The 55,730-nt window shown below is 71.7% G+C and carries 52 protein-coding genes (1 of these 52 running past the window's edge); 18 read left to right on the top strand and 34 right to left on the bottom strand.

What is annotated here, in order from left to right; translation table 11 throughout:
- Both E1269_RS20500 and E1269_RS20495 read left to right on the top strand, forming a co-directional pair.
- Nucleotides 1–397: the 3' portion of a DUF6328 family protein gene (locus tag E1269_RS20500; RefSeq protein WP_131897975.1), read on the top strand. 74 nt of this gene lie to the left of the window's left edge; 397 of the gene's 471 nt are visible here — the last part of the coding sequence; the start codon falls outside the window, past its left edge; it ends in the stop codon at nt 395–397.
- Nucleotide 398: 1 nt separating this feature from the next.
- Nucleotides 399–1,304: an NUDIX domain-containing protein gene (locus E1269_RS20495; protein ID WP_131897973.1), complete on the top strand. Its 906-nt coding sequence runs from the start codon at nt 399–401 to the stop codon at nt 1,302–1,304.
- A 124-nt stretch (nt 1,305–1,428) separates the two neighbouring features.
- Here the strand turns inward: E1269_RS20495 and E1269_RS20490 are convergent, their stop codons facing one another.
- On the bottom strand, nt 1,429–2,343 hold the full coding sequence (locus E1269_RS20490) for an LLM class flavin-dependent oxidoreductase (RefSeq protein WP_131897971.1): 915 nt from the start codon (nt 2,341–2,343) through the stop codon (nt 1,429–1,431).
- A gap of 58 nt (nt 2,344–2,401) precedes the next feature.
- Here E1269_RS20490 and E1269_RS20485 point away from each other — a divergent pair, with 58 nt between their 5' ends.
- Nucleotides 2,402–2,878 (top strand): MarR family winged helix-turn-helix transcriptional regulator, encoded by a 477-nt coding sequence (locus E1269_RS20485; protein WP_131897969.1) that lies wholly within the window; start codon nt 2,402–2,404, stop codon nt 2,876–2,878.
- A gap of 235 nt (nt 2,879–3,113) precedes the next feature.
- Here E1269_RS20485 and E1269_RS20480 read toward each other — a convergent pair whose 3' ends face one another.
- Together E1269_RS20480 and argG are read right to left on the bottom strand one after the other, a co-directional pair.
- Nucleotides 3,114–4,322, bottom strand: a complete 1,209-nt coding sequence (locus tag E1269_RS20480) for a serine hydrolase domain-containing protein (protein ID WP_131897967.1) — start codon at nt 4,320–4,322, stop codon at nt 3,114–3,116.
- 181 nt (nt 4,323–4,503) lie between these two features.
- Nucleotides 4,504–5,943 (bottom strand): argininosuccinate synthase, encoded by a 1,440-nt coding sequence (argG, locus tag E1269_RS20475; RefSeq protein ID WP_131897965.1) that lies wholly within the window; start codon nt 5,941–5,943, stop codon nt 4,504–4,506.
- A gap of 495 nt (nt 5,944–6,438) precedes the next feature.
- Between argG and chvE the strand changes: the two genes are divergently transcribed.
- The 4 genes from chvE (at nt 6,439) to E1269_RS32390 (ending at nt 10,747) form a co-directional block, all read left to right on the top strand.
- A complete protein-coding gene (gene chvE / locus E1269_RS20470) occupies nt 6,439–7,578 on the top strand; it encodes a multiple monosaccharide ABC transporter substrate-binding protein (RefSeq protein WP_131897963.1) in 1,140 nt (379 codons plus the stop codon).
- Nucleotides 7,579–7,683: 105 nt separating this feature from the next.
- Nucleotides 7,684–9,222, top strand: coding sequence for a multiple monosaccharide ABC transporter ATP-binding protein (mmsA, locus tag E1269_RS20465; protein ID WP_131897961.1), 1,539 nt, complete (start codon nt 7,684–7,686; stop codon nt 9,220–9,222).
- Nucleotides 9,219–10,469 carry a multiple monosaccharide ABC transporter permease gene (gene mmsB, locus E1269_RS20460; protein WP_131897959.1) on the top strand — a complete coding sequence of 417 codons (1,251 nt, stop codon included), beginning with the start codon at nt 9,219–9,221 and terminating at the stop codon, nt 10,467–10,469. Before mmsA ends, mmsB begins: the two co-directional genes overlap by 4 nt.
- Before the next feature lie 122 nt (nt 10,470–10,591).
- Complete coding sequence (locus E1269_RS32390; RefSeq protein WP_162606533.1) at nt 10,592–10,747, top strand: hypothetical protein; 156 nt, start codon at nt 10,592–10,594, stop codon at nt 10,745–10,747.
- A 30-nt stretch (nt 10,748–10,777) separates the two neighbouring features.
- On the opposite strand, the gene E1269_RS20455 is transcribed toward E1269_RS32390, so the two are convergent.
- The 10 genes from E1269_RS20455 to E1269_RS20410 all read right to left on the bottom strand — a co-directional run bounded on the left by E1269_RS20455 (nt 10,778) and on the right by E1269_RS20410 (nt 21,077).
- Nucleotides 10,778–11,893 carry a LacI family DNA-binding transcriptional regulator gene (locus E1269_RS20455; RefSeq protein ID WP_131897957.1) on the bottom strand — a complete coding sequence of 372 codons (1,116 nt, stop codon included), beginning with the start codon at nt 11,891–11,893 and terminating at the stop codon, nt 10,778–10,780.
- 10 nt (nt 11,894–11,903) lie between these two features.
- Nucleotides 11,904–13,436 (bottom strand): acyl CoA:acetate/3-ketoacid CoA transferase, encoded by a 1,533-nt coding sequence (locus E1269_RS20450; protein WP_131897955.1) that lies wholly within the window; start codon nt 13,434–13,436, stop codon nt 11,904–11,906.
- Complete coding sequence (locus E1269_RS20445; protein WP_131897953.1) at nt 13,433–14,188, bottom strand: SDR family oxidoreductase; 756 nt, start codon at nt 14,186–14,188, stop codon at nt 13,433–13,435. The genes E1269_RS20450 and E1269_RS20445 overlap by 4 nt, the downstream gene beginning before the upstream one ends.
- The gene (locus tag E1269_RS20440) at nt 14,185–15,390 is read right to left on the bottom strand and encodes an acyl-CoA dehydrogenase family protein (RefSeq protein ID WP_131897951.1); all 1,206 of its coding nucleotides are present in this window, start codon (nt 15,388–15,390) and stop codon (nt 14,185–14,187) included. The genes E1269_RS20445 and E1269_RS20440 overlap by 4 nt, the downstream gene beginning before the upstream one ends.
- Nucleotides 15,390–15,827: a MaoC family dehydratase gene (locus E1269_RS20435; RefSeq protein ID WP_131897949.1), complete on the bottom strand. Its 438-nt coding sequence runs from the start codon at nt 15,825–15,827 to the stop codon at nt 15,390–15,392. Before E1269_RS20435 ends, E1269_RS20440 begins: the two co-directional genes overlap by 1 nt.
- The gene (locus E1269_RS20430; protein WP_131897947.1) at nt 15,824–17,026 is read right to left on the bottom strand and encodes a CaiB/BaiF CoA transferase family protein; all 1,203 of its coding nucleotides are present in this window, start codon (nt 17,024–17,026) and stop codon (nt 15,824–15,826) included. Before E1269_RS20430 ends, E1269_RS20435 begins: the two co-directional genes overlap by 4 nt.
- Nucleotides 17,027–17,031: 5 nt before the next feature.
- On the bottom strand, nt 17,032–17,805 hold the full coding sequence (locus E1269_RS20425) for an enoyl-CoA hydratase/isomerase family protein (RefSeq protein ID WP_131897945.1): 774 nt from the start codon (nt 17,803–17,805) through the stop codon (nt 17,032–17,034).
- Nucleotides 17,806–17,874: 69 nt separating this feature from the next.
- Nucleotides 17,875–18,714, bottom strand: coding sequence for a carbohydrate ABC transporter permease (locus E1269_RS20420; RefSeq protein ID WP_131897943.1), 840 nt, complete (start codon nt 18,712–18,714; stop codon nt 17,875–17,877).
- Nucleotides 18,711–19,661: a carbohydrate ABC transporter permease gene (locus E1269_RS20415; RefSeq protein WP_131897941.1), complete on the bottom strand. Its 951-nt coding sequence runs from the start codon at nt 19,659–19,661 to the stop codon at nt 18,711–18,713. Before E1269_RS20415 ends, E1269_RS20420 begins: the two co-directional genes overlap by 4 nt.
- 57 nt (nt 19,662–19,718) lie before the next feature.
- Entirely contained in the window at nt 19,719–21,077 is a 1,359-nt protein-coding gene (locus tag E1269_RS20410; protein ID WP_162606532.1) for an ABC transporter substrate-binding protein, read from the bottom strand.
- A 300-nt stretch (nt 21,078–21,377) separates the two neighbouring features.
- Here E1269_RS20410 and E1269_RS20405 point away from each other — a divergent pair, with 300 nt between their 5' ends.
- On the top strand, nt 21,378–21,704 hold the full coding sequence (locus tag E1269_RS20405) for a metal-sensitive transcriptional regulator (RefSeq protein WP_131897937.1): 327 nt from the start codon (nt 21,378–21,380) through the stop codon (nt 21,702–21,704).
- Between the two features lie 82 nt (nt 21,705–21,786).
- Here the strand turns inward: E1269_RS20405 and E1269_RS20400 are convergent, their stop codons facing one another.
- The 10 genes from E1269_RS20400 to E1269_RS20355 all read right to left on the bottom strand — a co-directional run bounded on the left by E1269_RS20400 (nt 21,787) and on the right by E1269_RS20355 (nt 36,639).
- The gene (locus E1269_RS20400) at nt 21,787–24,774 is read right to left on the bottom strand and encodes a glycoside hydrolase family 2 TIM barrel-domain containing protein (protein ID WP_131897935.1); all 2,988 of its coding nucleotides are present in this window, start codon (nt 24,772–24,774) and stop codon (nt 21,787–21,789) included.
- Nucleotides 24,775–25,079: 305 nt separating this feature from the next.
- Nucleotides 25,080–26,315 (bottom strand): family 1 glycosylhydrolase, encoded by a 1,236-nt coding sequence (locus E1269_RS20395; protein ID WP_131897933.1) that lies wholly within the window; start codon nt 26,313–26,315, stop codon nt 25,080–25,082.
- Entirely contained in the window at nt 26,312–28,600 is a 2,289-nt protein-coding gene (locus tag E1269_RS20390) for an alpha-L-arabinofuranosidase C-terminal domain-containing protein (RefSeq protein ID WP_131897931.1), read from the bottom strand. Before E1269_RS20390 ends, E1269_RS20395 begins: the two co-directional genes overlap by 4 nt.
- The gene (locus E1269_RS20385; protein ID WP_131897929.1) at nt 28,597–30,531 is read right to left on the bottom strand and encodes a glycoside hydrolase family 127 protein; all 1,935 of its coding nucleotides are present in this window, start codon (nt 30,529–30,531) and stop codon (nt 28,597–28,599) included. Before E1269_RS20385 ends, E1269_RS20390 begins: the two co-directional genes overlap by 4 nt.
- Nucleotides 30,528–32,042, bottom strand: a complete 1,515-nt coding sequence (gene arfA, locus E1269_RS20380; protein ID WP_131897927.1) for an arabinosylfuranosidase ArfA — start codon at nt 32,040–32,042, stop codon at nt 30,528–30,530. The genes E1269_RS20385 and arfA overlap by 4 nt, the downstream gene beginning before the upstream one ends.
- Before the next feature lie 31 nt (nt 32,043–32,073).
- Nucleotides 32,074–32,928, bottom strand: coding sequence for a carbohydrate ABC transporter permease (locus tag E1269_RS20375; protein WP_131897925.1), 855 nt, complete (start codon nt 32,926–32,928; stop codon nt 32,074–32,076).
- A complete protein-coding gene (locus E1269_RS20370) occupies nt 32,928–33,884 on the bottom strand; it encodes a carbohydrate ABC transporter permease (RefSeq protein ID WP_131897923.1) in 957 nt (318 codons plus the stop codon). Before E1269_RS20370 ends, E1269_RS20375 begins: the two co-directional genes overlap by 1 nt.
- A 1-nt stretch (nt 33,885) precedes the next feature.
- A complete protein-coding gene (locus E1269_RS20365) occupies nt 33,886–35,160 on the bottom strand; it encodes an ABC transporter substrate-binding protein (RefSeq protein WP_131897921.1) in 1,275 nt (424 codons plus the stop codon).
- Nucleotides 35,161–35,355: 195 nt separating this feature from the next.
- Nucleotides 35,356–36,372, bottom strand: a complete 1,017-nt coding sequence (locus tag E1269_RS20360) for a LacI family DNA-binding transcriptional regulator (RefSeq protein ID WP_162606531.1) — start codon at nt 36,370–36,372, stop codon at nt 35,356–35,358.
- 60 nt (nt 36,373–36,432) lie between these two features.
- Complete coding sequence (locus E1269_RS20355) at nt 36,433–36,639, bottom strand: hypothetical protein (RefSeq protein WP_131897919.1); 207 nt, start codon at nt 36,637–36,639, stop codon at nt 36,433–36,435.
- A 180-nt stretch (nt 36,640–36,819) separates the two neighbouring features.
- Here E1269_RS20355 and E1269_RS20350 point away from each other — a divergent pair, with 180 nt between their 5' ends.
- The 3 genes from E1269_RS20350 to E1269_RS20340 all read left to right on the top strand — a co-directional run bounded on the left by E1269_RS20350 (nt 36,820) and on the right by E1269_RS20340 (nt 40,250).
- Nucleotides 36,820–39,489: a winged helix-turn-helix domain-containing protein gene (locus E1269_RS20350; protein ID WP_131897917.1), complete on the top strand. Its 2,670-nt coding sequence runs from the start codon at nt 36,820–36,822 to the stop codon at nt 39,487–39,489.
- A gap of 102 nt (nt 39,490–39,591) precedes the next feature.
- Nucleotides 39,592–40,032: a DUF6325 family protein gene (locus E1269_RS20345; RefSeq protein WP_131897915.1), complete on the top strand. Its 441-nt coding sequence runs from the start codon at nt 39,592–39,594 to the stop codon at nt 40,030–40,032.
- Entirely contained in the window at nt 40,029–40,250 is a 222-nt protein-coding gene (locus tag E1269_RS20340) for a hypothetical protein (RefSeq protein ID WP_131897913.1), read from the top strand. The genes E1269_RS20345 and E1269_RS20340 overlap by 4 nt, the downstream gene beginning before the upstream one ends.
- A 117-nt stretch (nt 40,251–40,367) precedes the next feature.
- On the opposite strand, the gene E1269_RS20335 is transcribed toward E1269_RS20340, so the two are convergent.
- Nucleotides 40,368–41,045, bottom strand: a complete 678-nt coding sequence (locus E1269_RS20335; RefSeq protein ID WP_131897911.1) for a GAP family protein — start codon at nt 41,043–41,045, stop codon at nt 40,368–40,370.
- Nucleotides 41,046–41,452: 407 nt separating this feature from the next.
- Nucleotides 41,453–41,869 carry a DUF7144 family membrane protein gene (locus tag E1269_RS20330; protein WP_131897909.1) on the bottom strand — a complete coding sequence of 139 codons (417 nt, stop codon included), beginning with the start codon at nt 41,867–41,869 and terminating at the stop codon, nt 41,453–41,455.
- Between the two features lie 160 nt (nt 41,870–42,029).
- Here E1269_RS20330 and E1269_RS32385 point away from each other — a divergent pair, with 160 nt between their 5' ends.
- The 3 genes from E1269_RS32385 to E1269_RS20320 all read left to right on the top strand — a co-directional run bounded on the left by E1269_RS32385 (nt 42,030) and on the right by E1269_RS20320 (nt 43,191).
- Entirely contained in the window at nt 42,030–42,167 is a 138-nt protein-coding gene (locus E1269_RS32385; RefSeq protein ID WP_162606530.1) for a hypothetical protein, read from the top strand.
- 44 nt (nt 42,168–42,211) lie between these two features.
- Nucleotides 42,212–42,805, top strand: coding sequence for a tetratricopeptide repeat protein (locus E1269_RS20325; RefSeq protein ID WP_162606529.1), 594 nt, complete (start codon nt 42,212–42,214; stop codon nt 42,803–42,805).
- A gap of 140 nt (nt 42,806–42,945) precedes the next feature.
- Entirely contained in the window at nt 42,946–43,191 is a 246-nt protein-coding gene (locus tag E1269_RS20320) for a type B 50S ribosomal protein L31 (protein WP_131897905.1), read from the top strand.
- Nucleotides 43,192–43,394: 203 nt separating this feature from the next.
- Here E1269_RS20320 and E1269_RS20315 read toward each other — a convergent pair whose 3' ends face one another.
- On the bottom strand, nt 43,395–44,588 hold the full coding sequence (locus E1269_RS20315; RefSeq protein WP_131897903.1) for a DUF4232 domain-containing protein: 1,194 nt from the start codon (nt 44,586–44,588) through the stop codon (nt 43,395–43,397).
- 80 nt (nt 44,589–44,668) lie between these two features.
- On the opposite strand from E1269_RS20315, the gene E1269_RS20310 reads away from it, so the two are divergent.
- Entirely contained in the window at nt 44,669–45,604 is a 936-nt protein-coding gene (locus E1269_RS20310) for an SRPBCC family protein (RefSeq protein WP_131897901.1), read from the top strand.
- Nucleotides 45,604–46,776, top strand: a complete 1,173-nt coding sequence (locus E1269_RS20305; RefSeq protein WP_131898037.1) for a zinc-dependent alcohol dehydrogenase — start codon at nt 45,604–45,606, stop codon at nt 46,774–46,776. Before E1269_RS20310 ends, E1269_RS20305 begins: the two co-directional genes overlap by 1 nt.
- A gap of 30 nt (nt 46,777–46,806) precedes the next feature.
- Here the strand turns inward: E1269_RS20305 and E1269_RS20300 are convergent, their stop codons facing one another.
- The 4 genes from E1269_RS20300 to E1269_RS20285 all read right to left on the bottom strand — a co-directional run bounded on the left by E1269_RS20300 (nt 46,807) and on the right by E1269_RS20285 (nt 50,597).
- Nucleotides 46,807–47,313, bottom strand: coding sequence for a DUF5994 family protein (locus E1269_RS20300; RefSeq protein ID WP_131897899.1), 507 nt, complete (start codon nt 47,311–47,313; stop codon nt 46,807–46,809).
- 71 nt (nt 47,314–47,384) lie between these two features.
- A complete protein-coding gene (locus tag E1269_RS20295) occupies nt 47,385–48,002 on the bottom strand; it encodes a hypothetical protein (RefSeq protein ID WP_131897897.1) in 618 nt (205 codons plus the stop codon).
- 243 nt (nt 48,003–48,245) lie between these two features.
- Nucleotides 48,246–50,099, bottom strand: a complete 1,854-nt coding sequence (locus E1269_RS20290; RefSeq protein ID WP_131897895.1) for a transketolase — start codon at nt 50,097–50,099, stop codon at nt 48,246–48,248.
- Nucleotides 50,100–50,144: 45 nt separating this feature from the next.
- Nucleotides 50,145–50,597 (bottom strand): SRPBCC family protein, encoded by a 453-nt coding sequence (locus tag E1269_RS20285; RefSeq protein ID WP_131897893.1) that lies wholly within the window; start codon nt 50,595–50,597, stop codon nt 50,145–50,147.
- A 112-nt stretch (nt 50,598–50,709) separates the two neighbouring features.
- Between E1269_RS20285 and E1269_RS20280 the strand changes: the two genes are divergently transcribed.
- Nucleotides 50,710–50,907, top strand: coding sequence for a hypothetical protein (locus E1269_RS20280; protein ID WP_131897891.1), 198 nt, complete (start codon nt 50,710–50,712; stop codon nt 50,905–50,907).
- A gap of 47 nt (nt 50,908–50,954) precedes the next feature.
- On the opposite strand, the gene E1269_RS20275 is transcribed toward E1269_RS20280, so the two are convergent.
- On the bottom strand, nt 50,955–51,524 hold the full coding sequence (locus E1269_RS20275; protein WP_131897889.1) for an SH3 domain-containing protein: 570 nt from the start codon (nt 51,522–51,524) through the stop codon (nt 50,955–50,957).
- 296 nt (nt 51,525–51,820) lie between these two features.
- Between E1269_RS20275 and thrS the strand changes: the two genes are divergently transcribed.
- Nucleotides 51,821–53,083, top strand: a complete 1,263-nt coding sequence (gene thrS / locus E1269_RS20270; protein WP_131897887.1) for a threonine--tRNA ligase — start codon at nt 51,821–51,823, stop codon at nt 53,081–53,083.
- A 72-nt stretch (nt 53,084–53,155) separates the two neighbouring features.
- On the opposite strand, the gene E1269_RS20265 is transcribed toward thrS, so the two are convergent.
- Genes E1269_RS20265 through E1269_RS20255 form a run of 3 tightly spaced genes read right to left on the bottom strand, consistent with a single transcriptional unit; the run spans nt 53,156 to nt 55,694 of the window.
- Nucleotides 53,156–53,818: a methionine ABC transporter permease gene (locus E1269_RS20265; RefSeq protein ID WP_131897885.1), complete on the bottom strand. Its 663-nt coding sequence runs from the start codon at nt 53,816–53,818 to the stop codon at nt 53,156–53,158.
- Nucleotides 53,815–54,801 carry a methionine ABC transporter ATP-binding protein gene (locus E1269_RS20260; protein WP_131897883.1) on the bottom strand — a complete coding sequence of 329 codons (987 nt, stop codon included), beginning with the start codon at nt 54,799–54,801 and terminating at the stop codon, nt 53,815–53,817. The genes E1269_RS20265 and E1269_RS20260 overlap by 4 nt, the downstream gene beginning before the upstream one ends.
- Nucleotides 54,801–55,694: a MetQ/NlpA family ABC transporter substrate-binding protein gene (locus E1269_RS20255; RefSeq protein WP_131897881.1), complete on the bottom strand. Its 894-nt coding sequence runs from the start codon at nt 55,692–55,694 to the stop codon at nt 54,801–54,803. Before E1269_RS20255 ends, E1269_RS20260 begins: the two co-directional genes overlap by 1 nt.
- Nucleotides 55,695–55,730 lie beyond the last annotated feature (36 nt).

Genomic DNA, 55,730 nt, shown 5'->3' with positions numbered 1-55,730 from the left:
GGAGCTGCGCATCGCGCAGACCGGCGTTCAGATCCTCTTCGCCTTCCTGCTCACCATCGCGTTCACGACGCCGTTCCGCGAGTCCGACGAGTTCGTCCACGACGTGTTCGCCGTGACGATCGTGCTGGCGGCGATGGCGATGGGACTGCTGATCGCACCGGTGTCTTTCCACCGGATGGTGTTCAAGCGCCGTTTGCGCGACAGAATGATCCCGATGGCTTCGAAGATGACCGCCGCGGGACTGTTCCTGCTCATGCTCGCCGCGTGCGGGGGGCTGCTCATCGCCCTGGACGTGGTGTTGGAACGCGAGGTGGCGATCGGCGTCTCCGTCGCCGTGCTCGCCTGGTTCTCCGTGTACTGGTACGTCATCCCCGCGGCGGTCAGGCAGCGGAACTGACGTGACTCTCGTTCACCACCGGCACGACGGCGACGGCTGGATCGAGTGCGCCTGCGGGCAGCGGCACTGGGGCCTGCACGGTGCCGCCGGACTGCTCCTCGTCGACGGCCACCCCGTCGACGACGACGGGGTCGTGCGGCGGGTGCTGCTGCAGCACCGCGCGCACTGGAGCCACCACGGCGGCACGTGGGGGGTGCCGGGCGGTGCGCGGGCGTCGACGGAGACGGCGTTGGAGGCGGCGCTGCGCGAGGCCGCGGAGGAGGCCGCTATCCCGCCCGACGCGGTGTGGCCCAGCCATGCCTGGGTCGAGGACCACGGGCCGTGGTCGTACACGACCGTCGTCGCGACGGCCGACCGCCCGGTGGAGCCGCACCCCAGCGACCCCGAGAGCCTCGACATCGTCTGGACCCCGGTCGGCGATGTCGAGGCGCTGCCGCTGCTGCCGGCGTTCGGCGCGATGTGGCCGAGCATCCTGGACCAGGCGCACCGCCGTCTGGTGCTGGTGGTCGACGCCGCCAATGTGGTCGGCTCGCGCCCGGACGGCTGGTGGCGCGACCGCAAGGGTGCGACGACGCGGCTGCGCGACGAGTTGGTGCGCCTGTCGTCGGTGCCGGCGGAGCCGCTGGGGCTCCCGGCGATGCTGTGGTGGCCGTCGGTCGTGCTCGTGACCGAGGGGCAGGCCCGCGGTGTTCCGTCCGTCGACGGTGTCAGCGTCGTCGAGGCGCCCCGCGGCGGCGACGACACCATCGTGGACGTCGTCGCTCAGGCTCGGCAGGCCCGGCAGGGCGACCACGTCGTCGCGGTGACGGCCGACCGTGAGCTGCGGGCGCGTATCGATTCCGCCGGCGGCCGCAGCGTGGGCCCGTCGACGCTGTTCGAGCTGACCCGCCGGGCCGTGCGCGCCTGACTCGGGATCCCTTGGTCGCCGGGTGGGGCAAACACCCGGATGGTCACTGTCGCCTTCATCGCTCACGGGTGATGCGAGGCCCCCGTCCGTCCCTCGCCGGTCTTGCCCCACCGTCCTGGGCGCCTCATGCCGCGTCGGCGGCGACGGCGGCGCGCACCGCCGGGACGATCTCCTGGGCCCAGTGCGCCAGCGCGACCTCGGGCTCTGTGTCGCCGGTCGGGAAGTAGGTGAACCCGGACGCCCCGTGCTCCAGCACGGCGCCGGTGAGCTCCTCGACCCACTGGCCGACCGACCCGCCGACCCAGCGGTTGTCGTCGTCGCGGGTAACGGCCAGTGGCGTCGCGGTGATGCGGCCGGGCAGGTTGTAGATGGTGGCGACGTCGCGCGGGTCGCGGCCCGCGGCGACCGCGGCCTCGTCGATGACGGGGCGCGACGTGCGGTAGCGGTGGCTCAGCCAGTCCGCGGCGTGGCCGGGGATCCAGCCGTCGGCCGAGCGGCCGGTGACGGCCAGCGACCTCGGCCCGTTGGAGCCGGTCCACACCGGTGGCGCGGGGGTCGCGGCGGGCTCGAGCCGCGTGACCTGGAAGAACTCGCCGTCGAAGGTCACCGGTGCACCGCCGCCGGACAGCGCCCTGATCAGGGTGATGCCCTCTTCCAGTGCACGAACCGCGGCGGCGGGGTCGAGCAGCGGCACGCCGAGCTTGGCGCTCTCGGCCAGCAGGCCGCCGGCGCCCATGCCGAGCACGATCCGGCCGCCGGACAGCGCTGCCAGGGAGGTCACGGTCCGGGACAGCATCGGTGCAGGGCGGACCGGGAGGTTGGTGACGTTCACCAGGCCGGCGATGGACTGGGTGCGGCCCAGCGCCATGCCGACGAGGGAGTAGGCGTCCAGGCGGTCGCTGACGTACGGGTGGTCGGAGACGCTGAACAGGTCCAGCTCGTCGCGGTCGGCCTGGCTCGCCAGCCGCAGCGTCCGCGGTCCCTCCGCGACCGCGCTCGAGATCCCGATACCGAACCATGCCGTGCGAGTCGGCGTCATGAGTCACTCCTGAATCTGGTTGGTTCGCAGGGCGAACCATGCTTGGTACGCTGGGCGAATGGGCAGTGTCGAGGGAAATCTGGGCGTCGTCAGCGCGCTGGTGCGGTCGAGCTTCCTGGTCTCCGCGGTGTACGCGGAGTCCGCGCGCGAGTACCGGCTGACCCCACAGCAGGGACAGCTGCTGTGCGTGCTGATGGCGCAGCCGTATCGGATCAGTGAGCTGAGCGCGATGCTGCGACTGGCAAAGTCGAGCCTCACTGAGCTGGTGGACCGGACCTCCCAGCGCGGCCTGGTGGTCCGCGAGCCCGACCCCGACGACCGCCGCGCGGTGCGGGTCTCACTCACCGAACAGGGGAGCGAGCTCGGCGAGGCGTTCTACCTGGCGACCTGCGAGCGCGTCGACCAGCTGCCGTCCGGCCTCGACGCCGCGGAACGGGCCACGCTGGGGGAGCTGCTCAGCCGGGTCGTCCGGGACAACAACGTCCCGACGACGTTCCCAGAGTGGGACGACACGGCGCCCGCCACGCGCGGCTGAGCGCGGGCCCGTGGGCCGCCGCGCCGCGCGGGCGCGAGGCCCGGGGACCGTCCAACTCGCCGTGGCCTGCGCCGGTGATGCCAATCGTGCGGTCCATGCTGTCAAACTCCCGATCGGGACGACATCTTATTCGTATCACGAACCATATTAGTTCGTGACCCGAACCGCAACTCGCCGGGTGCTGGCCGTGATCATCAACGGTTGGCGACACTATGACGTCGCCAACCGTTGATGATCATGGGGACGTGGTGATGAGGTCGCGGGCCAGAGCCACGACCGGGTCGATGCTGACCTGGTAGTTGCCCAGGACGATCGCCACCCAGTCCAGGTCAGGGAAGACGTCGAGGTTCACCGCGCGGCCCGGGCCGCTGCCGGAGTGTCCATACACGCGGTCCCCGTTGACGATGGCGCAGCCGTGCCCGTAGCCGTAGAACCCCTGGTCCGTTGGCAGCTCGGGCTTCTCCGGCGTCGGCGTCTTCGGGCCGGTGATCAGGTTGGCGTAGGGCGGGTCCAGCAGGGTCTCGCCGTCGGTGAGGGCCTGGGAGAACGTGAGCAGGTCCGCGACGGTGGAGCTGGCGCCCTCGTCGGGCCCGCCGATGTACCGGAAGTGGTCTTCGGTGGTGTAGTCGACCCACCCGTCGTTCGTCCGCCGGTAGAGCCGGGCGATGCGGTCGTCCGCGTGGATCTCCGGCTGCGTGTAGAAGTCGGTGTCGCGCAGCTTCGCCGGCTCGAAGACGTTCTCGCGGACGTAGTCGTGGAACGGCCGGCCGGAGGCGGCGGCGACGATCGCGCCCAGCAGGAAGAAGCCGTCGTTGCTGTACTGGAAGGTGCTGCCCGGCGGGAGGTCGGTCCGGTCCAGCGCCCGGAGGATGTCCATACGGGCGTCCCAGGTCTCCTCGACGCCGTCGGGCGCCGGGGGCGGCGGGGGACCGCCCTGCGTCGGCGGGCGGCCGAAGCCGGAGGTGTGGGTGAGCAGGTGGTGGACCGTGACGGCGTCGGCGACGGCGGGTGCGAAGCCGTCCAGGTAGGCACCGACGGTGTCGTCCAGGCGCACGATCTTGCGCTGGACGAGCTGGGCGACCGCGACGGCGGTGAACGACTTCGTCATCGACGCGAGGTCGAAGCGGGTGCTGGTCCGGTTCGGCACGCCGGTCTCCTTGTTAGCCATGCCGTAGGAGCGGGTCAGCACCGCGCGGCCGCGGTGGCAGAGTCGCACCGTGCCGGAGAACTCGTCGTCGGCCGCGCGCTGGGCGAGGAAGCGGTCGAGCGCGCCGCCGGGTCGCAGGTCCTTGGGCACCGAACCACCACCGCCGGCGTGCGCCGGCACGACGGTGGCGGTGGAGACCGCGGCGGTGGCGCTCAGAGCCGTCGCGGCCACGCCGAGCACGGCTCGTCGCGACGGTCGTCGTTCCGGCAGAGGGGAGGCATCGGTCGTGTCGGTCATTGTGGCGTCTCCCGTGGGGTCGGATGGGTCGCCATCACGATCCCGGCGGCGGATGAGACGTGTCTAAGGGCCTTCTAAGAGCGCGCTGAGAGCCCGCCGATCGGCGCGATTCGCCCAACGGCGTCGTTCTCGTGGTACACGTACTCGCCGCCGTGATCGACTGAGGCCGGGCGGCGAGCCGTCAGTCGGTGCCGAACTCCATGGCGGCCCGGTCCAGGGCTTCGTCGGGGTCGACGCCGCCGCGGGAGGCGATGGCTTCGGCGCCGCCTTCGGGCAGCTCGCCGACCAGGTCGATGTGGGTGGCCGCGCCCAGCAGCTCGGCGTGACCGGTGCCGACCATGCCGAAGCCGGCGTACTGCTCGAGCTTGGCGCGCGAGTCGGCGATGTCGAGGTTGCGCATGGTGAGCTGGCCGATGCGGTCCAGCGGGCCGAACGCGGAGTCCGCGGTGCGCTCCATCGACAGCTTGTCCGGGTGATAACTGAGCGCCGGGCCGGTGGTGTCGAGGATCGAGTAGTCCTCGCCCCGCCGCAGCCGCAGCGTCACCTCGCCGGTGACGGCGGAGCCGACCCACCGCTGCAGCGACTCGCGCAGCATCAGCGCCTGCGGGTCCAGCCACCGGCCCTCGTACATGAGCCGGCCCAGCCGGCGGCCCTCGGCGTGGTAGTTGGCGACGGTGTCCTCGTTGTGGATCGCGTTGAGCAGCCGCTCGTACGCCACGTGCAGGAGCGCCATGCCCGGCGCCTCATAGATGCCGCGGCTCTTGGCCTCGATGATCCGGTTCTCGATCTGGTCGGACATGCCCAGCCCGTGCCGGCCGCCGATGGCGTTGGCCTCCATGACGAGCTGGACCGGCGAGGCGAACTCGGCGCCGTTGACGGTGACCGGCCGGCCCCGCTCGAAGCCGATGGTGACGTCCTCGGGCGCGATCTCCACGGCTGGGTCCCAGAACCGCACGCCCATGATCGGCTGCACCGTCTCGATGCCGGTGTCGAGGTGCTCCAGGGTCTTCGCCTCATGGGTGGCGCCCCAGATGTTCGCGTCGGTGGAGTAGGCCTTCTCGGCGCTGTCGCGATACGGCAGGTCGTGCTTGCGCAGCCACGCGCTCATCTCGTTCCGGCCGCCGAGCTCGCCGACGAAGGCGGCGTCGAGCCACGGCTTGTAGATGCGCAGGCTCGGGTTGGCGAGCAGGCCGTACCGGTAGAACCGCTCGATGTCGTTGCCCTTGAACGTCGAGCCGTCGCCCCAGATCTGGACGTCGTCCTCGAGCATGGCCCGCACCAGCAGCGTGCCGGTGACCGCGCGGCCCAGGGGAGTGGTGTTGAAGTACGACCGGCCGGCGGAGCGGATGTGAAAAGCGCCGCAGGTCAGCGCGGCCAGCCCTTCCTCGACGAGTGCGGCGCGGCAGTCGACCAGTCGGGCGATCTCGGCACCGTACAGCTTGGCCCGCCCCGGCACGGAGTCGATGTCCAGCTCGTCGTACTGCCCGAGGTCGGCGGTGTAGGTGCAGGGCACCGCACCCTTGTCACGCATCCAGGCGACCGCCACCGAGGTGTCGAGGCCGCCGGAGAAGGCGATGCCGACCCGCTCGCCGACGGGCAGGGAGGTGATGACCTTGGCCATGAGCAAAAGTATGCAGCACTCTGCATGGTCATGCAAACCCGCCTTGGTGCGCACGAGACCGAGGCGCTCGGGTCGCGTCCAGGAGCGGTGCGGCGACGTCGAGCTCGTGACCGCCCTCGTCCGCTCGGTCAGGCCCCGTACGTCGATCACCGACATGGGCGAGATCGTGGCGGGCCGGGCTGGCCGGTTTCTCAGAGCGTCTGGGAGAACTCTGTGAACATTGCGTCCCACGCCCGGTTGATCATGGAGTAGATCAGGGTTCCCAGCGACCCGGAAGCTGATTTACTCCATGCTCAACGAGCCAGGGGTGGCCGTCGCGGTCGGCGACTCACAGGAACCCGAAGAAGCGCGGTGATTAGGTCGTTCGATCCAACAAATCCTGTTATCAGATCGTGACGACGGTGTGTCGAACGGTCTGTCAACAAGCTGTTAGCGTTCACAGCCAACTGTGATCGCTCGGGGGTCGTGACGCCCGGTTTCGAGAGGGAGGGCCCTGTGAACAGACGATTCGTGGCGGTGATCGGCGGTGCCGTTCTGGCGCTGACGGTGGCGGCCTGCGGCGGCGAGGGCGCCGGCAGCGGCGACGAGGAGTCTGCCGCGCCGGAGGACCGCGTCATCGGGGTGTCCATGCCGACACAGACTTCGGAGCGGTGGATCGCCGACGGCGATTCGGTGCGCGAGCAGCTGGAGGAGCTGGGATACCAGGTCGACCTGCAGTACGCAGGCGACGACATCCCCACCCAGTCGCAGCAGGTCGACCAGATGATCACCCAGGGCGCCGACGTCCTGATCATCGCGGCCATCGACGGCACCGCTCTGAGCAGCCAGCTGCAGGCCGCCGCCGACGCTGACATCCCGGTCATCGCCTACGACCGGCTGATCCGCGACAGCGAGAACGTCGACTTCTACGTCAGCTTCGACAACTACCGGGTCGGCGTCGCCCAGGCCACCGCGCTGCTGGTGGGCCTCGGACTGCAGACCGAGGACGGCTCGCCCGGCACGGCCACCGGCCCGTTCAACATCGAGCTGTTCGCCGGCTCGCTGGACGACAACAACGCGCACTTCTTCTTCGACGGCGCCATGGACACGCTCCAGCCGTTCATCGACGACGGCTCGCTGGTGGTGAAGTCCGGGCAGATGGACATCGAGCAGGTGGCCATCCTGCGCTGGCAGCAGGAGACCGCCCAGCGGCGCATGGAGGATCTGCTGACCTCCAGCTACAGCGACGGGTCCCGGGTCGACGGCGTCCTGTCGCCGTTCGACGGGTTGTCGCGGGGCATCCTCACCGCGTTGCAGAACGCCGGCTACGGCGCCGCGGCAAACCCGATTCCGGTCGTGACCGGCCAGGACGCGGAGATCGCCTCGGTCAAGCTGATTAACGACGGTGTGCAGAACTCGACCATCTTCAAGGACACCCGGCTCCTGGCCGAGCAGGCCGTCATCGCGGCCGAGGCGTTCCTGGAGGGCGAGGAGCCGGAGGCCAACGACACCGAGACCTACGACAACGGCGTCAAGGTGGTCCCGTCGTACCTGCTGCCGGTCGAGACCGTGTACCGCGACGACATCCAGCCGATCCTCGTCGATTCCGGCTACTACACGGCCGAGGAGGTCGCCGCCGGCCAGACCGAGGGCTGAGAACTCCATCGCCGCGACGTCTGGAGACGTGCGCACCCGCGTGGACCGCGGGCGGGCGTGCACACGTCTTCAGACGTGGCGGCTCGGCACATGATGAGGACGCCGATGAACGACACGATCCTGGAGATGCGCGGCATCACGAAGACCTTCCCGGGCGTGACGGCGTTGGAGGACGTCGCGCTCGTGGTCCGCCGCGGAGAGATTCACGCGATCTGCGGCGAGAACGGCGCCGGCAAGTCGACCTTGATGAAGGTGCTGTCCGGGGTGCACCCGGCCGGCTCGTACGACGGCGAGATCGTCTACGACGGCGAGACGGTGGCCTTCAACGGCATCCGCGACAGTGAGTCCATGGGCATCGTGATCATCCATCAGGAGCTCGCCCTGGTGCCGTACCTGTCGGTCGCGGAGAACATCTTCCTCGGCAACGAGCGCCGCGGCCGGGGCGGCCTGATCGACTGGAACCGCGCCAACGCCGAGGCGGCGTCGCTGCTGTCGTCGGTGGGCCTGGTGGAAAACCCGGTGACGCCGGTCATCCAGCTCGGGGTCGGCAAACAGCAGCTGGTGGAGATCGCGAAGGCGCTGTCGAAAGAGGTCCGGCTGCTGATCCTGGACGAGCCGACCGCCGCGCTCAACGACACCGACTCCGCGCACCTGCTCGACCTGCTGCGCCGGCTCCGCGACCAGGGGATCACCTGCATCATGATCTCCCACAAACTGGGCGAGATCACCGAGATCGCCGACTCCATCACGGTGTTGCGCGACGGCCGCACGGTCGAGACCCTGGCCATGGACTCCGGCGACGTGACGCAGGAGCGGATCATCCGCGGCATGGTCGGACGCGACCTGGAGAGCTTCTACCCCGACCGCACGTCGGACCCGGGCGAGGAGGTGCTGCGGATCGAGGACTGGACGGTGTGGCATCCCACCCAGAACCGCAAGGTCGTCGACGGCGCCGCGCTGAACGTCCGCGCCGGCGAGGTCGTCGGGATCGCCGGCCTCATGGGCGCCGGCCGGACCGAGCTGGCGATGAGCGTGTTCGGTCGCTCGTACGGGCGCGACATCACCGGCCGCCTGTTCGTCCGCGGCCGCGAGGTGAAGGCCCGCTCGGTGGCCGAGGCGATCGAGCACGGCATCGCCTACGCCACCGAGGACCGCAAGCGCTACGGGCTCAACCTCATCGAGGACGTCCGGCACAACGTCTCGGCGGCGGCGCTGGGCAAGCTGTCGCGGCGCGGGTGGGTGAACGGCAACGAGGAGATCAAGATCGCCGAGGAGAGCCGGCGCGACTTGAACATCCGCACCTCCAGCGTCATGACCGCCGTCGGGAAGCTCTCCGGCGGCAACCAGCAGAAGGTCGTGCTGTCCAAGTGGCTGTTCGCCGACGCCGACGTGCTGATCCTCGACGAGCCGACCCGCGGCATCGACGTCGGCGCGAAGTTCGAGATCTACACGATCATCAACCGGCTGGTGGCCGCCGGGAAGGCGGTCATCGTGATCTCGTCGGAGCTGCCCGAGCTGCTGGGCGTCTGCGATCGTATCTACACCCTCGCCGCCGGACGCATCACCGGTGAGGTCCCGGTCGGCGAGGCCACCCAGGAGCACCTCATGGAACTGATGACGAAGGACAAGGAGCGCGTCGGATGACCAGCACCCAGCGCCCCGAGGCCGAGGACAAGGCCACGCCCGAGAGCGCCCAGGCCGCCGCCCTGCACACCGGGACCAGCAACCTGCGCACCCTGGTGACGCGCAACCTGCGGCAGAGCGGCATCTACGTCGCCTTCGTCGTCATCGTCGCCCTGTTCGCGATCATGACTGACGGCGTGCTGTTGAGCCCGGGCAACATCACGAACATCGTGCTGCAGTACTCCTACATCCTGGTGCTGGCCATCGGGATGGTGATCGTCATCATCGCCGGGCACATCGATCTGTCGGTCGGGTCGGTCGTGGCGCTCACCGGGGCGGTCTCGGCCGTGCTGGTCATCCAGCAGGGCTACACGTGGTGGGTCGGCATCATCGCGGCGCTGGTCGTGGGTGTCGCGGTCGGTGCCTGGCAGGGCTTCTGGGTCGCCTACATCGGCATCCCGGCGTTCATCGTCACGCTGGCCGGCATGCTGCTGTTCCGCGGCCTGACGCTGCAGGTGCTGGACAACATCTCGCTGTCGCCGTTCCCGTCCGAGTACCAGCGGGTGGCCAACGGATTTCTCAACGGGTTGATCGGCGGACAGGGCTACGACGCGTTCACGCTCCTCATCGGCGCCGTCGCGGTCGCGGGCTACGCGGTCAGCGGGTTCCGCACCCGGGTGGCGCGCATCCGCTACAACCAGCCGGTGGAGTCGTTCCCGCTGTTCATCGCCCGCGTGGTGGCGGTGGGCGCGGTCATCATGTACTTCGCCTGGCAGCTGGCGCACGCCCGCGGACTGCCGATCGTGCTGATCATCCTGGGCGTCCTCGTGCTCACCTACAGCGTGGTCACCAAGCGGACGGTCTTCGGCCGGCAGGTCTACGCCATCGGCGGCAACCTGTCCGCGGCGATGCTGTCCGGCGTGCGGGTGCGTACGGTGAACTTCTGGATCTTCGTCAACATGGGCTTGCTGTCCGCGGTGGCCGGCGTCATCTATTCCTCGCGGTCCAACGGCGCGCAGCCCGCCGCCGGCAACATGTTCGAGCTCGACGCGATCGCGGCGGCCTTCATCGGCGGTGCGGCCGTGACCGGCGGCGTCGGCACCGTCGTGGGCGCCATGGTCGGCGGCCTGATCATGGCGGTCATGAGCAACGGCATGCAGCTCATGGGCGTCGACCAGTCGATCCAGTCGGTGGTGAAGGGCCTCGTCCTCCTGCTCGCGGTCGCCTTCGACATCTACAACAAGCGCCGCGCCGGCACCTCCCGCTGACCCCGCGGCCGCGTGCTCCGGTGATCATCAACGATTCGTGACATCACTAGGCGTTCTCGCGCTTCACCAGGGTTGCAAGCATGGTGAAGCACACACGATCCTCGTGATGTCAGCGATCGTTGATGATCACGAGGCAAAGTGACGGCGGCGGCAAGGCGCACCTGCTCAGCGCCGCGGACCGCACTGACCGGGCCGGCAGCAACCACGCCGCGGGAGCGGACCGGCCGCCGGGCGGCTTCGCCGACTGGGTACGGCGCAACGTCGCCGCGTTCCGTTGAGCGCAGGGCCCCGTGACGCTGGCGAGTGGTCTAGCGCGGCGGTGCGGTGGAGGTCCGGACGACCAGCTCGGCTGGGCGGGTGATGAGGACGGGGTCGGCGTCGCCGGAGCCGAGGACGCGCCGCAGCAGCAGCTCGGTGGCCTGCTCGCCGACCCGGGCGGCGTCGCTGTCGACGGTGGTGAGCCCGATGCCCGGCAGCTCACCGACGGTGACGTTGTCGAAGCCGGCGATGGACACGTCGCGCGGTACCTCGAGGCCGAGGTCGGCACAGGCCATCAGGCCGCCGAGGGCCATGGTGTCGGTGGCGAAGAAGATGGCGGTGGGCGGCCGCTCGACGTCGAGCAGGCCGCGGGTGGCGGCGCGGCCGCCCTCGATGGTCGACGCGGCCGTGGCCGCGGGGAGCTCGGCCCGGCCGGCCAGGTCCGCCGTCTCCAGCTCGAACCCGCGCCGTCGGTCGGCGAACGGCTTGACCGTGAGCTCGCCACCCACGTGCGCGATGCGCCGGTGGCCCAGGTCGCGCAGGTGCCGGACCGCAGCCCTGGCACCGGCGAGGCTGTCGACGACGACGGTGTCGGCCACCAGCTCCGGCAGGTCGCGGCTGGCCAGCACGATCTGGATGCCCCGTTGCCGCAAATACTCGATGTTGTCGCTCGCCGACCGCACCGCCACCAGCACGACGCCGTCGACCCGGCGGTGTGCCATGGACCGCACGATGTCGAGCTCGCGGGCGGGGTCGTCGCCGGAGCTGCCGAGCACCAGCGTGTACCCGGCGCCCTCGGTGGCGACCTGGATGCTGTGCACCAGCTCCGGGTAGAACTGGCTGCGGATGTCGGCCACGACCAGCCCGATCGTGGTGGTGGCACTGCGGGTCAGGCCACGGGCGAGCGGGTTGGGCTGGAAATCCAGGTCCTGGATGGCCGCCCGGATGCGCTCGCGGGTGGACGGTGCCATGGCGTAGCCGTGCGCGCGGTTGAGGTACTTGGAGACGGTGGCCTTGGTGACACCGGCGCGCTCGGCGACGTCCTTGATGGTGACCCGGGCGGGACCGGTGCGGACGCGCCCCGAGCGCCGCACCTCACCGTCCCCGGCCGGACCGTCGCCGGCCGCCGGTGCGCCGTCGTCGGAGGGCTTCGCGTCGTCCCGCATCGTCTGCACGCTACTGAAAGTACTCGGGGTCCATCGTCTCGACGTCGCCGGCGAGCACGTCGAACGGGATCTGGTCGAGCACGTCGCGCCGGACGTCGACGCCGGGGGCCACCTCAAGCAGCCGCAGCCCGTCGGCGGTGAGCTCGAAGACGGCTCGCTCGGTGACGTAGCGGACGCGCTGACCTCGGGCGACGGACTCCTGGGCGCTGAAGGTGACCTGGGTGACCTCCTTGACGAACTTCGCGTGCCGGCCCTCCGCCTCGACCGTCAGCTCGCCGCCGCCCACCCGCACCCGCGGCCCGCCGGCGGTGAACGTCCCGCAGAACACGACGGTGCGGGCGTTCTGACTGATGTCGACGAAGCCGCCGGTGCCGACGACCCGGTCGCCGAACTTGGACACGTTGACGTTGCCGGTGGCGTCGATCTGGGCGAACCCGAGGAAGGCGATGTCGAGGCCGCCGCCGTCGTAGAAGTCGAACTGCGCCGGCTGGTCGAGGATCGCCTCGGGGTTCGTGGCGACGCCGAAGATGACGCCGCGCGCAGGGATGCCGCCGACAGCGCCCTGCTCGATGGTCGTGGTGAAATCGTCGAGGCGGCCCTCCTCGGCGGCCACCGACGCGATTCCGTCGGCGATGCCCACGCCGAGGTTCACCACGTCGCCGGGCGTGATCTCGGCCAGTGCGCGCCGGGCCACCACCTTGCGCGCGTCCAGGGCGAACGGCGGCAGCGTGGACACCGCGGCCCGTACCTCCCCGGAGAACGCCGGGTTGTACTCGTGCGTCACGACCTGACGCTGCGCCGGATGGTGCACCACGACGTCGACGCAGATTCCGGGCACGGCCACCATTCGCGGGTCCAGGGTTCCGGCCTTCGCCACGTTCTTGACCTGCGCGATGACGGTGCCGCCGCGGTTGCGGGTGGCCTGCGCGATGGCCAGCATCTCCAGCCGGGCGCCCTCCTGTTCGAAGGAGAGGTTGCCGCGCTCGTCGGCGGTCGTGCCGCGGATGAAGCAGACGTCGATGTCGAAGCCGGGGTAGAAGAGCCACTCCCGGCCGGCCAGCTCCACCACCTCGACCATGGTCCGCGGGCTGACGTCGTTGAGCCGGCCGGCCTCGAGCCGCGGGTCGCAGAAGGTCCGAAGCCCGACGTGGGTGACCACGCCCGGCCGGCCGGCCGCGATCTCGCGGAACAGCTGGCTCATGACGCCCTGCGGGAGGTTGTACGCCTCGAGCTCGCCGGCGACGGCCATCGCGCTCATCGCCGGGGCCATGCCCCAGTTGCCGGCGACGACGGAGCTGACCAGGCCGCGCTGGGCGAGGTGGTCCATGCCGCCGCCCTGACGGTCGCCGATGCCGGTGGTGTGCACCAGCTGCAACCCGCGCGGCGACCCGGTCTCGCGGTGGCGCCGGCCCAGCGCCGCCAGCAGCGCGTCGGGCTCCAGCAGCCCGCCGCCGGACCCGCCGACCGCCAGCGTCTGCCCGTCCCGCACCAGGTCCGCCGCCGCCTCCGCGGTGAGGAACCTGATCTGCCGCCGCCCGGTCATGCCATCACACCGCCGCCGTTGAGGTGCAGCGTCTGCCCGTGGAGGAGCTCGGCGCCAGGCCCGGCGAGGAAGGTGACCGCCGGGCCGACCTCCTCGGGCACGCCGAGCCGGCCGACGACGGAGTCATGGGTGCGCTCGTGCACCCAGTCGCGAGTCGCGTACGGGCGGACCATCGGGGTGTCGATCGGCCCGGGCGCGATGGCGTTCACCCGCACCCGCGGACCGGCCTCGCGGGCCAGCGCCTTGGTGAAGCCGAGCACGCCCGCCTTCGCCGTGGCGTATGCGACGTAGTCGATTGCGCCTTTGAACGCCAGCTGGGAGGAGACGTTCACGATCCGGCCGTGGGAGGCGAGCATCCCGGGCAGGACGTGCCGGGTGACGACGAAGACGCCGTCGAGGTCGGCGCCGAGAGTGCGCCGCCAGTCGTCCAGGCTGGAGTCGGCGATGCGGCGCGGCTCCATGAACCCGGCGTTGTTGACCAGGACGGTGATGGTGCCCAGCGCCTCCCGGACCGTCTGGACCGCGGCGGCGACCTCGTCCCACGACGTGACGTCGGCGCCGACGGCGACGGTGCGGACACCGTGGCCGGCCAGCTCGTCGGCCAGCGCGGTCGCCTCGGCCTCCTGGTCGAGGTGGTGGACGGCGACGTCCGCGCCGGCGCGGGCCAGGTCGCGGCAGATCGCGACGCCCAGCGCCCCGGTCGCCCCGGTGACCAGGGCGACCTCGCCGGCGAGCGGGCGGTCGTGCGTCATGGCCGGTCCTCCAGGATGCTGGCCGCTGGCCGCGGCGCGAGGTACGGATCGTCGTCGGCGCCGTCGTCGACGAACGCCGTCAGGGGTTCGCCGCGGGCCAGCATGCGCAGCGCGCGCCGCCCGAGCATGGTCTCGTGGATCTCGCTGGTGCCGTCGAAGATCTGGGTGACCTTGGCGTCGCGGTGCATGCGGTTGACGTCCTCGCCGACAACGACGCCCAACGCGCCGTGGATCTGCATCGCCTCGTCGGTGTGCCGGCGGGCGGCGTCGGCGGCGAACATCTTGGCCATGGACACCACGTCCTGGTCACCGCCGCCGCCGCGGGCGAAGGACTGCGCGGCGCGCCGGGTCAGCTCGCGGGCGGCGCGGTAGTCCGCGGCCATCCGGCCGAGCTTGCGCTGGATGATCGCGAGGTCGCCGATCGGCCGGCCGAACGCCTGCCGTGCGTTGGCCCGGGCCAGGCCGGCCAGCAGCGAGCCGCGCAGCAGGCCGCACGCGTATGCGGCGGCGTCGATGCGGGCCATGTTGAGCCCGTCCATCATGCCGGCGAAGCCCTCGACGTCCAGGCGGTCCGCGGCCGGCACCCGAACCCCGTCGAACAGCAGCTCGCCGTTGGGCATCCCGCGGAAGCCGGACAGCTCAGGGCCTGGCCGGCCGGTGGCTCCCGGCGCGGCCAGGTCGACGACGAGCGCGGCCATCGGCGCGTCGCGGTCGGCCGTCCCCAGCTTCGCCAGGACGATCGCGAAGTCGGCCACTGGTGCGAACCCGACCCAGCACTTGTGGCCGCTGAGCAGGTAGTCGTGACCGTCGGGGACGGCGACGGTGGACAGCGCGCGCACGTCGGTGCCGGCGTCGGGCTCGGTGATCGCGAACGACCCGTAGGCGCGCGCGTCCAGCGCCGGCTCCAGCCAGCGGCGGGCCACGTGCGCGGGCGCGTACTTGGCCAGCAGGTATGCCGACAGCCGGGAGCCGGCGATACCGAGTGCCACGGCCGGGCTGTGCACCGAGATGCGCTCGGTCACCTCCCGGGCCAGGTCCATCCGGGAGGCGTCGAGCGAGCCGGCGTCGTCGTGGAGGATCCGCTGCAGCCCGAGCCTCGCGGCCTCGGCCAGCAGGTCCGGGAAGAAGGCCGCCTCGGTGTCGATGCGCCGCGCGGCCGGGCGTACCCGCGTCTCGATGAGGTCGTCGACCGCATCCAACATCACGCCTCCTCGTCGGGTGGGTAGCAGTAGAGGACGTGGACGCCGACGAGGCACACCTCGCCGTCCTGCCGGGTCGCCGTCATCGTGGCGAACGCCTTGCGCGCGCCGGCGTCGACGCGGTCGACGACGTAGTCGACGGTGACCGTGTCGCCGAGGTACACCGGGCGCAGGAACCGCACCCGGTCGTAGCCGTAGGAGACGGCCGTGACGTCGTGCGCCGTGCACAGCCGGGCCGCCGCGGTCGACGTCAGCCCGAGGGTCAGGACCCCGTGCGCGATACGGCGGCCCTGCGGCCGTGTCTTCATGTACTCGTCGTCGACGTGCTGCGGCGCGAAGTCGCCGGTGATGCCGGCGAACAGGCCGACGTCGGACTCGGTGACGGTCTTGCGGAAGGTGCTGCGCGCGCCCAGCGGCGGCAGCCACGGTGCCGTCGTCATCGCCCGGCCCTCCCGTCCGCCGGAACCTCCACGACGCCGTCGGCCAGCAGCTCGTCGACGTCCAGGCCGAGCTCGACCAGCAGTTCGACGGTGTGTTCGCCCAGCAGGGGAGCGGGCCGGCGGGCCGGCAGGGTCTGGCCGTCGAGCGTGATCGGGTTGCCGACCAGCTCGACCGTGCCCGCCACCGGGTGCTCGACCTCCAGTCGGCGCCGGTCCCAGCGCACATACGGGTCGGTGGTCATGCTTTGGTGGTCGTTGACCGGCGCGCACCAGACACCGGCGGCGTCGAGCGCGTCGAGCACGTCCCGCGTCGCCCGCGTCGCGACCAGCCCGGCGACCAGGGCGTTGAGCTCGTCGCGGCCGGCGGTGGCAGCCTCCTTGTCCGGGAAGCGTTCCAGGAGGTCCGGCGCGCCGAGACCGTCGGCCAGCGCCTCCATCGTCGCCAGCGAGACGGCGACGTACCCGTCGACGGTGGCGTGCACACCGTAGGGCGCCTCGATGTAGGCGCTGCCGGGAACGGTCGAGCGGCGTGGCGGCTCGCCGGAGTTCACGGCCGCGACCACCTCCTGGACGGTTTGGTGCAGCATCGCGCCGACCAGGTCCACCTCGACCAGGCGCCCCCGCCCGGTGTGCTCGCGTTCCAGCAGCGCCGCGGTGGCGCCGAGCGCGAGCATGGTCGCGGCGTGCACGTCGGCGACGAACGGGCCGCACGGGGTGGGCATGTCGTCGGCGGTGCCGGTGAGCCACAGCGTGCCGGTACGGGCCTGGGCGAGCAGGTCCTGGCCGGGCTTGCGCGGGTCCGGCACGTCGGAGCCGTATCCGCTGGCGGTGCAGTAGACCAGCCGCGGGTTGAGCTCGCGCACGCGCTCCCAGCCCAGGCCCAGCCGCTCCATGACGCCGGGCCGGAAGTTCTGGATCAGGACGTCGGCGGTGGCCAGCAGCGCCTCCGCGACCCGGACCCCGGCCTCGGTCTTGAGGTCCACGGCGAGCGAGCGCTTGTTGCGGTTCATGGCCAGGAACTGCGCGCTGATGCCGTCCAGGAACGTGGTGCCGGACTGCCGGCCGCGTTCGCCGGTGCCCACCACCTCGACCTTGATGACGTCGGCGCCGAGGTCGGCGAGCATCTCCGCGGCCCACGGCCCCTGCATCATGTGCGCGAAGTCGAGGACCCGCACGCCGGACAGCGGGAGGTTCCGCACGCCGCTCACTTCCCGTCGAAGACCGGCCGGCGCTTCTCCAGGAAGGCCGATGTGCCCTCCCGGAGGTCGTGCGTCGGCAGGGTCTCCTCGACGAGGGCGACCAGCGCCCGGCGGACCTTGGGCAGCCCGACGGTCACCAGCTCCTCGTTGAGGAACCGCTTGGTCATCCGGATCGCGTGCGGCGAGGCGGCGCGGATGCGCTCGACGGTGGCGGTGACCTCGGCCTCCAGGTCGTCGGGCGGGACGACCCGGTTGACGATGCCGAACCGGCGCGCCTCGTCCGCGTCGAGGCGATCCATCTCGAAGGCCAGCTCGCCGGCGAGCTTGCGGCCGCTGACGTGCGGCGCGACCCCGACGGCGACGGTGGGCCAGGCACCGATGCGCCCCTCCGGCAGGCTGAACGTGGCCGCGTCGGAGGCGACGGCGAGGTCGCTGACAAGGACCAGCTCGCAGCCGCCGCCGAACGCCAGCCCGTTGACCGCCGCGATCACCGGGTACGGGTGGGTGGCGATCGCCTCGATGGTCCCGTACAGCCCGCCGAGGAAGAAGTCCATGCCCTGCTCGGGGGTGGCGTGCTCCTGGAAGGTGGTGATGTCGTCACCGGCGCAGAAGGCTCGACCCGTCCCGGTCAGCACCACCGGTCCGGCGGCTTCGACGGCCGCCCGGCCCAGGTGGTCGGTGAGGGCGTGCCACCCGGACAGGTCGAGCGCGTTGAGTTTCTCCGGGCGCTCGATCCGGAGCCAGGCGGTGCCCTCGCGGACCTCGTAGGTCACGTACATGCTGTCCCTTCCCGCGGCCGTTGGCCGACGGCGTCGTCGCGTGCGGTGTGCGTTGGGTGATGGCGTCTGTTACTTGATGGCTCCCGCGCCCCAGCCCGCGACCAGATAGCGCTGGACGAACAGGAACGCGATGAGGACGGGCACGTTGATGAGGACCGCGGCTGCCATGAGCAGCGGCCAATCCTGCAGGCTGGCGTTGTAGAGGTCGTGCAGCGCGATCGGCAGGGTCTTGAGCTCCTCCTGCGTGATGAGCACCCGGGCGAACAGGTAGTCCTCCCAGGCCAGTAGGAACGTGAACACCGAGACGGCGATCAGCCCCGGCGCGGCCTGCGGCAGGACGACGTACCACGCGCTCTTGGCCCGGTTGGCGCCGTCGACGAACGCCGCCTCCTCCAGCTCGGCCGGAATCGCGCGGAAGAACGGCTGGAGCAGCCACAGGCTGAACGGCACCCCGAACGAGGCGTAGGCCAGGATCATGCCGAGATAGCTGTTGATCAGGCCTACCTCGCGGAACATGCCGTACAGCGGCACCACGATGACGATCGGCGCGAACGTGTACGCGTAGAGGATGGCAGTGCTGAACGCGCGGCTGCCGGGGAACGGGAAGCGGGTCAGGCCGTAGGCGGCCAGCGCGGAGACCGCCACCGACACCACCGTCGCGCCGGTGGCGATGATGAGGCTGTTCTTGGCGTAGGTGAGGAAGTTCGTCGTCTCGAACAGCCGCTCGAAGCCGCTGAAGTCCGGTGCGGTGGTGAAGAACCGCGGCGGGAACGAGAACAACTCGGTCCCGGGCTTCACCGAGGTCAGCGCCATCCAGTAGAACGGGAACCCGTTGACCAGGACCAGCACGACGATGCCGATCAGCAGGTACCAGCGGACCCGGGCGACGCGGCGCAGCGCGGTGGTCATGCCGTCTCCTCCCTCTGCCGGTACAGCGTTCGCAGGTAGACGGTGGTGAAGATCATCAGCAGGACGAAGAGGATCATCGCGACGGCGGCGCCGGAGCCCAGCCGGGCCTCGCCGAAGATCCGCTGGAACGTCAGAACCGGCAGCGTGCGCACTTCGGTCCCGGTCCCGGCGAACAGGTACACCACGTCGAACTTGGTGAACATGAACATGAAGCGGAGCAGGATCAGCGTGTAGAGCACCGGCTTCAGCTCCGGCAGCACTATGCTCCAGAACCGCCGCCACGCCCCGGCGCCGTCGACGGTGGCCGCCTCCAGCGTCGACGGGTCGATGGTCTGCAGTCGGGCGAGCACGCTGATGACGATGAACGGCGTGAACATCCACACCGACACCACGACCAGCGACCAGAAGATGAAGCTCGGGCTGAGCAGGTTCGGTGGCTCCGACCCCGGCCAGACCTTGTCGATGGCCCATGAGTAGGCGCCGGTGGTCGGGTCCAGCAGCCACCGCCACACCAGCGCCACCACGATCGACGGGACCATGTAGGGCGCCAGTGCCACCAGGCGCACCACGCCGCGGCCGCGGAAGCGCTGGTGCAGCAGCAGCGCGATGAGCACGCCCAGCACCAGCTGCAGCCCGACAGTCAGCCCGGCGTACCAGACGGTCGTGCGCACGCTGTCCCAGAAATGCGGGGCGCGCAGCAGGGCCACGTAGTTGTCGAACCCGACCGAGCCGAACTTCGGCAGGTAGGCGTGGGCGTCGGTGAAGCTGAGCCGCACCAGGTAGGCGATCGGCGCGGCGATCACACCCAGCACGAGGAAGAAGGCGGGGCTCAGCAGCAGCGCGCCCCAGAACCAGCCCGGCATGCGCCGGCCCTGGTGTCCGGGCCCACGCGGCCCGGCGGCGCTCGCTCCCGGCTGGCGGTCCGTCGTCGTTCGCGTCAGAGACATCGTCGATCCCTTCGCGCGTGGTCGAGTCGTGGGGGTCGGTGTGGTCAGTCGTCGTGGTCAGTCTTCGTAGAGGGGGGAGAGCAGTTCGTCGGCCCGGCCCTGGGCCACGTTCAGTGCCTCGTCGATGTCCTTGTCGTTCTCGACGACGTCCATCACCATGTCGACGAGGATCTCCGAGCCGTACAGGTCGCTCAGGTACGGCAGCTCCAGGTCGGAGGGCTGCGTGACCATCAGCGGGAGGGCTCGGCCGGAGGCGAGGGTCTCGCGCTGCTGGTCGATCCAGAAGCTCCAGGTGCCCACCTCCGGCAGCGCCCGGTACGCGGGGTCGTCGAAGGTGGATCCCCGCACCGGCAGCAGCTGGGTCGGCACCGACCCGATCCAGCGCAAGTAGTTCTGCTGCTCGTAAAAGAACTTCAGGAAGTCCGCGGACGCCTCCGCGTCGGGGGAGTCGCGGAAGACGACCCACGGCTCGGCGTCGAGCTGGGTGATCCAGTCGTCGCCGGACGGGCCGACCGGCCGGTTCGGCGCGACCTTGATGTCCTCGCCCGGCACCAGGTCTGGTGCCTGGTCCTCGAACGTGTACGTGGCTCGCCCGAAGGAGAAGATCGTGGCGGCCTCGCCCAGCGCCAGGGCGCTGAGGCTGTCCGCGTACGGTTGCGACGACCACGCCGGCGACAGCGCGCCGCTGTCGCGCAGCTCGACCCAGTACTCCAGCACCTCACGCATCTCCTGCGTGTCGATGGTGACGTGGCCGTTCTCGTCGAAGAGGTGGCCGCCGTTCGAGCCGAGCCATTGATAGACCTCTTCGTTGACGTTGTGCGCGGCGTCGCCGGCGAGCATCAGGCCGTGCGCGTCGTCGTTGGCCTCCGAGACCGCCGACCACTGCTCGACCGAGTCCTCCCACGTCTTCACGTCCTCGGGGGTGCCGGTGCCCGCGGCGTTCGCGTACAGGTCGGCGCGGTATACGACGCTGTCGGTACCCCACGCGTGCACCACGCCGTAGTCGTGGCCGTCGGGCAGCGCGAACATCTCACGCAGCTGCGGCAGGTAGTCCTCGCCAAGGGAGTCCACGACCTCGTCGAGCGGCTGCAGCAGGTCCTGGGCGTACAGGCTGCGCACGAACATCGGCTCGACCTGGGTGATCTCCGGCAGGTCGCCGGCGGCGAGCGCGGCCTGCAGCTTCACCTGCAGGTCACCCCAGGCGACGGACTCCTGGGTGACGGTCACGCCGGGGTTGGCGGCCTCGTAGTCGGCGATGATCTCGTTCATCGCCTCGACGGTGGTCGGCGTGGACTCGGTGTGCCAGACGGTGATCTCGATCTGGCCGTCCTCGGCGCTGGACTCGCCGGCGCAGGCGGCCAGGACCAGCGACAGCCCGGCGGCGATCAGCGTCGCGCATCGACCCTTCGCGCGCATGTGGCCTCCTTTGGCGACATCGTGCGGACATCGTGCGGTAGGCGGTGGACGGGCCGCGTCGTGGGCCCGTCGCCCGCGTCGGTTCCCGTGTCGGCGATCGGCACGGAAACCGGTATCCATGCATCGGTGCCTATGTTGGACACCGGTTTCCGTCGTGTCAACACCTGAAGCCGAGTTCGTGGGTTCACCGGGCGATCCGGGGAGGTCGGGCGGCGCCAGGCTGGTCCGGACCGCGCGGGCGCGCTCGGTCCGAATCGCCCCGCATAGTAGGTTCGAGCGAGGCAGACTGGGAGGTGGGCGGTGGCCGACGCACCGGGTGACGGCGATGCCGGCGAGCACGGCGGCTCGCACGGCTACATCACGCGCAAGGACGACTACCTCAAGCGGCTCAGCCGCATCGAGGGGCAGGCACGGGGTCTGCAGCGCATGGTGGAGCAGGAGAAGTACTGCATCGACATCCTCACCCAGGTGTCGGCGATGACGAAGGCGCTGGAGTCGGTGGCGCTCGGGCTGCTCGAGGAGCACCTGGCGCACTGCGTGGTCGAGGCCGCGCGCTCCGGCGGCCCGGAGGCCGACATCAAGGTGAAGGAGGCGTCGGACGCCATTGCCCGTCTCGTCCGCTCCTGACACCGTCGCGCCCGGTCGACGGGGTCAGCGACGGCCACGCGGGACGAGGAAGCGGCGCAGCGCGGCAGGGCCGACTCCGTCGTCATCCCCGGCCGGTGCCCGCCAGCCTTCGCAGGACGACGGCGAACCTGGCCGGCGCGGCGCGCAGGCGGTAGCGGGGCAGCTCGCCCGGCCCGCAGGAGGCACTGCCGATGCCGTGCTGGGCGACGTCGAGGGTGACGAAGACGTGCTCGCGCGGGTGGAGCTCGTGGTGGTGCCTGGCCGCGTCGAGGTCCTCGGTGGTCCACCGCCGAGCGGTCAGCCCGAAGACCGGGTCGCCGACGACCTCGAGCCCGGCGCCGGTGCTCGCGTCGGTCAGGGTGGCGTGCCGGACGTCGATGCGGTGGCCGTTCTCCTGCGGGAACACGTACGGCGTCTGCAGTGCGTCGACCGTCGCCCCGTGGTTGCCGACCCGCGCGGCCTGCCGAATGTCGGGATACGCCTCACCCGGCCCGGGGCCGAACCAGCGGACCAGGCCGAGGTGGGCGGGGATGGCCAGCCGCAGACCCAGCCGGGGGAGCGGCAGGTCCGGCCACGGGCCGTCCGGCACGACGTCGAGCTCGAGCCGGACCGCGGCGTCACCGACCGCCGTCCAGCGGTAGATGGCCAGCAGCGCGAACGCCTCGGCGGCCGGCGCCACCCGGGTGCGCACGACCAGCGCGTCGCCATCCGCGGCGACGTCGATGCCTTCGGTGCGGTGGTGCATCCGGTGGAAGCCCTTGCGGCGCCAGGCCGCGGCGTTGGCGGCGGCCTGGGCGGAGTCGTTGTCGGTCGGTGCCCGCCAGATGTCGAGTCGCGGGCCTTCGAGGTCGAGGTCACCGAGCCGGACCAGCCGCCCGGTCGTGGCGTCGAACCGGGCGCCGCCGACGGACGGCGGGTCCATCCGGGCCGCTCCCGCGACGACGGCCGGGCGGCGCGGTGCCGGGGCGCGTAGCCGGCCCTGGCCCCACGCGACCTCGTGGCCGGCGTCCGCCCAGGCAGCGTCGGCGGCAAGCACCGCGCGCACCGTCAGCCAGACCTCGCCGGCGCCATCGGGGATCTCGTCGACCTGCGGGATCAGGGCCGTCAGCGGACTCGTGACGGCCCGGCCGGGCGCGACCGGGTCGAGCTTCAGCGTGCCCCAGGCGGCCGGGGCGCCGGCGGCCTCGATGACCCACTCCCAGGCGTAGCGGCCGGTGTCGGCGACCTCGTGGAGGTTGGTGACCCGCAACGTGCCGGCGTCGGGGTCGAGGTCGATGCGGACCGGTTCGATGATCTTCTTGAGCTCGATGAGCCCAGGGGATGGGGTGCGGTCGGGAAAGACCAGCCCGTCGATGACGAAGTTGCCGTCGTGGAGCTCCTCACCGAAGTCGCCGCCGTAGGCGTAGAACTCCCGGCCCGACGAGTCGCGAGTGCGCAGGCCGTGGTCGATCCACTCCCAGACGAACCCGCCCTGGCAGCGCTCGTACATCTCGAACAGCCTCTGGTACTCCAACAGCCCGCCGGGGCCGTTGCCCATGGCGTGGGCGTACTCGCACAGCACGAACGGCTTGGCCCTGCGCGCGGCGTCGAGGACGGGGTCGTCGAGGGGTTCCTCGATGCGCCGCCCGATTGCCTCGACCTCGGCGTGGTCGGCGTACATGCGGCTGTAGACGTCGGAGCAGACGGTGGTGTGGTCGCCCTCGTAGTGGATGGGCCGGGACGGGTCGCGCTGGCGGGCCCATTCGTACATGGCGACCAGGTTGGCGCCGGCGCCGGCCTCGTTGCCCAGCGACCACATGATGATGCTGGGGTGGTTCTTGTCGCGCTCGACCATCCGGGCCATCCGGTCCAGGTAGGACTCGCGCCAGACGGGGTCGTCGGACGGGTTGCCCTCCCACTTCTCGAAGACGTACCCGTGGGTCTCCAGGTCGCACTCGTCGATGACGTAGAGGCCGTACTGGTCGCACAGGTCCAGGAAGTGCGGGTGCGGCGGGTAGTGGCTGGTGCGCACGGCGTTGACGTTGTGGCGCTTCATGAGCAGCACGTCGTCGAGCATGTCCTGCTCGGTGACCGCGCGGCCGCGGTCGGGGTGGAACTCGTGCCGGTTGATCCCGCGCAGCAGGACCCGCCGCCCGTTGACGGTGAGCACGCCGTCCTCGATGGCCACCGTGCGGAACCCGATGCGCACCGGCACCCGTTCGGCGGCGGTGACCACCTCGCCGTCGTACAGCTGGGGCGACTCGGCGCTCCACGGTCGCACGGTGGGCACCGTGACCGTCTCGCCGGCCGGGACGTCGATGTCCAGCTCGGGGACGACGACGCGCGCGGCCGGCGCGCTGTCCCCGTCGTCGCCGTCGCCCGCGCGGTCGCTGGTGCCGTCGACGTCGACGCGCAGGGTGCCGGCGCCGGTCGCGGCGTCGTAGCCGGCGTGCACGAAGATGTCGGGCACCCCGCCGGCGGGCCGGGCGAGCAGGGTGACGTCGCGGAAGATGCCCGACAGCCACCACATGTCCTGGTCTTCCAGGTAGCTGCCGGCCGACCACTGTTGCACCCGCACCGCCAGCACGTTGTCCGTTCCCGGGCGCAGGACGTCGGTGACGTCGAACTCCGCGGGGAGGCGGCTGCCGGTGGCGGAGCCGAGCTCGGCGCCGTTGAGCCAGACCCGGAAGGAGGAGTCGACGCCGTCGAAGCGCAGCACCGCCGGCCGGCCGGCCCACTCCGGCGGCGGGCGGAAGGTGAGGCGATAGTCACCGGTCGGGTTCTCGTCGGGCACGTTCGGCGCGTCGAGCGGGAACGGGTAGCGCACGTTCGTGTAGGCGGGCCGGCCGTACCCGGCCAGCTGCCAGTGCGACGGCACCGTCAGATGCCCCCATCCGGCGTCGTCGTAGTCCGGCTCCCAACAGCCGTCCGGCGCCGCGGCCACGGCCGGGGCGTGATGAAACCGCCACGCACCGTTCAGCGACAACCGAGGTGCGTTGGAGTCGAACCACGCGCGCGGCGGCAGCACGCCGGCGGTGGGCGCCAGGCCCGCTCGGTGGGAACGATGAGTGCTATGGGGGGCGGGCGTCATGCGTTCACGGCCTCCAGGGGTCGCCGGCCGGCGCCGGGCTGCGCTGAGGACTGTCCAACCTTGCCCGAAGGGACTGACAGTTCGCGCACCGGGTTCCCGGTCCGCGGACGGCGAATCCGTTCCGACGCGGAGCTGAAGCCGGCCCACCTTAGCGTCCGGGCCGGCGGGTCGGTGTCGGCAGGGCTGTTCGCGACCTGGAGGGACCACGGGGTGCGCACCCGGTGGCGTCGCGTGACCGGTCGTGGATCGTTGCCGAGTCCTCTGAGCAGGCTCGGGGATCCCCCGGGCCGTCCGCCTACGGCGGGTCACTCACCCCGGGTGTGGGACAGGAAGCGGTCGGCGACGGGGTTGCGGACGCGCCGCAGCACGCCGGCGCCGTCCTCGACCAGGTCCCACAGGCCCATCGCGAGGTGGTAGTCCATCGGCCGGCCGACGCCCTCGCGGTAGGTCCACTCGACCATGTCGGTGAGCGGCCACCATGTGTAGCCGACGACGTCCAGGCCGCGCTCGCGCAGCGCCCTGACCTCCGCGACCGACGCGTCCAGCCAGCTCAGACGCTCCTCGACGCTGCCGGTGACGCACGTCTCGGTGAGGAAGACGGGGCACTCGTAGCGCCGGGCGAACTTCGTCAGCACGTCGGCCAGGCCGCCGGTCCAGTCGTCGCGGCGGGGGCGCGGGTCGGCCAGCGTGCCTACGTGCGACTCCTCGCCGAGGATCTCCGTCGACAGCGCCGGGTAGTAGTTGACGCCCATGACGTCGGGCCGGGCGGTGTTGGCCGCGGACCAGGCGAGGTCGTCGTCGGTGAAGCCGTTGGCCGTCAGGAACCCGGTGAGCGGGTGGTTTTGGTCGACGCGGCCCACCAGCAGGTCCTCGACCAGCAGGGCCTGGTGCCGCAGGAACTCGACCTCCGCCGCGCGCGACGCCAGCTCGGTGTCGAACCGGAACGCCGCCTCGACGTGCACGAACGTCGCCTCCGGCGAGGCGGTCCGCACCGCTTGCTGCGTCTGGACGATGCCACGCACGATGGCCCGCAGCAGCTTGACGAACCCGTCCGTGCCGGTGAGGCCGGGCGGCCAGACCCCGTACTGCCCGCAGTAGAGGACGTTGAGCATCGGCTCGTTCAGCGGCGTGAAGTCGCGCAGCACGTCGCGGTACCGCTCGGCCACCCGGGCCGCGTAGTCCGCCACCAGCTCCGGGTAGGCGGCGTTGACGAACTGGTTGTCCAGCCACAGCGGGGTGCCGTAGTGCACGAGGTCGACGATGGTCACCAGGCCCAGGTCGGCGAGGTGCTCGACCACCTGGTCCAGCCAGCTCCAGTCCCACCGGCCGCGCTCGGGGTTGACCCGGTACCACGGGACGCCCCACCGGATCATCGACGCACCGGCGTCCCGCGCGTAGGTGAGGTCCTCGCGCCAGAAGTGGTAGTGCTGCGTCAGCTCGTACTCGTCGAGGGCGCGGGCACCCAGCCCGGTCTGCGGCACGAACGTGTCCTCGAAGCCGACGGCGAACCGCAGCTCGCCGTCCTCGTACCAGCGCGTCACGGCAGCCTGACCCAGGTCGTGGAGAATGGCGGGAGTACGAGCCGCAGCCGGTCGTCGTCGATCGGCTCGTCCCGCTCGGCCAGCGAGAACGGCGCCGGATCGGCCGGCGTGGCCCGCGCGGTGATCTCCGGGTGCGCCAGCGTGCTCACCCGTGCCGCGGCGGCGCCCGCCGCCAGGTCACCCAGCTCGATCCACAGTTCGAGCGCCTCGCTGAGATGCCGGTTGACGACGGCGAGCGCGAGGCGGCCGCCGGGGGAGCGGACCGCCAGCGCGTCGACGTACGGGACGTCGGCCTCCGGCGCGCCGAGGTCCGCCGGCTGGTGCACGTCGAAGCCCGGCCCGGTCAGCGCGCAGCGCAGCGGCACCGCGCCGGCGAAGTCCGCGTAGTGCTGGATGAGGTCGAACTGCGGGTCGGTGTACACCCGGCCGCCGGCCTTCTTGATGGCACCGCCGTGCATGAAGCCGTTCGGGCTGGCCATCGGGATGCGGTCGCCGGAGCGCATGACGAAGTTGAGGAACGTACCGCCGTAGACGACGGCGCCGAAGTTCTCCACCATCTGCCGGTTCGGGTGCAGGCCGAGCACGCCCCACTCGGTGACGGCGATGCCGATCGGCGCGCCCTCGGTGCCCACCCGGGCCGCGTCGCAGCGGGCCAGCAGGTCCGGGACGAACCGTCGCTCGGCGGTCACCACCTGGGCGATCAGCGCCTCGTGCGCCTCGGCGTCGCTGAGCTGCTCCAAGAGCCGGTCGTTGGCCGGCAGGCAGTGCAGGGAGATCAGGTCGAGCTGCTCCGCGGCCAGCCGCAGCAGCTCGTCGTGCCACTCGTGGTCGGCGTGGAGGTGGTCGTACCGCTCGTCGAGGTCGGCGAAGTCGAACCAGTTGCCGCAGGCCAGCAGTGTGATCGGGACCGGGCTGGCGGCCCGCATCGCGGCCGCGAACCGGGCGAAGCGGGCGGCGTTCTCGGTGGCGCCGACGTAGCCGCCCTGCCACGAGCCGAAGTTCTCGTTGCCGACCTCCCAGACGCGCACCTCGTACGGCTCCGGATGGCCGTTGGCCGCTCGCAGCGCGCCCATCGGCGTCGTCACCGGGCCGTTGCAGTACTCGACCCAGGCGGCGGCCTCCTCCGGGGTGCCGGTGCCGGAGTTCACCGTGATGTGCGGGGTGAAGCCGGCCAGCTCGGCCAGCCGCAGGTACTCGTCGGTGCCGATCAGGTGGTGCTCGAGGCCGCCCCAGGCGTGGTTCGCGTAGACGGGGCGGTCCTCGACCGGGCCGACCGCGTCGCGCCAGTGGTGGAAGCTGACGAAGTTGCCGCCGGGCCAGCGCAGCTGCGGGATGGTCGAGCGGCGCATCAGTTCGACGACGTCGGGGTCGAAGCCGTCCACGTGGTCGGCCGGCAGCAGCGACACCCGGTCGACCAGCAGACTCGCCGGCGGGTGAGTGTCGGGCAGCCAGCGCAGCACGAAGTCCACCGGCTCGCCGAGCGCGACGCTGCCCGCGGGGACGGTCAGCCGGCAGCTCACCCGCTGCCAGCCGGGCGCGTCGACCCGCATCCGGGCGCTGGCGAGCAGCTCGCCGACCCGGTGCGCGCCGTCCGGGCCGGGCAGCCGCCGGCGGACCGCGGCCTCGACGACTCCGGCGGCGCGTTCGCGGCCACGGGTGCGCAGCGAGGCGGCGACGTCGTAGTCGAGGCATCGGTGCACGGGCAGGAACACCCCCTGCCGGATGCCGGCGGGGAGCCCGTCGACGGCGACGGTGTCCGGCCGGCGGTCGACCCGTTGGCCGCTGACCCGCACCGCACCGCCGAGCCGGCCGACCGCTGCGCCGACGGCCGCCTGCGGTCCGACGCGCGACCAGCCCAACGGCATCCCGCCGGCGGACTCGTCGTCGAGGATCGCGATGCCGAACCCGGAGGCCAGCGGCGAGGACACCCAGTGCTCGGCGACGGCGGCCGGGTCGCCGCCGGACTCGTGCAGCGCGACGAGGGCGCGGCCGTTCGCGGCCAGCTCGGCGCGCTGCTCCTCGCTGAGGTGGTGCTCGCGGGCGAACGCCGGGTTGAGCAGCAGCTCGGCGCAGACGCCACCGAGGGTCGCGTACGACATGTGCTCGAAGAAGTTGCCCAGCACCTCGGCCGGGACCGGCGGCCCGGTCGTGTCCGCGTCCAGCGTCAGCACCGACTCGCCCGCCCGGGTGCGCCGGTAACCGAGCAGCCGGTGGACGTCGGCCGGCCCGGGCGAGGCAGCCGGGTCCGGCTGGGTCGCCGAGGCAGCCGCCTGCGCCTGGGTCATCGGGTCCTCCTGTCGTCGTCGGTGGGCATCCACACCCGCATGGCGCCGGTACCGCGGTTGCCCCAGGCGAAGTACGGCACCGCGCGGAACTCGATCTCGCGGCCGGCGTCCCCGTCGTCGCCGCCGTCGACCGGCCGGTAGAGCGGCCCCGGAGGCGCCGGCCGGTGCCGGGCACGCCCGGCCAGGACGACCGGGAAGAGCGGATCGCCGGCGTCGTCCGCGGCCGGTGGCGTGGCGGGGTCGACGTAGACGTCCTCCAGCACGACGCCGGCGGGCAGGTCGGCCTGCTCGACGCAGTAGACCAGCGGGCCGCGGGCGTAGGCGACGCAGCCGCGCAGCGCGTCCACGTGCGGGTGCGCCCGCAGCGTCGTCACCGGCAGCTCGAGCTCCAGCGTCACCGTCCGGGCGCCGGCGGGGACCGTCGCGTACCCGTCGACGACGGCGGAGCGCACCGGCACGCCGTCGGCGCTCAGCCGGTACGAACGGCACCAGCCCGGTATCCGCAGCCGGAGCGCGCGACCGGTCAGCGGGCGGCCGGCATCGATGGTGACCGCGCCGTCCCACGGGTAGCCCGTCGACACCCGCAGCTCGACGTCGTCCAGCACGTACCGACCGGCGGCGTACAGGTGCAGCTGGATCTCACCCGGCGACGTGGTGGCGACGTAGTCGTGCACCGACGCCAGCAGCCGGGCCAGGTTGGGCGGGCAGCAGGCACACCCGAACCACGGCAGTCGGCCGGACGGGGAGTCCTCCTCGCTGCCGTCGTGGCCGGTGCGCAGCTGCAGCGGATTGGAGTACGTGAAACTGGTGCCGTCGGCGCCGACGCCGACCGCGACCGCGTTGTACAGCGCCCGCTCCAGCTCGTCGGCGTACCGCCCGTGACCGGTCGCCAGCAGCAACCGCCAGTTCCACATCACCGAGGCGATGGCGGCGCAGGTCTCGGCGTAGGCGCGCTCGGCGGGCAGCTCGTGCCGATCGCCGAAGGACTCGTCGCGGTGCCGCGAGCCGAGGCCGCCGGTGACGTGCCCCTTGCCGTCGACGACGCTAGCCCACAGCCGCTCCATCGACCGCAGCAGCTCTGCCTGGCCGGTCTCCAGGTACACGTCGGCGACGCCGGCCAGCAGGTACAGCTGGCGCACCGCGTGCCCGGCCACCTCGGTGGCCTCGCGCACCGGCTGGTGGTCCTGGAAGTACTTGGACGAGAAGTGGTCGTGCCCGAGCCGGCCGTGGCCGCGGGCTTCGAGCATCCGCGCCGCGAGGTCCAGGTGGCGACGGTCGCCCGTGAGCCGGTACAGCTCGACCAGCGCGGTCTCGATCTCCGGGTGCCCGCAGATGCCGGCCGTCTCGCCGGACTCCACGACCGCCTCGACCAGCCGCAGGAACCGGCCGGCGACGGTGAGGAAGTCATCGCGGCCGGTGGTGCGATGCAGCGCCACCGCCGCCTGGACGAGGTGGCCCAGGCAGTACAGCTCGTGGCCCCAGCGCAGGTCGCGGAAGCGCTCGCCCGTCTTCACGCCCTGGAACCAGGAGTTGAGGTAGCCGTCGGCGTCCTGGGCGCGGACCAGCAGGTAGGCCGCGTCGTCGACGAACCCACGCGGGTGCTCGCCGCCGGGGCGCCCGGCGTCCCAGCCGATGGCCTCGAGCACCTTGTACAGGTCGGAGTCGGCGAAGTGCGGGCCGCGGTAGGGCGCGTCGGTGTCGCCGACCAGCCGGCGCAGGTTGTCCAGCGTGCCGTGTCCCTCGAGTTGCGCGACGCAGTGCGGGATGGTGGCCTCGGTGTTGCGCCGCTGCCACCGGCCGAGGAGCCCGTCGGCGGCGAGCCGGACCGCGTCGTGCGGCACCGGACGCCACCGGGCGTACGGGCTGGCGTGCGCGCCGACCGGGCCGTGGACGGTGGCAGCGGTGGCCGGCGCGGTGCGCGGTGCCGTCATCGGTCCGCCGGCCCGAGCTGGACCGCGGTCCACGAAACGGCGGGCAGCCGCAGCCGGGCGACGTCGTCGTGCTCGGCCACCTTCGCCGGGCCGGGCACCACCCGCAGCGGGTCGTCGGCGCCGTTGGACGCGTACGGGTCGGTGTCGGTCAGCGTCGTCGCGTCGACCAACCGATCCAGGCCGAGCGGGCGCATGTCGACGGAGACGACGGCCTCCTCGGTGGGGTGGCGGTTGACCAGGAAGACGGCGGCGGTGCCGGCATCGCGGTCCCAGGTGGCCACCGCGTCGACCGGTGCGACGTCGCCGAACCGGTCGGTGGCGAACGGCGCGCCGGCGGCGTCCAGCCGCAGCACCTCGCCCCGGGCCAGGGCGGAGGCCTGCGAGAACGGGTAGAACGTGGTCTGCCGCCAGGCGTCGCCGCCCGGGCGCGTCCTGATCGGCGCGATGACGTTGACCAGCTGTGCCTGGCTCGCCGCGGTCACCCGGTCGGAGTGGCGCAACAGCGAAATCAGCATGTTGCCGACGACGACGGCGTCGGCGACGGAGTAGCGGTCCTCCAGCAGCGGCGGCGCCACCGGCCAGTCGTCGCCGTTGGGGACGGCGGACTCCGGCCGCGACTGGTACCACACGTTCCACTCGTCGAAGGACAAGTTCACCCGGTGCCTGCTGCGCTTGACCGCCGCCACGTGGTCGATCGTCGAGACGACCGCGTCGATGAAGTGGTCCAAGTCGGTCACCGAGGCGAGGAAGCTGGCCAGGTCGCCGTCGCGCTCCTCGTAATAGCGGTGCAGCGACACGTAGTCGACCAGGTCGTAGGCCTCGGTGAGGACGGTGCGCTCCCACTCGCCGAACGTCGGCATGTCCGACGCGGAGCTGCCGCAGGCCACCAGCTCCAGGTCCGGGTCGACGGCGCGCATCGCGCGGGCGGTCTCGGCGGCGATGCGGCCGTACTCGTGCGCGGTCTTGTGCCCGAGCTGCCAGGGCCCGTCCATCTCGTTGCCCAGGCACCACATCCGCACTCCATAGGGCTCCGGGTGGCCGTTGGCGGCGCGCTGGCGGGCCAGTGCCGACGGCGCCGTCCCGTTGCAGTACTCCAGCAGGTCGACAGCCTCCTGTACGCCGCGGGTGCCCAGGTTGACCGCCATCATCGGCTCGATGCCGGCCAGGGCCGCCCAGCTCATGAACTCGTCGACGCCGACGTGGTTGGGCTCCAGGCTGTGCCACGCCAGGTCGAGCCGGGCCGGCCGCTGCTCGCGCGGGCCGACGCCGTCTTCCCACCGGTAGCCCGAGACGAAGTTGCCGCCCGGGTAGCGGACCGTGGAGACGCCGAGCTCGCGCACGAGGTCCAGCACGTCGCGCCGGAAGCCGTGCTCGTCGGCGGCGGGATGACCGGGCTCGTGGATGCCGGTGTAGACGCAGCGGCCGAGGTGTTCCACGAACGAGCCGAAGGTGCGCCGGTTCACCGGCGCGACGGCGCGCTCGGGACTGAGGGTGAAGTCTGCCTGGATCACGTGGTGTCGTTCCTTCGCTTGGGCGGTGCCGTCACTTGATGCCGGTGGTGGCGATGCTCTCGATGAACCTCCGCTGGACGACGATGAACGCGATGATCATGGGAATGAGCGCGAGGGTGGCCCCGGCCATCAGCGGCCCGTAGTCGACGACGTACTGGCCGCGGAACATCGCCAGGCCGGCCGGCAGCGTGGTCGTGTCCTGGTCCGGCATCACCATCAGCGGCCAGAGCAGGTCGTTCCAGTTGTTCACCAGGTTGAAGATGAAGATCGTGACCAGGGCCGGCCCGGCGAGCGGGAACATGATCCGCCGGTAGATCTGGAACTCCCCGGCGCCGTCGATGCGCGCGGCGTCCTCCAGGTCGCGCGGAAGGGCAAGGAAGAACTGGCGCAGGAAGAAGATGCCGAAGGCGTCGGCCACCCGTGGCACGATCAGCCCCTGCATGGTGTTGATCCAGCCGAGGTCGACCAGCAGGTTGTAGACGGGGACGAACGTCACCTGGATCGGCACCAGCAGCGTGGCGATCAGAGCGACGAACACGAACGTCCGGGCGGGAAAGCGGAACCGGGCCAGGGCGTACGCGGCCATCGAGTCGATCACCACCGACACGCAGGCGACGGTGAGCGCGAAGACCGTGGTGTTGAGGAACTGCCGGCCGAACGGGATCATCCGCCAGATGTCGACGTAGTTCTGGAACGTGATGCCCGACGGGATGATCGTCGACGGGTTGCCGGTGAGGTCGCCCTGGGTGCGCACCGACGCGGTCAGCAGCCACGCCAGCGGCAGCAGCGCGATCGCGGCGGCGGCGCACAGGACGAACAGGCTCAGCACCGCGCCGGCCGAGACGCGGCGGCGCGGGCGAGTGGTGGGCAGGGCGACGGCGGCCATCAGTACTCCACCGCCCGCTTGCTGAAGAACCGCATCTGGATCAGGCTCAGCGTCAGCACGATGACGACGAGCACCCACGAGATCGCGGTCGCATAGCCGAGGTCGTAGTCGAGCACGGCCGTGCCGTAGATCAGCATGACCAGGGTCTCGGTCTGGAAGAACGGCCCGCCGCCGGTCATCACGTAGATCTGGTCGAAGGCCTGGAAGGCGAAGATCGCGGCGATGATGACCACGAACATCGTCGTGTTGGCCAGCAGCGGCCAGGTGACGTGCCGGAACCGCTTCACCGCCGAGGCACCGTCGAGCAGCGCCGCCTCACGCAGGTGCTGCGGGATCTGCTGCAGCCCGGCCAGATACATGACCATGAAGAAGCCGACGTTGCGCCAGATGCCGACGAACATCACCGCCGGCATCGCGACCGACGGGTCGCGCAGGCCGTCGCCGATCGAGATGCCGAGTGAGCTCAGCCACGACGTCAGCATGCCGATCTGCGGGTCGATGAGTGCGGACCAGGCGATCGCGGAGATGCCCAGCGAGACCACCCACGGCAGGAAGATCGCCGCTCGCAGCAGGCCGCGGGCGGGCAGGCGCTGGTTGAGCAGCAGCGCGAGGCCCAGCGCCAGCGCCACCGACACCGGCGCCGTGACCAGCGTGTACACGGCCGTGTTCTCCAGCGCCGTCCAGAACCGCTCGTCGTCGAGCAGCCGGCGGTAGTTGGCCAGGCCGACCCAGTCGACGGTGTCGAGGTACCGGTCGTTGGTGAACGACGTGATCAGCGCGCTCAGGATGGGCCAGAACACGAACACGCCGAGCACGAGGAAAGCGGGGGACAGGAACAGCAGCGCGGCGCGGGTGCGCCTGCGCTCGATGGCGCCGCGCCGGCGCCGGCGCCGCCGCTCGGCCGGGCGGGACGGTCCCGAGGTCACCGTCGCCGCGGTGGCGGTGCGGGTGGACACGTCAGGAGGCTCCCAGTTGGCCGTCGATCTGCTCCGCCGCCTGTTCCAGCAGGTCCTGGACGTCACCGTCGCCGGCCAGGATGCGCTGGATGGTCGGCGTGACGACGTTGCGTTCGAGGTCGGCGAAGTCCATCAGCCCGGCCTGGTAGAACTTCGGGTTCACCGCCTCGGTGAACGCCACCGACGTCGGGTTCTCGGCCAGGTCCTCGGCGGGGATGTCGGAGCGGTTGGGCGGGTACGACGTGCCGACCGCCCACTGGGTCTGCACCTCGGTGGTGTTCCAGTACTCCAGGAACGCGTACGAGGCTTCCTTCTCCGCCTCCGAGGCGTCGGCGTCGAGGTGGATGTTGACGCTGACGGCGGGGGAGAACTGTCCCTCCGACCCGGCCGGCACCGGGACGACGCCGTAGTCGATGCCGGCCTCCTCCAGGCCGGTGCTCAGCCACGGCCCGGCGATGTGCATCGCCGCGCGGCCGCCGAGCAGCAGCGCGTCGGCGTCGGCGCCGGACAGCCCGACGGGTGAGATGTTGTCGTTGCGGATGCGGTCGGTCCAGAACTCCATCGCCTCGACGGTCTCCGGCTCGGCCAGCAGCGACCGGCTGCTGTCGTCGTCGTAGATGCCGCCGCCGTCGGCCCACAGCAGCACCGGCCACGGTGACAGTGACTCGTGGTCGGGCAGCGCGATGCCGTAGACGCTCTTGGTCTCGTCCGCCGGGTCGATCCTGGTGATCTGCGCGGCGTAGTCGGCCATCTGCTCCAGCGTGGTGGGCGGCTCGGTGAGGCCGGCGTTCGCGAACAGCGTCTTGTTCCAGTAGAGCATCCCGGCGCCGGCGCTCATCGGCGCGCCGTACTGGGTGTCCTCGAACACCGTCGCCTCGACGCTGGCCTGCGGGAGGACCTCGGGATCGAGCGGGCCGTCGGGCTGGTAGAGGTCGTCCATCGGCGCCAGCACGCCGCGCGTGGCGTAGCCGGGCAGCCGGGCCGGGTCCATGGCCACCAGGGTGGGACCCTCGCCGGCCTGGTAGGCGGGCATGAGCTGCTGGTACATCGTGTCCCAGGGAGTGATCGTCATGTCGACGGTGTAGTCGTCCTGGGACTGGTTGAACTCCTCCACGAGGCGTTCCAGAACCGGGCGGTCGGAGCTGGTGAAGCCGTTCCAGAACGTGATGGTGACCGGGCCGTCGCTGCTCGCGGCGTCGTCGTCACCGCCGCCCGAGCACGCGACGAGGGATGCACAGCACAGCGTGATGGCCGCGACCAGGGTCTTCTTGCGCATCGAGGCTCCCCTTTGAGCTAGCGGCAGGTCCTTCGGCTGCCTGGGACGTCGGTCTCCGTCTGCCGTCGGCGGCGGTGGCACGCCGTCTTCTACATCGATGAAGAACCAAGTGTGCGTAATACTTCATCGATGTAGAAGCAGTGTCAACCCTTCCCAGGGACTCAGACCTCACTGTTGCGTCACGCGGATGGGGCGTCAGCCCTCGGTGGACTCGCGTAGGCGCAGCTCGAAGTCGGCGAAGACCTCGGCGGGCGGTGCCGGCTCGCCGTCGGCGGTGGCGGCGATCCGGGCGCGCAGCAGTTGGACGGCCGTACGGGCGATCTGCTCGCGGCCGGGGGAGACCGACGACAAGGTCGGCACCGAGTACCGCGCCTCCTCGATGTCGTCGAAGCCGATCACCGCGATCTGGTCGGGGACGGCGATGCGCCGCTCGTGCAGCGCGTGCAACGCACCCAGCGCCAGCGCGTCGTTGAGCGCGAACACCGCGTCGATCTCGGCGCCGGAGTCGAGCAGTTGGTGCATCGCCTGGGCGCCGGTCGAGCGATGCCACAGGCCGGCCTCCGCGACCAGGGCCGGGTCCGCCCGGTGTCCGGCCTCCACCAGCGCCTGGGTGTAGCCCTCGACGCGCAGCCTGGCGGTGCCGACCAGCTCGCCCGGGTGCGCGCCGATGACGGCGATGCGCTTGCGGCCCAGGCCCATCAGATACTCGGTCGCAGCCCGGGCGCCTTCGACGTTGCGCATGGTCACGTGGTCGAAGCCGCTGTTGAAGATGCGCTCGCCGAGCAGCACGAGAGGGAAGTCGGCGTCGAACGCGGCGCGGTCCTCCTCGCCCAGCGCGAGCGGGGAGAAGATGACGCCGTCGGTCCGGTGCCTGTGCAGCCCGGAGAGCACGCTCAGCTCGCGCGCACGGTCGCCGTTGGTCTGCTGGATGAGGACGGTCAGGCCGGCGTCCTCGGCCGCCCGGATCACGGAGTCGGCGAGCTCGGCGAAGTAGGGCAGCCGCAGCTCGGGCACGGCCAGGGCGATCATGCCGGTGCGGCCGGAGCGCAGGTTCCGCGCCGACACGTTCACGCGGTAGTCCAGCTCCTTGATGGCGGCCAGCACCCGCTCGCGCGTGCTCTCGCGGATGTAGGGGTATCCGTTGATCACGTTCGAGACCGTCTTGATGGACACGCCGGCGAGCTTGGCGACGTCGTACATCGTTGCAGGCACGCGCTCACCATACCGAACGCCGAACGTCATGATCGCGGACCGGCGCTGCGGCGGTGCCCTTCAGTCGGGCAGTCTCCGCAGCTCGACGAGTGTCAGGCCCAACGCGTCGAGGCGGGCGAGCATCCCCTGCAGGTCGGCACGATCACGCACCGGCCCGAAGATCGCGGTGCCGCCCAGCGGACCGTCGGCCACCTCGAAGTCCGGGAACGCCGCCTTGATCGTGTCGGACACCCGGCCGGTGACGACGAACTCGTAGCGCGTGCGCATGTTGCCCCAATGTCGGATGCGAACGACTTCCACCGTCCTCCACCCGCGACCGGGTGGGCTTCACCCGTCCGGGGTGAGGTGTGTGCCGGAGCCGGCGGCCGGGGGCCAGGATCGACATGACATCGAGTGAGCCGCCGGATATCGGCTCTCTGTGGCCCTTTCGCCGCTAAGGTGAAGATCGTGGCCGCCGACGCCGCCAACGGGGGGCGTGCGCGGGTGCTGGAACAGAAGCTCCGTGTTCCGCGCATGCCGGTCAGCGCGGTACCCCGTACTCGACTGCTCCGCGAGATCGAGTCCGCGGAGTCGGCGGGTCGCGCGGTCACGCTGGTCTCCGCGCCCGCCGGGGCGGGCAAGACGATGCTGCTGGCACAGCAGTTCCGAAAGCTGCGCCTCGACGGCGTCCCGGTGGCCTGGCTGTCGCTGGACGAGCACGACAACGATCCGTTCGTGCTCTGGTCGGGGGTCCTGCGCGCGTGCGGGCGGGCGGTCCGGGGCGTCGACAGCGCCGCGGAGGTGCGGCTCGGCGCGCTGAAATCACCCGTCGACGCCGGCAACAGCGGCTTCCTGTCCGCCTTCGTCCACGCCGTCGACGAGCTGCGTGAACCGCTGTGGATCGTCATCGACGATGTCCACGAGATCACGTCGGAGCAAGGGCTGCTCGGCCTGGGCGGGCTGATCCGGTACCGGCCGGCCGGAGTACGGATCGTGCTGGGCAGCCGGTTCGACCCGCCCCTGCCGCTGGCGCGGTTGATGCTGGACGGGCAGGCCGGCGAGCTGCGCGCGGCCGATCTCGCGTTCGACCGCGCGGAGGCCGGGCGGCTGCTGAGCGCCCACGGGCTGCGCCTGGCCAACGCCGACCTCACGCTGCTGATGGAGCGCACCGAGGGGTGGGCCGCGGGACTGCGCCTGGCGGCCCTGTCGTTGTCGTCGCAGGCGGACGTGACCACCTACATCGCCGGGTTCGCCGGCGACGAGCGCCCGCTGGCGGACTACCTCGTGGCAGAGGTGCTGGCCGCGCTGTCCGACGACACCGTGGACCTGTTGCTCACCACGGCGGTGGCGGAGACGCTGACGGCGGACCTGGCCAGCCGGCTCACCGGGCGCGCCGACGCCGGCGCCGTGCTCGCCCAGCTCGCCCGCGACAACGCCCTGGTGTACCGGGTGGGATCGCCGGCGTCCTATCGCGTGCACGGCCTGCTGCGCAGCTTCCTGCTGGCCGAGGGGAGCCGGCGCGACCTGGAGGCGCAGCGGCGGCACCACGTCGTGGCGTCGCGGTGGTTCGCCGACCACAGCATGCCGGGGCTCGCACTCGATCACGCCGCGCTGGGCCGGGACTGGCGGCGGGTGTCGGAGCTGCTGAACCAGCACGGCTTGGTGCTGCTCCTGTCCGGCGACTCCGCGCGGCTCACCCGGGCGGTCCGGGAACTGCCGCCGGAGCTGCTGGCGGTCCCGTCGACGGCGTTGATCGCGGCGCTGGCGGCGCTCGAGGACGGGGCGCTGGCGACGGCGCGGCGACTCATCGACCGGGTCGGCCGCGACCCGGCCAGCCACCGCGAGCCCAGGCTCCAGCTGCTGCACACGACAGCGCTGATGTACGAGGCGCGGCTGCGCGGCGACCGCTCCGACCGGCTCACCGAGCTCATCGACCGCAGCGACCTGCGGGTGCCGGCCGAGCCGGACCTTCAGCTGCTCGCGGCGGTCAACCGCGGCGTGCTGCGGCTGTGGTTCCGCGATTACGACCTCGGCGAGGCCGACCTCGAGGCCGCGCTGCGGATGGCACGGCGCGACGGCCGCGACGCGCTCGCCCTGGATTGCCTGACCTACCTCGCGGTCAGCGCCGCGGCCGCGGGGCGGGACATCGCGACCATCATCCGGCGCACGCAGGTGGCCATCGACTTCGCGACCGAACGCGGCTGGTCGTCGACCGCCCGAATGGCACCGGTGTACCTGCTGGCGGCCGGTGGCGCCTGGGAACGGCTCGACACTGCCGAGACGACGAGGTACCTGACCTTGGTCGCGGCGATCGACGCCGACCTCGAGCCCGAGGTGGAGCTGTCCGCGCGACTGCTCGGCGCCTGCGTCGCCGCCGAGGAGGTCTCCAACCGGCGCGACGCGGTTCGGCTGCTGCGCCGGGCCTGGCCGGACGACGACCCGAAGGTACTGCCGGTCAGCGCGAGCTTCTTCTGCATGACCGAGCTGCAGGTCGCGCTGTCAGCCGGCGACCGAATCGCCGCGGCCGAGGTGCTGGGGCGCGCCGAGCAGCTGCTCGGCGCGGCCGGCGACGTGATGGTCATGCGGGCGATGGTGCACGCGCACGATGGCCGGAAGGCCGCCGCCCGCACGGCGTTGGCGCCGGTGCTCACCGACGCCGTGGCCTGCCACGCTGTGAGCGCGCAGATCTCCGCCTGGCTGCTCGCCGCGCATTTCGCCGCGGAGCTCGACGAGCCGGCCCGGGCCCACGAGGCGCTGGTCAACGCCCTGGCGCTGGCCGCGCCGCGGCGGATGCTCCGCGAGTTCGCGGCGGCGTCGGGCCGGGTACGGTCCCTGCTGATACATGGCGAGGGCCGCTTCGGTGAGCACGACGCGTTCGCCAGGGGCGCCGTCGCGGCCATGACCGGCGACGACGGGACGGCGGACCGGTCGGGAATGGTGGCCGGCGAGGCGCTGACCGCCCGTGAGCTGGAGCTGTTGCGGGATCTCCCGTCGCTGCTGTCGCTGGAGGAGATCGCCGGTGCCCACGTGCTGAGCGTCAACACCGTCAAGACGCACCTGAAGGCGATCTACCGCAAGTTCGACGTGGGTAGCCGCCGACAGGCCGTCGACCGGGCCCGCGAGCTGGGCCTGCTGTAGTCACCCGCGGCGGGTGAGGCCAGCCCACCGCGCCCCGGCGACACTGGCAACTGGCTGGCAGGACATGGGGGTGGCCATGAGCACGCGCAGCCGGGGACCGGGATGAGGTTCCGGTCGGTCGAGGTGCTGATCCTGACGTTTCCGGGCGAGCGGGTGGAGCCGCTCGCGGTGGAGGCGCTGCGCGGTGTGGTCGAGATGGGTGACGTCACCCTCCTCGACGTGGTCTTCGTGAGCCGGGATCCGCACGGAGACCTGCGGGTCCTGGAGTTCGCCGACGGCGGCGAGCTGTTCGGCTTCTCCGACGTCGAGGTCGCCGGCCGTGACCTGCTCAACGACGAGGACATCGCCATCGTCGCCGAGACGCTCGAAGCCGGCAGCTCGGCCGTCGTGATCGCCTACGAGAACACCTGGGTGCGCCGGGTCTCCGAGGCGATCGGCGAGGCCGGCGGCCAGGTCGCGCTCAACGTGCTGATCCCGTCGGAGACCGCCGACGACGCGCTGCGGGCCGTCGAGGAGGCGGACCGGACGAGGGGGAACCGATGACCGGACGCTTCGACCGGCCCGGCCTGCTGGGGACGGTCACCGCGGCGGCCGTCCTGGACGGCACCCCCCGGGTCATCCGCAACGTCGTCACGCACGCGGTCGCCAGCCGCCGGCCGCTGGCCACCGCTCAGCCCGTGCCGTCGCCGCCCAGCTCGTCCTCGCCGGCCGTCGCGGGACGGCCGCTGCTCGGTCTCGGTGAGGACGTCCATGACCCGTGACCGACCTGTCCAGGGTGATCGCCGCGTCGGCCAGCAGCACCCGCGACAATGTCGGCGCGCCGCCGGAGGAGTGGAACCGGACCGCCGCGGCTGCCGCGGCGCGTGGTCCGCCGTTCGTCATGCGGCCAGGCCGGCGACGGCGTCGCCGATCAGCTTCGCTCCGATGACCAGGACGACCACGGTCATGATCGCCGCGTTGTGCCGCACCATCCAGGTCTGCAGCTCGCCGAGCATCCGTTCCGCGCGCTCGCCCAGCGCCAGGTAGCCGACCACGGGGACGCCCGGGCCGAGCGCCCCGATGAGCACGAACACCCCGAGGGCCACGGCCTGTTCGCCGGCCGGGATGCCGGTCTGCGCGATCACCGCGCCGGCGGCCAGGGTGAGCATGAGGTTCTTCGGGTTGACGCCGGACAGCCCGGCGCCGAGACCGAGCGCCTTGCCGGCGGTGAACCCGTCGACCGTGCGCATCCACGACGGCAGCTCGGGGCGGTGGCCGCCGGTGGGCCGGTCCCGCCACGTCCGCCCCGCCAGGAGCAGCGCGAGCACGCCCAGAGCCAGCTTCACCCACGACACCCAGGCGGCCGGCTCGCCCTCGTCGGTCGGTCCGAGGGCGCCGGCCACCAGCAGCGCCACGCTGCCGACCACCACCAGTCCGAGGAGCCAACCGATCAGGAACGCGGGCCCGTTGGACCGGCCCCTCCGGCTGCCCAGCATCAGGACCACGGCGACGACCGGCAGCGGGCTCAGCGCGACCCCGACACCAAGCGGGATGGTCTGCCCGATCGCCTCGCCCATCCCGCACCCCCCACGCTGTCGCAGTCATGATCGCGGCGCCGTTCGGGTTGCCGCCTCACCCGCGGCGGGTGAAGGCCTGGGACCGCCGCCCCGGCGACGATGCGGCGCACCGACGGCCGTGGCTCCGCCGCGACCTGGTCGGCGGTGGACGAGATCACCCGTTTGAGGTGAGGCCGCGGGCGCCCGCGCGAAGCACGATGGTGAGCCGGCGACGGCGGAGGCGACGCGTCCAGCAGGAGGAGAAGCTGCGGGAGACCTTCGCCGAGTGAGCCATCCGGGAACGGCGGGCCGGTCCTGCGTCGGGGGAACGGGGCCGGCCCGCCCTGCTGCTCCGGCCACCCTGCGCAGCGGTGCCGGCCACCCTGAGGTGGCCGGCACGGCGATCGCGCGGACGTCTCGGCGGCCGGTCAGCCGTCGAAGATCCCGGACCGGGCGATCGCCCAGATCACGAAGATGTCGATCGCGATGATCAGCAGGGCCCAGAACGGGTAGTACGGAATGAAGAAGAAGTTGGAGATCGCACTGATCCCGGCCAGGCCGATGGCCACGCCGGCGGCGACGGCGCTTCCGGTGTACAGGTAGAAGCCGGCCACCGCGACGAGCACGCCGATGATCAGATGTGTCCATCCCCAGGCGGAGATGTCCAGGTCGAAGGTGTAGTTGGGCAGGACGACGAAGAAGTCGTCGTCGATGATGGCCACCAGGCCCTGCAGCGCCTGGAACACGCCAAGCATGATCATCATCGTGGCGGCGAAGATGAGGCCGCCCGTTGCCCACGCGGGCGCCGGCCGGGTCTCGTCGGTCACCGATCGGAAGTCGGTCATGATGTCCTCCTGCGCTACGGCGAGGTCTCCTCCCAGGCTCGTCGCGCGTGGTTGGGACCACATCACCCGCGCCGGGTGATCTCGTCGGGGTGTCGACCGAGAGCACTGGAGATGAGCACGGTGACACCGAAGGAGAACGCGCCGCAGATCGCCGGACGAGGTGCCGTACCAGGTCGACGGCGAGGGCGTGCGCCAGTGGTCCGCACAGCGCCTGGCCGCCGTCACGCAGCCGACCCTGTGGCGCCGCCGACCTGCAGCCGGCCGGCCGCGGCGGCTGGAAGAGTTCTTCACGCGGTGAGGGAGCGCCCGGCGGTGTGGGGGCCGGGTCTACGATGGGCACACATGGCGCGGACGTTCCTGACCGAGGTGCAGGTCGACAGATGTGACGCTTCCGGCAGGGCCGGAGGCGACGCCGCCGTCGCTGCCCAGCAGTTCGAGTCGTGGGCCGCCGACCCTCATCCCGGCGACTGCCTGCGCCCGGCGGAGCTCTATGTGCGCGCCGGTTCCCTGTGGCGGCTGGCGGGCGACCTCGACCGTGCCACCGAGGCGTTCCGGCGCGCGATCCGGCTCGGCGGCCCCAGTACGCCCGACCCGCGGCTCCACCTCGTCCAGACCCTGCTCGAGGCGGGCCGCGGCGACGAGGCCGACGCGGTCGCCGCCCAGCTGAACCATCGCGACGGCGTCGACGCCGAGGCGTACGAGATGCTCGCGCACGCCTACCAAGACGCCGGGCGTATCGACGAGGCCCACCACTGGTTCACCGTCGGTGTCGACCGTGCCGAGCGTGACGACCACGAGGCCCTCCTCACGCTGCTCATCGGGCGCGCCGCCGTGCGCCGCCAGCTCGACCTGCCCGCCGACCGGCACGACCAGGAGATCATCGCGGTGAGCACTGCCATCCTCCAGGCCGCGGTCGACGACGCCGAAGACGCCTGACCGCCCGGCCAGCTCCGCGTCCACGTACAGACCCACACCGAGCACGTCGGGGGCGGGCGGGAACATCCGCGGCCACCCACCGGTTAGATGAGAGTGATTCCCACTAGCCGTTCGGTGGTGGGACGGAGAGGACAGACCTGATGAAGAAGACCATCCACCCCGAGTACCACCCCGTGGTGTTCCGCGACAACGGCGCCGGGACCGCGTTCCTGACCCGCTCGACCGCGACGTCGGACAACACCGTCGTCTGGACCGACGGACAGACCTACCCTGTGGTGGACGTCGAGATCTCGGCCGCGAGCCACCCGTTCTACACCGGACGCTCGCGCATCCTCGACACCGCCGGCCAGGTCGAGAAGTTCCGCCGCCGGTTCGGCCAGAACTGAGCCCAGACCCCCCACGTCGCGTTGATCATGGACTAGGTCTCCTTTCGACGGTCTCGGAAGCTGCTCTAGCCCATGATCAACGATCCGCGAGATGTCAGCGATCGTTGATGATCATGAGGCACAGCGAACGCGAGCCTGTGCCCGCACTCTCGCCGCCCCCTGATAGCTGCGCCGACCTCTGATACCTCGACGCCCACCGATGATCACGGAGACGTGCCCTCCGGTGCCCACGCGGTGACCTCGACCACACCACCGTCGACGATGTCGAGCGTCGTGATCGGGTCCCACGAGCCCGCGAGGTCCGTGGCCTGGGCCTGCTCCGGCGTCAGGTGGTGGGAGGCGAGCGGCAGCTCGGCCGGCTCGCCACCGGCGGTCGGGCTGAGCAGCACCTCCGCGGTGGACGCGGGACGGTTCCCGGAGCCTTCCGGGTACTCGGCGGTGGGCATCGCGTTCCACCCGACGACGGCGACGACGCGGGCGCCGGGCGGGACGACGACTCGCGTCGCACCGGGGTCCTGTGCCATGAACGACGGGCCGGGCGCGACGGTGACGTCGAGCGCGCGTTCGTCGATGGCCCGGAACGCCAGTTCCGGGTAGCCCTCGACGGCGCACGGCTCGGCGCCGACGTTGGTCGCGGTGACCATCATGGCCCGGTGCCCGGTGGCGGCGTCGTGGCCCGCGATCGCCGGAAACAGCTGGCCGGGGGCACAGTCCGGCGCGGCGGGGTCGTCGGGCCACGGCAGCGGGACGGTGATGGGTTCCGGCCGCGGCGCGACGTCGGCGACGGCGAGGGTCGCGGTGCCGTCCGCGGTGCTGACCGTGTCGACGGCGAGGCCGTGGACGGCCGCCACATCGCCGGCCTTGGCCAGGTCGGACTCGTCGCCGACCTGAACGTCGGCGCCGCGGCCGTCGAAGGCGGCACTGACCACGCCGGGGATGCTTGCCATCAGGAACGCCTCGCGCACCGGGTCGGCGCCGTCCGCCGCCAGCGGGTAAGCGAGCGCGGCGACCTCCGCGACGGCGTCCGGGTAGCTCCAGATCTCCACGGCGGGCCGCGCGCCTGCCACCTCCTCGGGCCGCAGTTCCGTCACGGTCTCGGCCACCCAGCCGGCACCGAGCTCGATCTCGTGGACGATCCCGATCCGGGCGACCCAGCCGGCCCGGTCGCTCGCGTCCTCCGGCGGCGTGTCGTGCTCCGTGCCCTCCGGGTCGACATAGACGAGGCTCACCTCGTCGACCCCGGAGAGGGCGCGGGCCCGCTCAACGAGGTCGGCCGGCGTCGGCCCGGTCGGCTCGGCGGAATCAGAACGGGGATCGGCGGCAGGGTCTGCACAGCCGGCGAGGCCGGCGGCGGCCGCGACGACGAGGACGAGGACCCGAACGGGACGCAGGCGCACGAGCGTGACACTACGCGGCCGAATGGCGGCACCGGCATTGGGTACCCGGCCCGCATCGACCGCAGCGGGGAGGAGCCCTCATGAAGGACAGGCACAGGGCGCACGATCGGCTGGCGCGGGCGTTGGGGTGGGCGAGCCTCGGCCTCGCGGTGCCGCTGCTGACGGCACCGAACCGGGTGGCCAGGGCGACAGGGGCCGACGACTCCCCGGCCGCGCCGGTCGTGATCCGGACGACCGGGGTGCGCGAGCTCGGCCACGCGGCCGCACTGCTGGCCGGGCCGCCGCGGATGGTGTGGACCAGGGTCGCCGGCGACGTCGTGGACCTCGCGGTCATCGCGCTGGCTCTCCCGGGCCGGGACGGGTTGCGGCGCCGCCGCCTGGCCGTGACGATGGCGGGCGTCGGCGCCGTGACCGTTCTGGACGTGTACGCCGCGGTCGACGCCCGCCGCGCAAACCAGTTCGGCGCGGGGCGGCCCGGTCCGCTGAAGCTGAGCGCGTCGATCACGGTGAACCGCGACCCGTCCGAGGCGTACGCGATCTGGCGAGACTTCGAGCGGCTGCCGTCGTTCATGCGCCACGTGCGGTCGGTGACGCCGCGCGGCGACCGGCTCTGGCACTGGGTGGTGAGTGCGCCGATCGGTCGGACCGTCGAATGGGACGCCGAGCTGACCGGCGACGATGCCGGCCGGCGCATCTCCTGGCGGTCGGTGCCCGGCGGCGACGTCGACAACTCCGGCACCGTACACTTCGCGCCGGCCTCCGGTGAGCGTGGCACCGAGGTCAGGGTGGTGCTGCACTACGACGTCCCCGGCGGGATGGTGGGGACCGCGCTGGCGACCGCCGTCGGCGAGGAGCCGGAGCAGCAGGTCCGCGACGACCTGCGCCGGTTCAAGCAGGTCGTGGAGACCGGACGGGTGACGCGCAGCGACGCGATGCCCTGGGGCGCCGACGCGGCCCGGCAGGCGCTGCAGCCCGCGGCCCAGCCGCATCCCGATCGGGTGGATGAGAGGCCATGATGAAGGCGCTGTGCTGGCAGGCTCCGGGAAAGGTGGCCGTGGCGGACGTGCCGGACCCGGCACTGATGGACGGCATGGACGTGATCGTCCGCGTGACGACGGCCGCGATCTGCGGCTCCGACCTGCATCTCTACAGCGGGTACATCCCCGCCACCATGCCCGGCGACGTGCTCGGACACGAGTTCATGGGTGAGGTCGTGGAGGTCGGCGACGAGGTGACGCGGCTGCGTCCGGGCGACCGGGTCGTCGTGCCGTTCCCGATCGCGTGCGGTGCCTGCCGGGCCTGCCAGCGCGACCTGTGGTCGCTGTGCGAGAACTCCAACCCCAACGCCGCCCTGGCCGAGAAGCTGATGGGTCACTCGCCGGCCGGCATCTTCGGGTACTCGCACCTGCTCGGCGGGTTCCAGGGCGGCCACGCCGAGTACGTCCGGGTGCCGTTCGCCGATGTGGGGCCGCTGAAGATCGAGGACGACCTCACCGACGAGCAGGTGCTGTTCCTCGGCGACATCCTGCCGACGGGGTACATGGCCGCGGAGATGTGCGGGATCCGCGACGGCGACGTCGTCGCGGTGTGGGGTGCCGGACCGGTCGGGCAGTTCGCGATCGCCAGCGCCTACCTGCTGGGCGCGTCGATGGTCATCGCCGTCGACCGGTTCCCGGAGCGGCTACGCCTGGCCGCCGACGAGTGGGGCGCGCACCCGGTGAACTACGCCGAGACCAGCGTCCTGGAGGAGCTGCGCGAGCTGACCGCCGGGCGCGGGCCCGACCATTGCGTCGACGCGGTCGGCATGGAGGCCCACACCGACGTGTCCCTCCTGAACGCCTATGACAAGACCAAGCACCTGGCCCGGCTGGAGACCGAGCGCCCACACGCGCTGCGCCAGGCGATCCTGGCCTGCGCCAACGGCGGCACCGTCAGCGTCGTCGGCGTGTACGGCGGGCTGAGCGACAAGATCCCGACAGGGTCGCTGATGAACCGCTCCATCACGGTCCGGACCGGGCAGACGCACGTGCACCGGTACATGCGCCCGCTGCTGGAGCGCGTCCGCCGCGGCGAGATCGACCCGACCGTCGTCATCAGCCACCGTCTGCCCCTGACCGAGGCGCCGCGCGGCTACGACCTGTTCAAGCACAAGCGGGACGGGTGCACGAAGGTGGTGCTCACCACCTGACCGGAGCGGGGAGCGGTCTTCGCGACACGGTCAGGACGCTCTCCAGCCGAGACGGGCGCTGATCGGCTGCGGGGTCTCTGCTTCGCCGTTGTCCCAGGCCGCGGCGGCGGCTGCCAAGGTCGCGCTCGCGGTGCTGCGGTTGTCCCAGTGCAGGACCCTGGCGAACACCGTCGTTGCCAGCGCCGGGTGGCTGGCGGCCGGCACGACCATCAGGTCGATGCGGGCACGGCCGTCATGGGCGCTGAGGCTCACCACGTGCGGGTCGATCGAGCGGAACAGGCCGAGGCGGACGATCCGGCCGGCGACGAGCATCTGCCCGGCGACGATGCCCCAGATCCGGCGGTCGAGCGACACCCACTCGGTTCGGAACCCTCTGCTGTCCAGGGCGCCGACCAGGGCCGGCAGCTCCTGGGTCAGATCGTCGGACCGAGGCCACCACACGCCGTGCAGACGGGGGTGGTCACCAGGTCGAGAGATGCGGTAGGCGATGCGGGCGGTGGCGATGTCGCCATGGAATGGAGTCGGTACCTGGCGCATATGCGCCGCCTGTCTCCGGCCGGACGGCCGAGCATCATCACGCCGCAGCTGCGGGCCACAAGGCCCACGTGTCAGGGCGATACTTCAGCATACGCCCCATCCGCGCTGACCTGGATGACGCTTCCGACCCGGCACAGCCATCGTGCCGCGGCGGCCTCGTCGGGGCCGGCCGAACCGAAGAGTTCGACCAGCGCTCGGCTCAGGCGCGCCTCGGTTCCGTAACGCATGCCGCGCAGCGCGTGGCCGGCCGCCAGTGCGCGCCGTCCGGCCGGAGTGTTGCGCTGGCGCCACGCGGAGTCGGCGTGCCCCTCGATCCATGCCTGGTCGTCGGCGGACAGCGGGAGACCGGCGGAGGCCGTGTCGAGCATGCCGAGCCATCGGTCCAGGTCCGCGGGCAGCGGCCGCATCAGCCGGTAGGCCGCGCGGAACACCTCGCGGTGGACCCGGTTGCGCCGGCTCGCCGGCAGGACCCGCAGGAGCTCGTAGGCGCGCGCCTCGCGACCGAACACCGCGAACGGCGTCGGATCGGTGAACGTCACGTGCGCACCGATCTCGCAGAGCTGGGATACGAACGGTGAGATCCCGTCGAACACCGACCCGTTGGACGTGCCGTGCCCGTATCCGAGGGCAAGCGCCTGCTGCCGGCTGATGGCCGCCGGGCCGACCATCCTGGTCTGGCTGACGCTCAAATGGACGGTTCGAGTGGGATCGGAGGCACGGTGAAAGCCCAGCTCGGGGGACCAGCACCAGGGATCGGTCTGGTACGCGCGGGCGAACGCCCGGTCATCGCCCCTGATGCCAACGAATGGTTGACAACGGTGGCTACCGACACGGGTGGCCCAGGTGGTCACAGCCTCACACTACGCTGATCCTCCTGGCGCCGTGGCCGTCGTCACGCCGGGTGGGCTTTCGCGCCGCCGGCGTGGTCGCGCCTACTCCGGCGCCAGGAGCGACCGCACCGCGTCGACGACTGACTGCCGGTCGATCCCGGCGTCGCGCAGTTGTTCGTCCGGCGCGGCGGAGGCGGGCATGCCGTGGACGGCCAGCTTGAGCACGACCGGTGCCTGCTCGCCGTGCCCGAACACGTCTATGACGGCGTCGCCGATCCCGCCCTCGGGCCAGTGGTCCTCGACGGTGACGATGCGCCCGGTCTCGCGCGCGGCGTCGCGCAGCGTCTGCGCATCGACCGGCTTCACCGAGTACAGGTCGATCACGCGGACCGCGATCCCGTCCCCGGCCAGCTGGTCGGCTGCGGCCAGCGCCTCGTGCACGGTGATGCCGGCGCCAACCACAGTCACCTGGTCCGCCGCGGACGCGCGCAGCACCCGGCTGCCGGCGATGGTGAACTCCTCGTCCGGCCCGTAGACGACCGGGGTGGCGCCGCGGGTGGTGCGCAGGTACCCGACGCCTGGGTAGTCGGTCAACGCGGCCACCAGCGACGCGGTCTGGTTCGCGTCGCACGGGTAGAGCACGACGCTGCCGTGGATGGCCCGGAACAGGGCCAGGTCCTCCAAGCCCATCTGCGACGGGCCGTCCTGCCCGATCGACACTCCTGCGTGCGAGCCGACCACCCGCAGGTCCGCCCCGCCGATGGCGCCCATCCGCACGAAGTCGTACCCGCGGGTGAGGAACGCGGCGAACGTCGACACGTACGGGATCCAGCCGCGGGCCTGCATGCCGATGGCGGCCGCAACCATCTGCTGCTCGGCGATGTAGAACTGGAAGAACCGCTCCGGGTGGGCGGTCGCGAACGTCTCCATCCGGGTCGAGTCGGCCACCTCGGCATCCAGGCCGACGACCTCCGGGCGGGCCGCGCCGACGGCGGCCAACGCGTCGCCGAACGCGTCCCGAGTAGCCACCTCGGTGCCCACCTCGTACGACGGCAGCTTGACGGTGCCCGGTTCGCCGAAGCTGTGTGGCACGCCCCGGCCGTCCGGCGGCGTCACGTGCACGCGCAGCGAGCGGGCGCCGCCGAGCTCCTCGATCGCCTCGTCGGGGTCGGAGAGCGGCTTGCCGTGCCCGCCCTCCCGGTCGGCCGCGGCGGCGACTCCGGCGCCCTTCTGGGTCCTGGCCAGCACGGCGGTGGGCTGCTCGGCCGCGGCGGCCTCGGCGTATGCCCGGTCGATCTGCGCCACGTCGTGCCCGTCGATCTCGATCGGGTGCCAGCCGAAGGCTCCGATGCGGCGCGCGTAGGCCGCGGTGTCCCAGCCGTGCCGGGTCGGGCCGCGCTGGCCCAGCCGGTTGACGTCGACGACGGCGACCAGGTTGTCCAGCCGTTCGTACCCGGCGTGCTCGAACGCCTCCCACATCGAGCCCTCGGCGAGCTCGCTGTCGCCGCACAGCACCCAGACCCGGTAGGGCAGGCGGTCCAGCGACTTGCCGGTCATCGCGAGACCGACCCCCGTCGGCAGGCCCAGTCCGAGCGAGCCGGTCGCCACGTCGACCCACGGCAGCCGCGGCGTCGGGTGCCCCTCGAGCCGGCTGCCGTGCCGACGGAACGTCAGCAGCTCCTCGTCGGTGATCGCGCCGGCGGCCTTGTACAGCGCGTACAGCAGCGGCGAGGCGTGACCCTTGGAGAAGACCAGGTGATCGTTGTTCGGGTCCTCGGGGTTCGCGAAGTCGTAGCGCAGGTGCCGGGCGAACAGCGTCGCCATCAGGTCGGCCGCCGACATCGACGACGTCGGATGCCCTGAGCCGGCGGCGGCGGAGCACCGGATGGCGTCGACCCGCAGCTGCTGGCCCAGCTCGCCCACGTCGAGGTCGTGGTTAGGGCTCTGGTCGCTCATCCTCGGCGCGTACCCACCCGTGGGCACTTCGAACGCGGCCGGCGGTCACCACGGACCGCGGGATCCTCCCCGGCCGAGGGCGATGGTCTCCAGGCGGCGCAGTGACTCCATGTTCCGCGGCCGCAACAGGGTCGCCTGCACGGTCGTCGGCAGCAGCCGCGCGGGCCCATCGGTCAGCTCCTCGCCGAGCACGATCTCGGTGCCGTCGGCGGCCGGCCGCAGCGTGACCCGGACCCGAGCCACGCCGACTGGCCACATCCGGGCGTTCAGCTCGATCATCGCATCCGGCTCGACGGTTATCACCGTGGTCGCGTCCTGGACCGACAGTGGCCACGGGCCGACGCTGTGGTGGATGCGGCAACCCACTGCTGGCCATGCGGCGTCGACGGCGCGGATGTGCGAGGCGCCGACCACCCAACCCGCGTAGCTCCACCCGTCGGCGAGGACGGCGAACAGCTGCGCCGGAATCGCTGGCGTCCGCAGGCTGACCTCGATCATCTCTACCCTCCTCGCACCGCCTTGCATGGTCCCGTACCCGCGAGGGCGCGAGCCAACCCGCGTGTGGTCGGGGCCAAGGGGTACGAGGTGGCCACGACGGAGGGAGTCGGCGATGACCGAGCACGAGGAGCAGTGGCACGACGAAGGTGTCCGGCACACCACGCAGGAGGAGCGCGACCGGGCCGCGGCGGTGCACTCCGTCGACGACGACACCCGGACGCACGCCGACCCGGACGAGACCGAGGTCGTCCAGGGCGCCGGGGGCGAGCTGCGTCACGTCGACGAGGACGAGGAGCTCGGCAGCGGGTGACGACGCCGGCCGCCGCCGGACGCCGTCACCCGCGGCGGGGAGGGCCGTCAGCAGTACGGCGGGATGGTGCCGACGTTCGTCACGTAGCGCGCCGCGACCCACTGGCCGCCGCCGTCGCCGACGAGCTGGTACCAGCGGGTGTTGCCGTCGATGCGCTGGCTGTCGACCTTGCAGACGATGTACACGGGCATGCCGCGCGGGATTGAGCTGACCTTGGCGTTCGCGGTGTTGGGGCCGCTGCGCACGGCGAGGGACGTCTGGCTGGACACCCGGCCGGCGTACTCGGTGCCGGTGCCGCAGAAGCGCGGCGCGGTGCCGATGTTGGCGATGTAGCGCGCGGTGACCCAGCGGCCGTTGGACAGCTTGTACCAGAGGTCGTTGCCGGACACGGACGGTCCGTAGACCTTGCACTGGATGGTGACGGTGGTCCCGGCGGCCAGCGACCCCACCTTCGGCGAGGCCGAGGTGGGCGCGCTGCGGACGTTGAGCCCCGTGGTGACCTTGCCCTGGTAGCTCGCGGCCTGAGCCGGGCCGGACGTGGCGAGCAGACCGAGCGGGATGATGGTGACTGCGGCGAGCGCGAACGCGGCGCGCCGGACTCGATGCCGGATGATCATGATGACCTCCTGACGTCGCCGGCCGGTCGAGGACGACCGGTCTACCGGCTTCTCACTTGTGATCACTCGCGAGCCGCCGCTCCGGTTGCATCGCGAGGAGGCATCCGGTGAAAACCCGCGGTGCCGAGCCGTCGTCGTCTGTTAGCGTGGAGATCGTGAAGCGTGCCGTACTGACGACGACGCCGGAGTCCGTCCCGGCGCGCTGACACCTGTCCGTCACACCAAGGCCCCGGGGCGAGTGCCCCGGGGCCTTCGTCGTCGCGCCGTCACTCGCTCCACTGTCGCGAGGAGACCACATGTACGACCATCGCAAGCTCGGCCGTGAGCTGGGCATCTTCGACACCGACCCGCTGATCGGCGCTGGGCTGCCGTACTGGCTGCCCGACGGCGCCGCGGTACGGCACGCGCTGGAGGACTACATCCACGCGGTCGAGCAGCGGGCCGGCTACCAGCACGTGTACTCGCCGCCGCTGGGCAAGCGCGAGCTGTTCGAGATCTCGGGACACTGGTCGCACTACGACGACGACATGTTCCCGCCAATGGACCTCGGTGGCGAGCAGTTCGTGCTGCGGCCCAGCCTCTGCCCGCACCACGCCCTCATCTACCGCGCCCGGGAGCACAGCTACCGTGAGCTGCCGCTGCGCCTGGCCGAGCTCGGCGGCATGTACCGCTCGGAGCTGTCCGGCGTCCTCGGCGGGCTGACCCGGGTCCGCGCCATCCAGCTCAACGACGGGCACATCTTCTGCACCGCGGACCAGGCGGCCGCGGAGGCCGGCGCGGCGCTGCGGCTCATCCAGCAGGCCCACGCGGCCATGGGCATCGTTCCGGTGCGCTACCGGCTGTCGCTGCCCGAGGCCGGCGTCGACCGGGTCCGCGGCGAGGCCGTCGGCGGCAAGTACGTGGGCGCCTCCGCTCGGTGGCGTGAGGCGGCTGCTCTGCTGGTCGAGGCGCTGGACTCCGCCGGTGTGCCGTACGAGCCGGCAGAGGGCGAGGCGGCCTTCTACGGCCCGAAGATCGACGTCCAGATCGCCGACGGCGTCGGGCGCGAGACCACCCTGTCGACCATCCAGATCGACTTCCACCAACCGGAGCGGTTCGACCTGGAGTACATCGGTGCCGACGCCGCCCGGCACCGCCCGGTCATGGTGCACCGCAGCATCATCGGTGGGCTGGAGCGAGCGGTCGCGCACCTGGTCGACCAGCACGGCGGCGCCTTCCCGCCGTGGCTCGCTCCCACCCAGGTGGTGGTCGTCCCGATCTCCGCCGCCGAGCGAGCCGCCGCCGACGCGCTGGCCGGCCGCTGCCTCGAGCGGGGCCTGCGGGTGCGGGTCGCCGGCCCGGAACGGGGCAGCCTCGGCGCGCGCATCCGGGCCGAACGGCTGGTGCCGTACCAGGCGGTCATCGGCGCCGCGGAGGCCGCCGACGACGCCGTCGCCGTCCGGTTGCGCGACGGTCGCCGGCTACCGGCGCTGCCCGCGGCCGACGTGGTCGCCCGCGTCGCCGCGCTGGTCGAGGCGCACGGCACCGAGCTGTGGGACGCCCCGGTCGCCGCCCGCTGAGATGGGTGGTCGGGCGTGATGGCGGGTGGTTTGGTGCGCTGTGGCCCGCACCACACCACCCGCCACACGGCGTCAGCGGTGCAGCGCCTTGCGGGCCAGCCAGTTGCCCAGCAGCTGTGCCAGCTGGACCAGGGCGATGATGACAAGCACGGTCACCAGCGTCACCTCCCAGTTGAACCGCTGGTAGCCATAGACGATCGCGAAGTTGCCCAGCCCGCCGCCGCCGACGTAGCCGGCCAGGGCGGACATGTCGACGATGCCGATGAGCAGGAACGTGTAGCCGAGGACCAGCGGCGCCAGCGCCTCCGGGATCAGCACGGTGACCAGGATGCGCAGCCGCGACGCGCCCATGGCCCGGGCCGCCTCGATCACGCCCGGGTCCGTGGCCACCAGGTTCTGCTCCACGATCCGCGCGGTCACGAAGGTCGCCATGATCGACATCGCGAAGATGACGGCCTCGTTGCCGATCGTGGTGCCGACGACGGCGAGGGTCAGCGGCCCGACGGCGGTGATGAAGATGATGAACGGGATCGGTCGCACGACGTTCACGGCGACGTTGAGCACCGTGAACACGACGGCGTTGTGCAGCAGGTTGCCCTTGCGGGTGGCGTACAGCAGCACGCCGAGCACGAGCCCGAGCACACCGCCGACCGCCACCGTGATCGACACGATGGACAGCGTCTCGCGCACCGAGTCCAGCAGGATCGGGGTCAGGACGTCCCAGTCGCGGTTCATGCCGGCACCGCCGCGGTGCCGAGATCGTCGACGTCAGTCGTCCGCCGCAGCTGCGCGATCAGCTCGTCGATGGCGGCGTCGGTCCCGGCCAGCTCCAGCGTCAGCGAGCCGAACGGCCGCTCGTCGATCTCGCTGATGCCGCCGTAGACGATGGTGCCGTCGACGGCGTGTGCGCGCAGCGCGGCGGTCACGTCGGTTCCCGAGCCGCCGCCCTCCCGGATGCCGACGGTGATCATGCGGCCCGGGTGGCGGTGCCGCAGTCGCTCCAGCGTCTCCGGCGTCGGCCGGTCCCTCAGCGTGGAGGCGACGAACCGGTGGGTGGCGCGCTCACGGGGCGCGGCGAACACGTCGTAGACGGGCCCGTGCTCGACCACCCGGCCGGCCTCCATGACCGCTACCCGGTGCGCGATGGACCGGATGACGTCCATCTCGTGGGTGATGACGACGACGGTCACGCCGAGGTCGCGGTTCACCCGCCGCAGCAGCGCCAGGACGTCCTGGGTCGTGTCGGGGTCCAGGGCGCTGGTGGCCTCGTCGGCCAGCAGGATGCTCGGGGACGTCGCCAGGGCGCGGGCGATGCCGACCCGCTGCTTCTGCCCGCCGGACAGCTGACCGGGGTAGGAGCGGGCCTTGTCGGCGATGCCCACGTAGTCGAGCAGCTCGGCGACCCGCTCGGCCCGCCGCTGCCGCGACCAGCCGGCCACCTTGAGCGGGAACGCGACGTTGCCGGCGACGGTGCGCGCGCTCATGAGGTTGAACTGCTGGAAGATCATGCCGATGTCGCCGCGGAGCTTGCGCAGCTCGGACTCGCCGAGCGCGTTCACCAGTCGGACCAGCGTGCTCTTGCCGGCGCCGGAGTAGCCGATGACGCCGAAGATCTCGCCGGTCTCGATGTCGAGGGTGACCTGGTCGACGGCCCGGACGGCTCGCTCGCCGGTGCCGAAGACCTTGGTCGCGTTGTCGAAGCTGATCAGCGGTGCCATCAGTGCGCTGTCAGGTCCGTCTCGATGCCGCCGAGGATGTCCCCCAGCTCGTCGGCCGGGTTGTCGGTGAAGACCGCGGTGCCGCCGGAGGCCTGGGACGAGGCATCCTGCACCTCGGGTGAGTGGTAGAGGTCGACGAGGCGCTGGAACGTCTCGTTCTCGGCGTCGTCGGCTCGGGCCACCCAGATGTTGATGTACGGCTGCGCACCGGGGCTGTCTGCCTGGTCCTGGTACAGCGCCTCGGCCGGCTCCAGCCCGGCGTCGGCGACGAAGTCGTTGTTGATGACGGAGGCGTCGACACTGTTCAGGGCGGTAGCGGTCTGCTCGGCGGCCACCGGCGTCACCGTCACCCGCGACTCCTCCTCAACCACGTCCGACGGCAGCGACGTCGAGCTGCCGCCACCCTCGAGCGTGATCAGCCCGGCGTCCTGCAGCACGAGCAGCGCCCGGGCCTGGTTGGTCTCGTCGTTCGGGATGGCGACCTCTCCGCCTTCGGGGATGTCCTCGATGGCGTCGTGCTCGTGCGAGTAGAGGCCGAGCGGGTAGATCGCGGTGGCGCCGATCGGCGTGAGGTCGTCGTCATTGGCGACGTTGTACGCGGCCAGGTACTGCAGGTGCTGGAACTGGTTGAGGTCGAGCTGACCCTGCGACAGGGCCGGGTTGGGCTGGGTGTAGTCGGTGAAGTTCACCAGCTCCACCTCGATGCCCTCGTCCGCGGCGAGGTCGTAGAAGACCTGCCAGTAGTCCTCGCTGGCGCCGACGACGCCGATGCGGATCGGGTCGCCGGACTCGCCGGAGGCGGTCGCGGCGTCGTCGCCGCCGCAGGCGGTCAGCAGCAGGGCCGCGGCGGCGCCGGCCAGGCCGGCGGTGACGGTGAAGGCACGACGGTGCATGACGGGGGATCTCCTCGGTCGGGTGGGCGCGCAGGG

Source organism: Jiangella asiatica (genome assembly GCF_004349065.1).
GTDB lineage: Bacteria > Actinomycetota > Actinomycetes > Jiangellales > Jiangellaceae > Jiangella > Jiangella asiatica.
Note: the sequence above shows the minus strand (reverse complement) of the source record. Positions and strands in the feature narration are given on the sequence as shown.

Excerpts from the sequence above, each read along its gene's own strand:
- E1269_RS20490 (WP_131897971.1), bottom strand. The coding sequence starts at position 2,343 with ATGACGCCGACTCGCACGGCATGGTTCGGTATCGGGATCTCGAGCGCG.
- E1269_RS20485 (WP_131897969.1), top strand. The coding sequence starts at position 2,402 with ATGGGCAGTGTCGAGGGAAATCTGGGCGTCGTCAGCGCGCTGGTGCGG.
- E1269_RS20480 (WP_131897967.1), bottom strand. The coding sequence starts at position 4,322 with ATGACCGACACGACCGATGCCTCCCCTCTGCCGGAACGACGACCGTCG.
- argG (WP_131897965.1), bottom strand. The coding sequence starts at position 5,943 with ATGGCCAAGGTCATCACCTCCCTGCCCGTCGGCGAGCGGGTCGGCATC.
- mmsA (WP_131897961.1), top strand. The coding sequence starts at position 7,684 with ATGAACGACACGATCCTGGAGATGCGCGGCATCACGAAGACCTTCCCG.
- mmsB (WP_131897959.1), top strand. The coding sequence starts at position 9,219 with ATGACCAGCACCCAGCGCCCCGAGGCCGAGGACAAGGCCACGCCCGAG.
- E1269_RS32390 (WP_162606533.1), top strand. The coding sequence starts at position 10,592 with ATGATCACGAGGCAAAGTGACGGCGGCGGCAAGGCGCACCTGCTCAGC.
- E1269_RS20455 (WP_131897957.1), bottom strand. The coding sequence starts at position 11,893 with ATGCGGGACGACGCGAAGCCCTCCGACGACGGCGCACCGGCGGCCGGC.
- E1269_RS20450 (WP_131897955.1), bottom strand. The coding sequence starts at position 13,436 with ATGACCGGGCGGCGGCAGATCAGGTTCCTCACCGCGGAGGCGGCGGCG.
- E1269_RS20445 (WP_131897953.1), bottom strand. The coding sequence starts at position 14,188 with ATGACGCACGACCGCCCGCTCGCCGGCGAGGTCGCCCTGGTCACCGGG.
- E1269_RS20440 (WP_131897951.1), bottom strand. The coding sequence starts at position 15,390 with ATGTTGGATGCGGTCGACGACCTCATCGAGACGCGGGTACGCCCGGCC.
- E1269_RS20435 (WP_131897949.1), bottom strand. The coding sequence starts at position 15,827 with ATGACGACGGCACCGTGGCTGCCGCCGCTGGGCGCGCGCAGCACCTTC.
- E1269_RS20425 (WP_131897945.1), bottom strand. The coding sequence starts at position 17,805 with ATGTACGTGACCTACGAGGTCCGCGAGGGCACCGCCTGGCTCCGGATC.
- E1269_RS20420 (WP_131897943.1), bottom strand. The coding sequence starts at position 18,714 with ATGACCACCGCGCTGCGCCGCGTCGCCCGGGTCCGCTGGTACCTGCTG.
- E1269_RS20415 (WP_131897941.1), bottom strand. The coding sequence starts at position 19,661 with ATGTCTCTGACGCGAACGACGACGGACCGCCAGCCGGGAGCGAGCGCC.
- E1269_RS20410 (WP_162606532.1), bottom strand. The coding sequence starts at position 21,077 with ATGCGCGCGAAGGGTCGATGCGCGACGCTGATCGCCGCCGGGCTGTCG.
- E1269_RS20400 (WP_131897935.1), bottom strand. The coding sequence starts at position 24,774 with ATGACGCCCGCCCCCCATAGCACTCATCGTTCCCACCGAGCGGGCCTG.
- E1269_RS20390 (WP_131897931.1), bottom strand. The coding sequence starts at position 28,600 with ATGACCCAGGCGCAGGCGGCTGCCTCGGCGACCCAGCCGGACCCGGCT.
- E1269_RS20385 (WP_131897929.1), bottom strand. The coding sequence starts at position 30,531 with ATGACGGCACCGCGCACCGCGCCGGCCACCGCTGCCACCGTCCACGGC.
- E1269_RS20375 (WP_131897925.1), bottom strand. The coding sequence starts at position 32,928 with ATGGCCGCCGTCGCCCTGCCCACCACTCGCCCGCGCCGCCGCGTCTCG.
- E1269_RS20365 (WP_131897921.1), bottom strand. The coding sequence starts at position 35,160 with ATGCGCAAGAAGACCCTGGTCGCGGCCATCACGCTGTGCTGTGCATCC.
- E1269_RS20355 (WP_131897919.1), bottom strand. The coding sequence starts at position 36,639 with ATGCGCACGCGCTACGAGTTCGTCGTCACCGGCCGGGTGTCCGACACG.
- E1269_RS20345 (WP_131897915.1), top strand. The coding sequence starts at position 39,592 with ATGAGGTTCCGGTCGGTCGAGGTGCTGATCCTGACGTTTCCGGGCGAG.
- E1269_RS20340 (WP_131897913.1), top strand. The coding sequence starts at position 40,029 with ATGACCGGACGCTTCGACCGGCCCGGCCTGCTGGGGACGGTCACCGCG.
- E1269_RS20335 (WP_131897911.1), bottom strand. The coding sequence starts at position 41,045 with ATGGGCGAGGCGATCGGGCAGACCATCCCGCTTGGTGTCGGGGTCGCG.
- E1269_RS20330 (WP_131897909.1), bottom strand. The coding sequence starts at position 41,869 with ATGACCGACTTCCGATCGGTGACCGACGAGACCCGGCCGGCGCCCGCG.
- E1269_RS20325 (WP_162606529.1), top strand. The coding sequence starts at position 42,212 with ATGGCGCGGACGTTCCTGACCGAGGTGCAGGTCGACAGATGTGACGCT.
- E1269_RS20320 (WP_131897905.1), top strand. The coding sequence starts at position 42,946 with ATGAAGAAGACCATCCACCCCGAGTACCACCCCGTGGTGTTCCGCGAC.
- E1269_RS20310 (WP_131897901.1), top strand. The coding sequence starts at position 44,669 with ATGAAGGACAGGCACAGGGCGCACGATCGGCTGGCGCGGGCGTTGGGG.
- E1269_RS20305 (WP_131898037.1), top strand. The coding sequence starts at position 45,604 with ATGAAGGCGCTGTGCTGGCAGGCTCCGGGAAAGGTGGCCGTGGCGGAC.
- E1269_RS20300 (WP_131897899.1), bottom strand. The coding sequence starts at position 47,313 with ATGCGCCAGGTACCGACTCCATTCCATGGCGACATCGCCACCGCCCGC.
- E1269_RS20290 (WP_131897895.1), bottom strand. The coding sequence starts at position 50,099 with ATGAGCGACCAGAGCCCTAACCACGACCTCGACGTGGGCGAGCTGGGC.
- E1269_RS20285 (WP_131897893.1), bottom strand. The coding sequence starts at position 50,597 with ATGATCGAGGTCAGCCTGCGGACGCCAGCGATTCCGGCGCAGCTGTTC.
- E1269_RS20280 (WP_131897891.1), top strand. The coding sequence starts at position 50,710 with ATGACCGAGCACGAGGAGCAGTGGCACGACGAAGGTGTCCGGCACACC.
- E1269_RS20275 (WP_131897889.1), bottom strand. The coding sequence starts at position 51,524 with ATGATCATCCGGCATCGAGTCCGGCGCGCCGCGTTCGCGCTCGCCGCA.
- thrS (WP_131897887.1), top strand. The coding sequence starts at position 51,821 with ATGTACGACCATCGCAAGCTCGGCCGTGAGCTGGGCATCTTCGACACC.
- E1269_RS20265 (WP_131897885.1), bottom strand. The coding sequence starts at position 53,818 with ATGAACCGCGACTGGGACGTCCTGACCCCGATCCTGCTGGACTCGGTG.
- E1269_RS20260 (WP_131897883.1), bottom strand. The coding sequence starts at position 54,801 with ATGGCACCGCTGATCAGCTTCGACAACGCGACCAAGGTCTTCGGCACC.
- E1269_RS20255 (WP_131897881.1), bottom strand. The coding sequence starts at position 55,694 with ATGCACCGTCGTGCCTTCACCGTCACCGCCGGCCTGGCCGGCGCCGCC.